Annotated in this window: 54 protein-coding genes and 1 tRNA gene (2 of these 55 cut by a window edge); 24 read left to right on the plus strand and 31 right to left on the minus strand. The window is 67.0% G+C overall.

Going from position 1 to position 55,391, the window contains the following annotated elements; translation table 11 throughout:
* A protein-coding gene (locus tag ACQR1F_RS26620) for a tyrosine recombinase XerC (RefSeq protein ID WP_434914172.1) crosses the window boundary here: on the minus strand, nt 1–463 show its 5' portion. The gene continues 440 nt to the left of window position 1, outside the view; the window shows 463 of its 903 coding nt (coding positions 1–463); its start codon is at nt 461–463; its stop codon lies beyond the left edge, outside the window.
* 433 nt (nt 464–896) lie between these two features.
* On the opposite strand from ACQR1F_RS26620, the gene ACQR1F_RS26625 reads away from it, so the two are divergent.
* Nucleotides 897–3,107: a primosomal protein N' gene (locus ACQR1F_RS26625; protein ID WP_316215522.1), complete on the plus strand. Its 2,211-nt coding sequence runs from the start codon at nt 897–899 to the stop codon at nt 3,105–3,107.
* 120 nt (nt 3,108–3,227) lie between these two features.
* Here the strand turns inward: ACQR1F_RS26625 and ACQR1F_RS26630 are convergent, their stop codons facing one another.
* Both ACQR1F_RS26630 and ACQR1F_RS26635 read right to left on the minus strand, forming a co-directional pair.
* Nucleotides 3,228–3,773, minus strand: a complete 546-nt coding sequence (locus ACQR1F_RS26630) for a septal ring lytic transglycosylase RlpA family protein (RefSeq protein ID WP_316215523.1) — start codon at nt 3,771–3,773, stop codon at nt 3,228–3,230.
* Nucleotides 3,774–4,008: 235 nt separating this feature from the next.
* A complete protein-coding gene (locus ACQR1F_RS26635) occupies nt 4,009–4,350 on the minus strand; it encodes a hypothetical protein (protein ID WP_316215524.1) in 342 nt (113 codons plus the stop codon).
* A 77-nt stretch (nt 4,351–4,427) separates the two neighbouring features.
* Between ACQR1F_RS26635 and ACQR1F_RS26640 the strand changes: the two genes are divergently transcribed.
* The 6 genes from ACQR1F_RS26640 to ACQR1F_RS26665 all read left to right on the plus strand — a co-directional run bounded on the left by ACQR1F_RS26640 (nt 4,428) and on the right by ACQR1F_RS26665 (nt 11,452).
* Nucleotides 4,428–4,988 carry a F0F1 ATP synthase subunit delta gene (locus tag ACQR1F_RS26640; protein WP_434914151.1) on the plus strand — a complete coding sequence of 187 codons (561 nt, stop codon included), beginning with the start codon at nt 4,428–4,430 and terminating at the stop codon, nt 4,986–4,988.
* Nucleotides 4,988–6,520 (plus strand): F0F1 ATP synthase subunit alpha, encoded by a 1,533-nt coding sequence (gene atpA / locus ACQR1F_RS26645; RefSeq protein WP_172112905.1) that lies wholly within the window; start codon nt 4,988–4,990, stop codon nt 6,518–6,520. Before ACQR1F_RS26640 ends, atpA begins: the two co-directional genes overlap by 1 nt.
* A gap of 155 nt (nt 6,521–6,675) precedes the next feature.
* Nucleotides 6,676–7,554 (plus strand): F0F1 ATP synthase subunit gamma, encoded by an 879-nt coding sequence (locus ACQR1F_RS26650; RefSeq protein ID WP_315800690.1) that lies wholly within the window; start codon nt 6,676–6,678, stop codon nt 7,552–7,554.
* Nucleotides 7,555–7,650: 96 nt separating this feature from the next.
* Entirely contained in the window at nt 7,651–9,093 is a 1,443-nt protein-coding gene (atpD, locus tag ACQR1F_RS26655) for a F0F1 ATP synthase subunit beta (protein WP_172112903.1), read from the plus strand.
* Nucleotides 9,094–9,191: 98 nt separating this feature from the next.
* Entirely contained in the window at nt 9,192–9,599 is a 408-nt protein-coding gene (locus ACQR1F_RS26660; protein ID WP_315715938.1) for a F0F1 ATP synthase subunit epsilon, read from the plus strand.
* Between the two features lie 164 nt (nt 9,600–9,763).
* The gene (locus ACQR1F_RS26665) at nt 9,764–11,452 is read left to right on the plus strand and encodes an adenylate/guanylate cyclase domain-containing protein (RefSeq protein ID WP_434914152.1); all 1,689 of its coding nucleotides are present in this window, start codon (nt 9,764–9,766) and stop codon (nt 11,450–11,452) included.
* Between the two features lie 85 nt (nt 11,453–11,537).
* On the opposite strand, the gene ACQR1F_RS26670 is transcribed toward ACQR1F_RS26665, so the two are convergent.
* The 11 genes from ACQR1F_RS26670 to obgE all read right to left on the minus strand — a co-directional run bounded on the left by ACQR1F_RS26670 (nt 11,538) and on the right by obgE (nt 22,718).
* Nucleotides 11,538–12,044 carry an RNA pyrophosphohydrolase gene (locus ACQR1F_RS26670; RefSeq protein WP_316180337.1) on the minus strand — a complete coding sequence of 169 codons (507 nt, stop codon included), beginning with the start codon at nt 12,042–12,044 and terminating at the stop codon, nt 11,538–11,540.
* 141 nt (nt 12,045–12,185) lie between these two features.
* The gene (locus ACQR1F_RS26675; RefSeq protein WP_316215527.1) at nt 12,186–12,692 is read right to left on the minus strand and encodes an RNA pyrophosphohydrolase; all 507 of its coding nucleotides are present in this window, start codon (nt 12,690–12,692) and stop codon (nt 12,186–12,188) included.
* 88 nt (nt 12,693–12,780) lie between these two features.
* Nucleotides 12,781–14,001: a divergent polysaccharide deacetylase family protein gene (locus ACQR1F_RS26680; protein ID WP_434914153.1), complete on the minus strand. Its 1,221-nt coding sequence runs from the start codon at nt 13,999–14,001 to the stop codon at nt 12,781–12,783.
* Nucleotides 14,002–14,183: 182 nt separating this feature from the next.
* Entirely contained in the window at nt 14,184–15,536 is a 1,353-nt protein-coding gene (locus ACQR1F_RS26685; protein WP_315715943.1) for a S41 family peptidase, read from the minus strand.
* Nucleotides 15,533–16,903, minus strand: coding sequence for a murein hydrolase activator EnvC family protein (locus tag ACQR1F_RS26690; RefSeq protein WP_316180342.1), 1,371 nt, complete (start codon nt 16,901–16,903; stop codon nt 15,533–15,535). Before ACQR1F_RS26690 ends, ACQR1F_RS26685 begins: the two co-directional genes overlap by 4 nt.
* Nucleotides 16,904–16,936: 33 nt before the next feature.
* On the minus strand, nt 16,937–17,419 hold the full coding sequence (rlmH, locus tag ACQR1F_RS26695) for a 23S rRNA (pseudouridine(1915)-N(3))-methyltransferase RlmH (RefSeq protein ID WP_315800684.1): 483 nt from the start codon (nt 17,417–17,419) through the stop codon (nt 16,937–16,939).
* A 56-nt stretch (nt 17,420–17,475) separates the two neighbouring features.
* Complete coding sequence (gene rsfS, locus ACQR1F_RS26700; RefSeq protein WP_316180344.1) at nt 17,476–17,832, minus strand: ribosome silencing factor; 357 nt, start codon at nt 17,830–17,832, stop codon at nt 17,476–17,478.
* 310 nt (nt 17,833–18,142) lie between these two features.
* Entirely contained in the window at nt 18,143–18,766 is a 624-nt protein-coding gene (locus ACQR1F_RS26705) for a nicotinate-nucleotide adenylyltransferase (RefSeq protein ID WP_315800924.1), read from the minus strand.
* A 63-nt stretch (nt 18,767–18,829) separates the two neighbouring features.
* Nucleotides 18,830–20,119: a glutamate-5-semialdehyde dehydrogenase gene (locus tag ACQR1F_RS26710; protein ID WP_316180345.1), complete on the minus strand. Its 1,290-nt coding sequence runs from the start codon at nt 20,117–20,119 to the stop codon at nt 18,830–18,832.
* Between the two features lie 74 nt (nt 20,120–20,193).
* A complete protein-coding gene (proB, locus tag ACQR1F_RS26715; RefSeq protein ID WP_316238615.1) occupies nt 20,194–21,330 on the minus strand; it encodes a glutamate 5-kinase in 1,137 nt (378 codons plus the stop codon).
* A 317-nt stretch (nt 21,331–21,647) separates the two neighbouring features.
* Complete coding sequence (gene obgE, locus ACQR1F_RS26720; RefSeq protein WP_315800681.1) at nt 21,648–22,718, minus strand: GTPase ObgE; 1,071 nt, start codon at nt 22,716–22,718, stop codon at nt 21,648–21,650.
* Nucleotides 22,719–22,920: 202 nt separating this feature from the next.
* Here obgE and ACQR1F_RS26725 point away from each other — a divergent pair, with 202 nt between their 5' ends.
* Nucleotides 22,921–23,838, plus strand: coding sequence for a DMT family transporter (locus ACQR1F_RS26725; RefSeq protein ID WP_315800680.1), 918 nt, complete (start codon nt 22,921–22,923; stop codon nt 23,836–23,838).
* A 162-nt stretch (nt 23,839–24,000) separates the two neighbouring features.
* On the opposite strand, the gene ACQR1F_RS26730 is transcribed toward ACQR1F_RS26725, so the two are convergent.
* From ACQR1F_RS26730 to rplU, 3 genes are all read right to left on the minus strand, one after another.
* Nucleotides 24,001–24,591, minus strand: a complete 591-nt coding sequence (locus ACQR1F_RS26730; RefSeq protein WP_434888017.1) for a GNAT family N-acetyltransferase — start codon at nt 24,589–24,591, stop codon at nt 24,001–24,003.
* Nucleotides 24,592–24,722: 131 nt separating this feature from the next.
* A complete protein-coding gene (rpmA, locus tag ACQR1F_RS26735; protein ID WP_315715952.1) occupies nt 24,723–24,992 on the minus strand; it encodes a 50S ribosomal protein L27 in 270 nt (89 codons plus the stop codon).
* A 139-nt stretch (nt 24,993–25,131) separates the two neighbouring features.
* A complete protein-coding gene (gene rplU / locus ACQR1F_RS26740) occupies nt 25,132–25,515 on the minus strand; it encodes a 50S ribosomal protein L21 (protein WP_035648644.1) in 384 nt (127 codons plus the stop codon).
* Nucleotides 25,516–25,869: 354 nt separating this feature from the next.
* Between rplU and ACQR1F_RS26745 the strand changes: the two genes are divergently transcribed.
* From ACQR1F_RS26745 to ACQR1F_RS26755, 3 genes are all read left to right on the plus strand, one after another.
* Nucleotides 25,870–27,009 carry an ROK family protein gene (locus ACQR1F_RS26745; protein WP_316180353.1) on the plus strand — a complete coding sequence of 380 codons (1,140 nt, stop codon included), beginning with the start codon at nt 25,870–25,872 and terminating at the stop codon, nt 27,007–27,009.
* 473 nt (nt 27,010–27,482) lie between these two features.
* A complete protein-coding gene (locus ACQR1F_RS26750) occupies nt 27,483–28,139 on the plus strand; it encodes an outer membrane protein (RefSeq protein ID WP_410053173.1) in 657 nt (218 codons plus the stop codon).
* A 230-nt stretch (nt 28,140–28,369) separates the two neighbouring features.
* Nucleotides 28,370–28,459 (plus strand) — tRNA-Ser (locus tag ACQR1F_RS26755).
* Between the two features lie 87 nt (nt 28,460–28,546).
* Here the strand turns inward: ACQR1F_RS26755 and ACQR1F_RS26760 are convergent.
* Together ACQR1F_RS26760 and ACQR1F_RS26765 are read right to left on the minus strand one after the other, a co-directional pair.
* The gene (locus ACQR1F_RS26760) at nt 28,547–29,722 is read right to left on the minus strand and encodes a Gfo/Idh/MocA family protein (protein WP_434914154.1); all 1,176 of its coding nucleotides are present in this window, start codon (nt 29,720–29,722) and stop codon (nt 28,547–28,549) included.
* Nucleotides 29,723–29,733: 11 nt separating this feature from the next.
* A complete protein-coding gene (locus tag ACQR1F_RS26765) occupies nt 29,734–30,789 on the minus strand; it encodes a sugar phosphate isomerase/epimerase family protein (RefSeq protein ID WP_434914155.1) in 1,056 nt (351 codons plus the stop codon).
* 460 nt (nt 30,790–31,249) lie between these two features.
* Between ACQR1F_RS26765 and ACQR1F_RS26770 the strand changes: the two genes are divergently transcribed.
* Nucleotides 31,250–32,008 carry a DUF7168 domain-containing protein gene (locus ACQR1F_RS26770; protein WP_434914156.1) on the plus strand — a complete coding sequence of 253 codons (759 nt, stop codon included), beginning with the start codon at nt 31,250–31,252 and terminating at the stop codon, nt 32,006–32,008.
* A 47-nt stretch (nt 32,009–32,055) separates the two neighbouring features.
* Here the strand turns inward: ACQR1F_RS26770 and ACQR1F_RS26775 are convergent, their stop codons facing one another.
* Complete coding sequence (locus ACQR1F_RS26775) at nt 32,056–32,664, minus strand: hypothetical protein (RefSeq protein WP_434914157.1); 609 nt, start codon at nt 32,662–32,664, stop codon at nt 32,056–32,058.
* A gap of 191 nt (nt 32,665–32,855) precedes the next feature.
* Here ACQR1F_RS26775 and ACQR1F_RS26780 point away from each other — a divergent pair, with 191 nt between their 5' ends.
* Complete coding sequence (locus ACQR1F_RS26780; RefSeq protein ID WP_434914158.1) at nt 32,856–33,191, plus strand: MmcQ/YjbR family DNA-binding protein; 336 nt, start codon at nt 32,856–32,858, stop codon at nt 33,189–33,191.
* Nucleotides 33,192–33,232: 41 nt separating this feature from the next.
* Here ACQR1F_RS26780 and ACQR1F_RS26785 read toward each other — a convergent pair whose 3' ends face one another.
* Nucleotides 33,233–34,267: a hypothetical protein gene (locus ACQR1F_RS26785; RefSeq protein ID WP_434908005.1), complete on the minus strand. Its 1,035-nt coding sequence runs from the start codon at nt 34,265–34,267 to the stop codon at nt 33,233–33,235.
* Nucleotides 34,268–34,772: 505 nt separating this feature from the next.
* Here ACQR1F_RS26785 and ACQR1F_RS26790 point away from each other — a divergent pair.
* The 3 genes from ACQR1F_RS26790 (at nt 34,773) to ACQR1F_RS26800 (ending at nt 38,900) form a co-directional block, all read left to right on the plus strand.
* Complete coding sequence (locus ACQR1F_RS26790) at nt 34,773–35,270, plus strand: YchJ family protein (RefSeq protein WP_315800671.1); 498 nt, start codon at nt 34,773–34,775, stop codon at nt 35,268–35,270.
* A gap of 398 nt (nt 35,271–35,668) precedes the next feature.
* A complete protein-coding gene (locus ACQR1F_RS26795) occupies nt 35,669–37,177 on the plus strand; it encodes a bifunctional class I SAM-dependent methyltransferase/glycosyltransferase family 2 protein (protein ID WP_316180370.1) in 1,509 nt (502 codons plus the stop codon).
* Between the two features lie 133 nt (nt 37,178–37,310).
* Nucleotides 37,311–38,900, plus strand: a complete 1,590-nt coding sequence (locus tag ACQR1F_RS26800) for a hypothetical protein (RefSeq protein WP_315800669.1) — start codon at nt 37,311–37,313, stop codon at nt 38,898–38,900.
* On the opposite strand, the gene ACQR1F_RS26805 is transcribed toward ACQR1F_RS26800, so the two are convergent.
* From ACQR1F_RS26805 to ACQR1F_RS26820, 4 genes are read right to left on the minus strand one after another with little or no spacing between them, the layout of a single operon-like run.
* On the minus strand, nt 38,840–39,370 hold the full coding sequence (locus ACQR1F_RS26805) for a DoxX family protein (protein WP_409997873.1): 531 nt from the start codon (nt 39,368–39,370) through the stop codon (nt 38,840–38,842). The genes ACQR1F_RS26800 and ACQR1F_RS26805 overlap by 61 nt on opposite strands.
* Nucleotides 39,370–40,152 carry a DNA-binding domain-containing protein gene (locus ACQR1F_RS26810; RefSeq protein WP_316215538.1) on the minus strand — a complete coding sequence of 261 codons (783 nt, stop codon included), beginning with the start codon at nt 40,150–40,152 and terminating at the stop codon, nt 39,370–39,372. Before ACQR1F_RS26810 ends, ACQR1F_RS26805 begins: the two co-directional genes overlap by 1 nt.
* Nucleotides 40,139–41,059, minus strand: a complete 921-nt coding sequence (gene bufB / locus ACQR1F_RS26815) for an MNIO family bufferin maturase (RefSeq protein ID WP_434914159.1) — start codon at nt 41,057–41,059, stop codon at nt 40,139–40,141. Before bufB ends, ACQR1F_RS26810 begins: the two co-directional genes overlap by 14 nt.
* A 39-nt stretch (nt 41,060–41,098) precedes the next feature.
* Nucleotides 41,099–41,404 (minus strand): BufA1 family periplasmic bufferin-type metallophore, encoded by a 306-nt coding sequence (locus tag ACQR1F_RS26820; protein WP_315800665.1) that lies wholly within the window; start codon nt 41,402–41,404, stop codon nt 41,099–41,101.
* A 313-nt stretch (nt 41,405–41,717) separates the two neighbouring features.
* Here ACQR1F_RS26820 and ACQR1F_RS26825 point away from each other — a divergent pair, with 313 nt between their 5' ends.
* Nucleotides 41,718–43,790: an adenylate/guanylate cyclase domain-containing protein gene (locus tag ACQR1F_RS26825; protein ID WP_434914160.1), complete on the plus strand. Its 2,073-nt coding sequence runs from the start codon at nt 41,718–41,720 to the stop codon at nt 43,788–43,790.
* Nucleotides 43,791–43,805: 15 nt separating this feature from the next.
* Here ACQR1F_RS26825 and ACQR1F_RS26830 read toward each other — a convergent pair whose 3' ends face one another.
* Nucleotides 43,806–44,543 (minus strand): GntR family transcriptional regulator, encoded by a 738-nt coding sequence (locus ACQR1F_RS26830; protein WP_434838865.1) that lies wholly within the window; start codon nt 44,541–44,543, stop codon nt 43,806–43,808.
* Between the two features lie 197 nt (nt 44,544–44,740).
* Here ACQR1F_RS26830 and ACQR1F_RS26835 point away from each other — a divergent pair, with 197 nt between their 5' ends.
* Genes ACQR1F_RS26835 through ACQR1F_RS26855 form a run of 5 tightly spaced genes read left to right on the plus strand, consistent with a single transcriptional unit; the run spans nt 44,741 to nt 49,418 of the window.
* Entirely contained in the window at nt 44,741–45,775 is a 1,035-nt protein-coding gene (locus ACQR1F_RS26835) for an extracellular solute-binding protein (RefSeq protein ID WP_315800663.1), read from the plus strand.
* Entirely contained in the window at nt 45,772–46,842 is a 1,071-nt protein-coding gene (locus ACQR1F_RS26840) for an ABC transporter ATP-binding protein (RefSeq protein WP_434914161.1), read from the plus strand. Before ACQR1F_RS26835 ends, ACQR1F_RS26840 begins: the two co-directional genes overlap by 4 nt.
* Nucleotides 46,843–46,844: 2 nt before the next feature.
* A complete protein-coding gene (locus tag ACQR1F_RS26845; RefSeq protein WP_316180379.1) occupies nt 46,845–47,711 on the plus strand; it encodes an ABC transporter permease in 867 nt (288 codons plus the stop codon).
* Complete coding sequence (locus ACQR1F_RS26850; protein WP_434914162.1) at nt 47,711–48,508, plus strand: ABC transporter permease; 798 nt, start codon at nt 47,711–47,713, stop codon at nt 48,506–48,508. Before ACQR1F_RS26845 ends, ACQR1F_RS26850 begins: the two co-directional genes overlap by 1 nt.
* Nucleotides 48,509–48,512: 4 nt before the next feature.
* Entirely contained in the window at nt 48,513–49,418 is a 906-nt protein-coding gene (locus ACQR1F_RS26855) for a polysaccharide deacetylase family protein (protein WP_434914163.1), read from the plus strand.
* Between the two features lie 6 nt (nt 49,419–49,424).
* Here ACQR1F_RS26855 and ACQR1F_RS26860 read toward each other — a convergent pair whose 3' ends face one another.
* Nucleotides 49,425–49,577, minus strand: coding sequence for a hypothetical protein (locus ACQR1F_RS26860; RefSeq protein ID WP_316180387.1), 153 nt, complete (start codon nt 49,575–49,577; stop codon nt 49,425–49,427).
* A gap of 86 nt (nt 49,578–49,663) precedes the next feature.
* Here ACQR1F_RS26860 and ACQR1F_RS26865 point away from each other — a divergent pair, with 86 nt between their 5' ends.
* Nucleotides 49,664–50,503 (plus strand): NAD-dependent protein deacetylase, encoded by an 840-nt coding sequence (locus ACQR1F_RS26865; protein ID WP_434914164.1) that lies wholly within the window; start codon nt 49,664–49,666, stop codon nt 50,501–50,503.
* Nucleotides 50,504–50,656: 153 nt separating this feature from the next.
* Here the strand turns inward: ACQR1F_RS26865 and ACQR1F_RS26870 are convergent, their stop codons facing one another.
* The 4 genes from ACQR1F_RS26870 to ACQR1F_RS26885 all read right to left on the minus strand — a co-directional run bounded on the left by ACQR1F_RS26870 (nt 50,657) and on the right by ACQR1F_RS26885 (nt 53,016).
* Complete coding sequence (locus ACQR1F_RS26870) at nt 50,657–50,830, minus strand: hypothetical protein (RefSeq protein WP_434874237.1); 174 nt, start codon at nt 50,828–50,830, stop codon at nt 50,657–50,659.
* A 62-nt stretch (nt 50,831–50,892) separates the two neighbouring features.
* Nucleotides 50,893–52,197: a PQQ-dependent sugar dehydrogenase gene (locus tag ACQR1F_RS26875; RefSeq protein WP_434914165.1), complete on the minus strand. Its 1,305-nt coding sequence runs from the start codon at nt 52,195–52,197 to the stop codon at nt 50,893–50,895.
* Between the two features lie 142 nt (nt 52,198–52,339).
* A complete protein-coding gene (locus ACQR1F_RS26880) occupies nt 52,340–52,768 on the minus strand; it encodes a type II toxin-antitoxin system VapC family toxin (RefSeq protein ID WP_210265652.1) in 429 nt (142 codons plus the stop codon).
* The gene (locus ACQR1F_RS26885; protein WP_434846003.1) at nt 52,768–53,016 is read right to left on the minus strand and encodes a type II toxin-antitoxin system Phd/YefM family antitoxin; all 249 of its coding nucleotides are present in this window, start codon (nt 53,014–53,016) and stop codon (nt 52,768–52,770) included. The genes ACQR1F_RS26880 and ACQR1F_RS26885 overlap by 1 nt, the downstream gene beginning before the upstream one ends.
* Before the next feature lie 228 nt (nt 53,017–53,244).
* On the opposite strand from ACQR1F_RS26885, the gene hsdR reads away from it, so the two are divergent.
* Nucleotides 53,245–55,391, plus strand: the 5' portion of a protein-coding gene (gene hsdR / locus ACQR1F_RS26890; protein WP_434908775.1) for an EcoAI/FtnUII family type I restriction enzme subunit R. It continues 301 nt past the right edge of the window; only the first 2,147 of its 2,448 coding nucleotides appear in the window; the start codon lies at nt 53,245–53,247; its stop codon lies off the right edge, out of view.

The raw sequence follows: 55,391 nt of genomic DNA on the forward strand, positions 1-55,391 counted from the left end.
CTGAGATGCGCAGGCCGGAGCCATACAGCAGCGCCATGACCGCGGCGTCGCGCGCCAGAACCCAGGTCTCGCGGGTCTCGCCGGCACGCTCGTCGGCATCGGCGAGGCGCTTGGCGGCGTCCATCGGCAGCGGCTTCGGCAGGCTCTTGGCGATCTTTGGCGCGCGGATTCCCGAGAGGGCGCCGACCTTGCCTTTGCCCTCGCGCTCCAGGAAACGACCGAACGAGCGCAAGCCTGCCAGCGTCCGCATCAGGGAGCGTCCGGCGATGTCGTCGGCGCGCCGCATCGCCATGAAGGCCCGGATGTCGGCGGCTTCCAGCACCGCAAAGCGCGCCAATGTCACCGGCTCACCCCAATGGGTGCAGAGGAATTGCAGGCATTGCCGCAGGTCGCGGGCATAGGCCTCGACCGTCTTCGGGGACAGCCGGCGCTCGCTGCGCAGATGCGCCAGCCACTGCATCATCGCGCGCACCACGCCGTCATCGGCGCCGATCAGGTCGGAGAGCTCCGGCGCATCGTCGGCATCCGTTTCAGGTGGTCGCGTCTGCTTTGCCATGCGTGCGTGCCCAGCGATGGGACGAGGTCCTGCGAGCTTGTCGGCCGCCGCGAATGCGGTCTGCGCCTCTCCCCGCCTGCGGGGGGAGGTCGGATTGCATCGTCAGATGCAATCCGGGTGAGGGGGTACAGGTCTCACGGCGAACACGTCCCGTGCGTCTGCCCCTCACCCCAGCCCTCTCCCCGCAAGAGCGGGGCGAGGGAGCGCAGCGGCGCTCGCGGCGAGAAGCTCGGTCTCAACCCGTCGGTTCATCTATATATATCGCATCCTCGTCCTTTACCGTTCGCTAACTTTGCCGGGCGGCTTTCGCTTCAGCCCGAGCAAGGCTATCTCCGCCCTCATGGACCGCCCGACCGATCTCTTTCCAGGTGCAGTCAGCACGGCCGGCGTGGTCGACGTGCTGGTTCCGGTCGCGCTCGACCACACTTATTCCTACCGCGTGCCGCGCGGCATGGCGCTGAAGCCCGGCGATGTCGTCGGCGTGCCGCTGGGGCCGCGCGAGGTGCTGGCGGTGGTGTGGGCGGAGAACGCCAATCCCGATCCGCGACTGCACAACAGGCTGAAGGACGTCAGCGAGAAGCTCGACGTGCCGCCGCTCAAGCCGGAGCTGCGGTCGCTGGTCGACTGGGTCGCCAATTACACGCTGTCACCGCGCGGCATGGTGCTGCGGATGTGCCTTCGCATGGGCGAGCATCTCGGGCCGGAGCGCGTTCGCCTCGGCGTCCGGCTGGTCGGCGAGCCGCCAAAGCGGCTGACGCCGGCGCGGCGGCGGGTGATCGAGGCGGTGTCGGATGGCCTGCTGCACGGAAAGTCCGACCTCGTCCGCGAGATCGGCGTCTCCAGCAGCGTGATCGACGGACTGGTCGACGAGGGGACGCTGACGGTCGAGGCGATGCCGCGGGCCTTGCCGCCGCCGACGCCGGACCCGTCCTTCGCCCAGCCCGAGTTCTTCGATGCACAGTTGGCCGGCGTCGAGGCGATGCGGGCGCTGGCTGCCAATGGCGGCTTTCAGGTCGCGCTGCTCGATGGCGTCACCGGCTCCGGCAAGACCGAGGTGTATTTCGAGGCGGTGGCCGAGACCGTCCGCCGCGGCCGGCAGTCGCTGATCCTGATGCCGGAGATCGCGCTGACCGGGCAGTTCCTCGACCGCTTCTCGCGCCGTTTCGGCGTGCGCCCGCTGGAATGGCATTCCGAGCTGACGCCGCGCACGCGCCAGCGCAATTGGGCGGCGATCGCCGCCGGCGAGGCGCCGGTCGTGGTCGGCGCGCGCTCGGCGCTGTTTCTGCCCTACGCCGATCTCGGCCTGATCGTCGTCGATGAGGAGCACGACCAGGCCTACAAGCAGGACGAGGGCGCGCACTACCACGCCCGCGACATGGCGGTGGTGCGCGGCCACATCGCCAAATTCCCGGTCGTGCTGGCGTCAGCGACGCCCTCGGTCGAGACCGAGGTCAATGCGCGCAAGGGCCGCTACCAGCGCGTCGCGCTGCCGTCGCGCTTCGGCGGCCAGCACATGCCGCACATCGAGGCGATCGATCTCAGGCGCGAGCCGCCGCCGCGCGGCCGCTACATCTCGCCGCGGTTGGCGGGCGAGATCCGCACCGCGATCGAGCGCGGCGAGCAGGCGCTGCTGTTTCTCAATCGCCGCGGCTATGCGCCGCTGACCTTGTGCCGCGCCTGCGGCCACCGTTTTGCTTGCACCATCTGCGACGCTTGGCTGGTCGACCATCGTTTTCGCCAGCGCCTGGTCTGCCACCATTGCGGGTTCTCGATGGCCCGGCCGCCGGCCTGTCCGCATTGCGCCGCCGAGGAATCGCTGGTCGCGGTCGGCCCGGGCGTCGAGCGGCTGCAGGAGGAGGCGGCCGCGCTGTTTCCCGACGCGCGCAGCATGGTGCTGTCGAGCGACCTGATCACCTCGATCGAGACCATGCGCGCCGAACTCACGGAGATCGCGGAAGGCCGCGTCGACCTCATCATCGGCACCCAGCTCGTGGCCAAGGGCCACAACTTCCCTCGGCTCAATCTGGTCGGCGTGGTCGACGCCGATCTCGGCCTCGGCAACGGCGATCCGCGCGCCGCCGAGCGCACCTGGCAGCTCCTCAACCAGGTGATCGGCCGTGCCGGCCGCGAGCAGGGCAGGGGGAGGGGCTATCTGCAGACGCACCAGCCCGAGCATCCGGTCATGAAGGCGCTGATCGCCTGCGACCGCGAGGCGTTCTACACCAGCGAAATCGACGTCCGCGAGCGCACGGGTTACCCGCCGTTCGGCCGGCTGGCGAGCCTGATCATTTCGGCAGGGGACAGGCCGACCGCGGAGGGCTTCGCGCGCCGGCTGGTGGCGTCAGCGCCTTCAGAGGAGGGCGTGCTGCTGCTCGGACCGGCCGAGGCGCCGCTCGCCGTCATCAAGGGCCGCTACCGCTTCCGGCTGCTGCTCAAGTCGGCGCGCAATTTCGATCTGTCGGATTATCTGCGCCATTGGCTGGCGCATGCGGAGAAGCCCAGGGGCAATCTCAAGCTCGAGGTCGACGTCGACCCGCAGAGCTTCTTGTAGCACAAGGCACGCCATCACCGCCGTCATTGCGAGGAGCGAAGCGACGAAGCAATCCAGAGTCCCAAAGGAGCCCTGGATTGCTTCGCTGCGCTCGCAATGACGCGCGGATAGATGGGTGACTTACGACACGACCTCGGCGGTGACGCGGCCGACGCCGGCGCGGGTCAGGCCGATGGCGCGGGCGGCGCCCGTCGAAAGGTCGAGCACACGGCCGCGGATGAATGGGCCACGGTCGTTGACAGTGACGATGACGCTCTGGCCGCCATGAGTGACGCGCAGCTTGGTGCCGAACGGCAGCGAGCGGTGGGCGCAGGTCATGGCGTTGGCGTTCATGCGCTGGCCGGATGCGGTGCGGCTGCCGGACTCGTTGCCGTAGTACGATGCCATGCCGGAGAAGGTGCGGCCCGTTCCGGACGACGGCGCGACCGATGCGTTGGCATTCATCCAGGACGAGTTGTTCGACCAGCCGTTCGAAAACGAGTCTGCCGCGGGCTGGGCGGCCTGGCGCGCCATATGATGATGGTGGTGGCGCGCGTGGTGATGGTGGTGCCTGGACCGGGCCGAGGCTTCGGTGGCGCTGCCGCCGACGATCAGCGTCACGGCAACAGCGAGCGCGGTGCGCGAGCCGGCGATCTTGCCAGCCGAGAGGTTCTTCAGTTTCAGCATCTGGATCTGTCCCTCGAAACAGTATTGCTGCGTTCTGCAGCCAGTGGACCCCCGTCAGGTGTTGAGGCGCGCGCCGTTTGATGTCGCAATGAGGCACGAATGGGGCAGTAGAAATTGTTCCGCTCGGATCGGAATATCTTGGGACTGGTGATCTTCATCACCGAAAATTCCGTAATCCGCCCGTTTAACGCTTCATTAACTAATTAATACTTTCAAGTACTGTCGTGTTAAGTCGTCATTGAGGTTGTGAAGATGTTGCCAAGTAATTGATATCGATCCGGCCGATCGCCGCTGGAGCCGCCAAGGCGGCAGTCAAGGCCAAACGGACATAGCGGCCATGCAGCAACAGGCGGAACGAATACGCGGATCGTCGGTACTGGGTTCGGGGTGCACCACCGGCGGCGATCGCGCCGCTTCCGGGTCCGTCCCGGGCTCCGACCGCAGCGCGGCAACAAGGTGCCGAATAGCGGGCCACCGCTTGTTGCGGCTGCGCGTACGCTATGTTAGCAAAGCGCCGCTTTTCGTGATCAAGCTGCTCTTGCGGCGATCGAAAATCAAAGTCCTGCTTGAATTCCAAGGGCTTAACTGGTTTGCGCCGCAGCGGCGCGCCGGTGTCCCTCTTGTGGGTTGGGCGCATATAAAAAGAGCACGTCTGTGGCTGCTGAAGATCCCTCCGTATCCGGTGTGTCCGGTCGTTACGCGACGGCCCTGTTTGAACTGGCCCGTGACGAAAAGTCCGTCGATGCGGTCAAGGCCGATCTCGACAAGTTCAATGCCCTTCTCGATGAGAGCGCCGACCTCAAGCGCCTGGTCCGCAGCCCGGTGTTCGGCGCGGACGTGCAGCTCAAGGCGCTCAATGCGGTGCTGGACAAGGCCGGCATCGCCGGCGTCGCCGCCAACGTGCTGCGTGTGCTGACCACCAACCGCCGCCTGTTCGCGGTCGCCGACGTGATCCGCGCCTTCAGCGCGCTGGTCGCCAAATATAAGGGAGAGGCCACGGCCGACGTCGTCGTCGCCGAGCCGCTCTCGGACAAGAATCTCGACGCCTTGAAGGCCTCACTGAAGACGGTGACCGGCAAGGACGTCGCGCTCAACGTGAAAGTCGATCCAGCGATTATCGGCGGGCTCGTCGTCAAGCTCGGCAGCCGCATGATCGATAGTTCGCTTCGCACCAAACTCAACTCGATCAAGCACGCGATGAAAGAGGCAGGCTGATGGACATCCGCGCCGCGGAAATTTCCGCGATCCTCAAGGACCAGATCAAGAATTTCGGGCAGGAAGCCGAAGTCACCGAAGTCGGACAGGTGCTGTCCGTCGGCGACGGTATCGCCCGCGTCTACGGTCTCGACAACGTCCAGGCCGGTGAGATGGTCGAGTTCGAGAACGGCACCCGCGGCATGGCGCTGAACCTCGAGACCGACAACGTCGGCGTCGTCATCTTCGGCGCCGACCGCGAGATCAAGGAAGGCCAGACCGTCAAGCGCACCCGCGCCATCGTGGACGCGCCGGTCGGCAAGGGCCTGCTTGGCCGCGTCGTCGACGCGCTCGGCAACCCGATCGACGGCAAGGGTCCGATCCAGTTCACCGAGCGCAAGCGCGTGGACGTCAAGGCGCCCGGCATCATTCCGCGCAAGTCGGTCAACGAGCCGATGGCCACCGGCCTGAAGGCAATCGACGCCCTGATCCCGGTCGGCCGCGGCCAGCGCGAGCTGATCATCGGCGATCGCCAGACCGGCAAGACCGCGATCGCGCTCGACACCATCCTGAACCAGAAGCCGCTGAACGTCGCTGGCGCTCCCGAGAGCCAGAAGCTGTACTGCGTCTACGTCGCCGTCGGCCAGAAGCGCTCGACCGTCGCCCAGTTCGTCAAGGTGCTCGAGGAGCAGGGCGCGCTGGAATACTCGATCGTCGTCGCCGCGACCGCCTCCGATCCGGCCCCGATGCAGTATCTCGCGCCGTTCACCGGCTGCACGATGGGCGAGTACTTCCGCGACAACGGCATGCACGCCGTCATCATCTATGACGATCTGTCCAAGCAGGCCGTCGCCTATCGCCAGATGTCGCTGCTGCTGCGCCGCCCGCCGGGCCGCGAAGCCTATCCGGGCGACGTGTTCTACCTGCACTCCCGCCTGCTGGAGCGCGCTGCGAAGCTCGGCAAGGACCATGGTCTGGGCTCGCTGACCGCGCTGCCGGTCATCGAGACGCAGGCCAACGACGTGTCGGCCTACATTCCGACCAACGTCATCTCGATCACCGACGGCCAGATCTTCCTGGAGACCGATTTGTTCTTCCAGGGCATTCGTCCTGCGGTGAACGTCGGTCTGTCGGTGTCGCGCGTCGGCTCCTCGGCGCAGACCAAGGCGATGAAGAAGGTCGCCGGCAAGATCAAGGGCGAGCTGGCGCAGTACCGCGAGATGGCCGCGTTCGCGCAGTTCGGCTCCGACCTCGACGCCTCGACCCAGCGCCTGCTGAACCGTGGTTCGCGCCTGACCGAGCTCCTGAAGCAGCCGCAGTTCTCGCCGCTGAAGATGGAAGAGCAGGTCTGCGTGATCTGGGCCGGCACCAACGGCTATCTCGACGCGCTTCCGCTCGGCAAGGTGCGCGCCTTCGAGGACGGCCTCCTGTCGCTGCTGCGCGGCAAGAATGCCGACCTCCTGAACGCGATCCGCGACAGCAAGGATCTGTCCGACGACAGCGCCGCCAAGCTGAAGGCGGTGGTCGAAGGCTTCGCCAAGACCTTCGCCTGATCGCTAGAGGTCGTGGCCGGCTCCGGCCGGCCATCCACGCCTTCGGGGTGAACAACGTGACATCTCATGCCCAGCATCAGGCCGGGCATGACCAATCTCAGGGTTGAGCGGTCGGATCTCCAGGGGATCGGCCGCCGGGGTGAGCTAGACGAACAATGGCGTCACTGAAAGACATGCGGGTCCGCATCGCCTCGACCAAGGCGACGCAGAAGATCACCAAGGCCATGCAGATGGTCGCCGCCTCCAAGCTGCGCCGCGCGCAGCAGGCGGCCGAAGCGGCGCGTCCCTATGCCGAGAAGATGGACGCCGTGATCTCCAACATCGCGAGCGCCACCATCGCCTCCGCCGGCGGCCCGAGCCTGCTCGCGGGCACCGGGCGCGACCAGGTGCATCTGCTGCTGGTCTGCACCGGCGAGCGCGGCCTGTCCGGCGCGTTCAACTCCTCGATCGTGCGTCTGGCGCGCGAGCGTGCGCTAGCCCTGATGAACCAGGGCAAGGAAGTGAAATTCTTCTGCGTCGGCCGCAAGGGCTACGAGCAACTGCGCCGTCAGTTCGACAAGCAGATCGTCGAGCACATGGATCTGCGCTCGGTTCGCCAGATCGGTTTTGCCAATGCCGACGAGATCGCCAAGAAGGTGATCGCCCGCTTCGAGGCCGGCGAGTTCGACGTCTGCACGCTGTTCTATTCGCGCTTCCGCTCGGTGATCGCGCAGATCCCGACGGCACAGCAGATCATTCCGCTGGTGGTCGAGGCGCGGCCTGCCAATGCTGCGCCGCTGGCGCCTTACGAATACGAGCCGGAGGAGGACGAGATCCTCGCCGGGCTGCTGCCGCGCAATCTCGCCGTGCAGATCTTCCGCGCGCTGCTCGAAAACAACGCCTCGTTCTACGGTGCGCAGATGTCGGCGATGGACAATGCCACGCGCAACGCCGGCGAGATGATCCGCAAGCAGACGCTGATCTACAACCGCACGCGTCAGGCGATGATCACCAAGGAACTGATCGAAATCATTTCGGGCGCCGAGGCGGTCTAGCCAGATCGCGTCGCGCCTCTTTGAAGCGCAACCCAGGAACACATCCCGGTCGAGCCGACCGTGGTTTCGTATACGGATCGTAAGGAGAGACACTCAATGGCTACCGCAGCCAACCAGATCGGTCGCATCACCCAGGTCATCGGCGCCGTCGTCGACGTGCAGTTCGAAGGTCACCTGCCGGCCATTCTCAATTCGCTCGAAACCAAGAACGCCGGCAACCGCCTTGTACTCGAGGTCGCCCAGCATCTCGGTGAATCCACCGTCCGCACGATCGCGATGGACACCACCGAAGGTCTGGTGCGCGGCCAGGAGGTGACCGACACCGGCTCGCCGATCCGGGTGCCAGTCGGCGAGGGCACGCTCGGCCGCATCATGAACGTGATCGGCGAGCCGATCGACGAAGCCGGCCCCGTCAAGGCGGAAGGCCTGCGCCCGATCCACGCGGACGCGCCGAGCTACACCGACCAGTCGACCGAGGCTGAAATCCTCGTCACCGGCATCAAGGTCGTCGACCTCCTGGCTCCTTACGCCAAGGGCGGCAAGATCGGCCTGTTCGGCGGCGCCGGCGTCGGCAAGACCGTGCTGATCCAGGAGCTGATCAACAACGTCGCCAAGGCGCACGGCGGTTACTCGGTGTTCGCCGGCGTCGGCGAGCGTACGCGAGAGGGCAACGACCTCTATCACGAGTTCATCGAGTCCAAGGTTAACGCCGATCCGCACAATCCGGATCCGAGCGTCAAGTCGAAGTGCGCGCTGGTGTTCGGTCAGATGAACGAGCCGCCCGGCGCCCGCGCCCGCGTCGGCCTGACCGGCCTCACCGTCGCCGAGCACTTCCGCGACCAGGGCCAGGACGTGCTGTTCTTCGTCGACAACATCTTCCGCTTCACGCAGGCGGGCTCGGAAGTGTCGGCGCTGCTCGGCCGTATCCCGTCGGCGGTGGGTTATCAGCCGACGCTCGCCACCGACATGGGCGCGCTGCAGGAGCGTATCACCACCACCAACAAGGGCTCGATCACCTCGGTGCAGGCGATCTACGTGCCGGCTGACGACTTGACCGACCCGGCGCCGGCGACGTCGTTCGCGCACTTGGACGCGACCACCGTGCTCAACCGCGCGATCTCGGAAAAGGGCATCTACCCGGCGGTGGACCCGCTCGACTCCACGTCGCGCATGCTGTCCCCGCTGGTCGTCGGCGAGGAGCACTATCAAACCGCGCGCATGGTCCAGCAGATCCTCCAGCGCTACAAGTCGCTGCAGGACATCATCGCCATCCTGGGCATGGACGAGCTCTCGGAAGAGGACAAGCTGACGGTAGCCCGCGCCCGCAAGATCGAGCGCTTCCTGTCGCAGCCGTTCCACGTCGCCGAAATCTTCACGGGATCGCCGGGCAAGTTCGTCGACCTCGCCGACACCATCAAGGGCTTCAAGGGCCTGTGTGAAGGCAAGTACGACCACCTGCCGGAGGCCGCCTTCTACATGGTCGGCAACATCGACGAGGCGGTCGAGAAGGGCAAGAAGCTGGCGGCGGAAGCCGCCTAAGGGCGAATGGCGAATAGGGAGTAGCGAATAGGGTTATCCGCTACTCCCTACTCCATTCACTACTCGCCATTCGCTATTCGCTACTCGCAGGTTTCCTCATGGCTACTTTCCATTTCGATCTCGTCTCGCCGGAAAAGATCGCCTTCTCGGGTGAGGTCGACCAGGTCGACGTTCCCGGCCAGGAGGGTGATTTCGGCGTGCTCGCGGGCCACGCGCCGTTCGTGGCGACGCTGCGGCCGGGCATCCTGACGGTGACATCAGGCGGATCGCAGCAGAAGATCATCGTGCTCGGCGGTCTTGCCGAGATCTCGGACAAAGGTCTGACGGTTCTCGCCGACGTCGCCACGTCGCTGAAGGAGCTCGACCAGACCGCCTTCGCGGCCGAGATCGCCGGCATGGAATCCAAGCTGAACGAGAAGCAGGGCAACGAGCTCGATCGCGCGATCGAGCGGCTCGATCACTTCAAGACGATCCAGCAGCAGCTCAATACGACCGCGCTGCATTGATCCAACCGCACGACGTATGAATGAACGTTCATGGCCGGGCTCTGCCCGGCCATTTTCGTTTGGGGCTCGAACGTCGTGCGCCGGTCGATGACTACTTCAAGGGGCCGGTTGCATGCTCACCGATCTGACGGCATGCTCCCGGCCGATCCAGCGGGCGCGGTGACATGGCAGGACAGATCGTCTTGAAACGCAAGATCGCGGCGATTTTCGCCGCCGATATCGCCGGCTATTCACGCCTGGTCGCGGAGGATGAAGAAGAAACGCTACGGCGACTGGCGGCCTATCGCGAGGTCGTTGACGACTTCATCGCGCGCGCCGGCGGCCGCATCTTCAACACCGCCGGCGATGCGGTGCTCGCGGAATTCCCCAGCGCGGTCGAAGCGGTGCGTTGCGCGATCGACATCCAGGAGAGCCTGCGCACGCGCAACATGGCCTATCCGCCGAGCCGGCAGATGAGCTATCGCATCGGCATCACCATCGGCGACGTCGTCGAGCGCGACGGCGATCTGCTCGGCGACGGCGTCAACATTGCAGCGCGCCTCGAGGGCCTCGCCGACGTCGGCGGCATCTGCATCTCGCGCGCCGTCCATGAGCAGGTTGCCAACAAGCTGTCGGTGCAGTTCGCCGACATGGGCGCGCGGGAGGTCAAGAACATCCCCACCCCGGTGCACGCCTTTCGCGTGGCGATGCGCCGCGAGGACGGCACCTACGCGCCGCCGGAAGAAAAGAAAGCCGCCCGCGGCGGCGGGCTCCGCATGATCTGGCGAATTACGGCGGCCCTGGTTGCGCTCGGCGCGGTCGGGGTCGGGACCGAGCTCTACCTGGATTATCGCGATCCGCATCCCGCGCAGCGCGATGCCGCCAAGGCGGCGGCGGAAGCGTTGGCCCGGCTGTCGGCCACGCCGGCTTCGCCGTCCTCGGTCCCGTCTTCATCTCCATCCCCCGCGCCGACGCAGTCGTCCGTCGCCATGCGGCCGGCCGACTCGCCGCAGCCGCAACAGTCGCCCTCGCCTTCATCCTCTGTCGCTGCCGAGAAGTTTGCACCTGAAGCCGTGCCGTTCGTGAGCGAGCGGACTCGCATTGCGCTGGCGCGCGACTACGTGCCGGCGCCCGAGCACAAGGCGTTCGCGACCACGATCAACGGCGTCAGCGCCTACGTCACCGGGCAGGCGAGCGACGACGCGGCGAAGTCGGCCGCGCTGGAGCAGTGCCAGCAGCGCGCGGACAACGCGAACGGACCGCGCAAATGCGAGCTCTACGCCGTTGGTGACAATGTCGTCTACGTGCACAGCAAGCCGCCGTTGCCGCCGCAGCCCTGGGTGCGCCACGACCCGCTGACCGAACGCGCCTTCAGCGCGGCCGAGATGCCGCTGGTGCGTGATACCGGCCGCGCCCGGCTCGAAGCGAACTACGGGACGGCGCGACGGACCAAGGCGATCGCGCTCGGGCCCGGTGGCCAGTTCTTCTACAGCGTCGGCGGCGACCTCGTCGACGACGTGGTTCGGCGCAATCTGGAAGCCTGCGGCGCTCAGGCGGGAACCGCCTGCATCATCGTTGCGCTCGACGATGCCTTCGTGGTGCCGATACCGACCGTGATGAAAGCCACCGGCTTCTTCCACGCGGCCATCCATCAGGCGATCGCCCCGGAGGCGCGCGAGGAGGTGGCGCGGCGCCTTGAGGCCGCGACGTCGGGCTGGAATGCAGTCGCGGTCGGAACGGCCGGCCACCCCGGCTTCAGCCTCAATGGCGACCGTGAGGAGACGGCGATCGGCGGCGCGCTGGCCGACTGCGCCACGCGCGACAGCGACTGCCGGGTGATTGCGATCGGGCCGTTCACGGTCGAGGACAATTGAGCCGGCGAACTCTCTCGACATCGCTGTTCCGAGGCGCGCTGAGCGCGAGATCGGAATGACGCAGAGCCTCACTCTTCGACGTGGATCAGTCGCCAGCTTCGGTGAGATGCGCAAAGGCCTCCGCCACCGCACGATAGACCTCGCGGCGGAACGGCACCACCAAGTCCGGCACGCGCGCGAGCTGCTCCCAGCGCCAGGCGTCGAACTCGGCCGGCTGGCCGTTGCGCGGCGTCACCGGATCGATGTCGGCCTCCCGGCCGGTGAAGCGCATCGCGAACCACTTCTGGCGCTGGCCGCGAAAGCGCGCGAGCCGGTGGTTGGGATCCTCGAATGGCGGAAATTCGTAGGTCAGCCAGTCGGTCTCGGCCAGGATATCGGCGTCGCGGATGCCGGTCTCCTCCCACAGCTCGCGCCGCGCCGCCGCCTGCAGATCCTCGCCGGGGTCGACGCCGCCCTGCGGCATCTGCCATTCGAGGCCGGGAAGGACGATCTCCGGTCCGTCGTCGCGGAAGCGTCGTCCGAGGAACACGAGCCCTTCGGCATTGAGCAGGGCGATCCCGACGTTCGGACGATAGGGTCTGGTCTCGGTCATCCTCGAATCCATGAGCTGTCGTTCGCATAGCAGCGCACCATGGCGGCATCGTCGCGACGCATCTGCAGAGATTCCCTGCAGCCCGCGCGCAGATGCGGACTAGCGGATGTCGGGTATCGCGTCGAGGGCGCGGGTCGTGATTCAATCGCCGGCGAGCGGAGCGAATTCCTTGACCACGCGCTCATAGACCGGTCGCTTGAAGGGCACGATCAGCCCCGGCAGGTTCTTCATCGGCTCCCAGCGCCAGCTGACGAATTCCGCCTTGTGGTGGCCGCCGCCGGGCCGCTCGACGTCGATCTCGGCATCGGATCCGGTGAAGCGCAGCGCGAACCATTTCTGGCGCTGGCCGCGATAGCGCCCCTTCCAGGCGCGGCCCGCGACCGTGCGCGGAATGTCGTAGGTCAGCCAGTCGCCGACCTCGGCCAGCTTCTCGACGGAGCGCACGCTGGTCTCTTCATACAGCTCGCGCTTGGCCGCCTCCCAGGCATCCTCGCCGGGATCGACGCCGCCCTGCGGCATCTGCCAGACATGGGTGTCGTCGACATGCTCGATCCCGCCGGCGCGGCGACCGATGAAAACCAGCCCCTCCGAATTGATCAGCATAATGCCGACGCAGGTGCGGTAAGGCAGGTCCTCGTAGCGCGTCATTCCGGTCTCGGCCTTCCTGCGGGGACCCTGCGCCTCGCTGCGCAGGCCTCACGCTGTCACGTCGCCAGTCGGGCCGGCGCACGTTCGTTCAGTTCGATTTTGATTTCAGCATCGCGGTTGTCAATGGCACCAGCAGAATGCCCTTGCGGTCGAGCCCCTTGATCCAGGTGGCGATGCGGTCGATCGAGACTGGCAGCGCCGAGGCGGTCCCGACGGCGACGCCACGTTCCTTGGCCAGGCTTTCGAGCTTGGCGAGCGCATTGTCGATCTCGACCGGGGTCGGCACCGCGTCGATGGTGACGTCGCCCTTCGCGAACGGCATCGCGAGCCCCGTGGCGAGTGACGCCGCCACGCTGCGCGGGGCTGCGCCATCGTCGAACAGGGCCAGGCCGCGCTTGGCGGCCTCGTTCACGATCGGCTGCATCGCCGCTTCCGTTGCGACGAAGCGCGCACCCATGAAGTTGCCGATGCCGACGTAACCCTGCAGCCGGCTCATGTGCCAGAACAACCGGTCGATGTTCTGGTCCGGTCCGAGTGTGGCGAGCAGCGTCTGCGGACCCGGATCGTTGTCGGGATAGTCGTAGGGCTCCATCGGGACCTGCAGCAGGATCTCGTGGCGCTGCGCCCGGGCGCGCTCGGCGAGTTTGGTCGGATCGGAGCCATAGGGCGTGAAGGCCAGGGTGACCGCGGGCGGCAGCTTCATGATCGCGTCCGCCGTCTTGGCGGCGCCGACGCCGAGACCGCCGATCACGATCGCGACGGCCGGCATGCGCGCCGCCTTGGCGCGGTCGGCCTCGGCCGCATAGGCGGTGAACGGTTTCAGCCCGTCGGCCATCACTGGGATCATGCCGTAGCGCGACTTCTCCAGCAGCCGCGGGTCGACGCCGGGCATCTGGCTCGCAGCCGGCGTGGCCGATCCAGGCTCTGCCGTCTCGCCACCGGCACCGATCGCGACCTCCTGGCGGGCGCCGCTGGAGCCGTCGATGATGGTGACCGTCTTGCGCTCGCCGCCCTCCTGCTTGGCCGCGGGGGCCGCGCCGTGGTCGGCCTTTGCGTCTGGCTTGCCATCCGGCTTGGCGGCAGCCTTGTCGTCGGCGGGCTTTGCGCCCTCGTTGATCGCGACGCGGGCGATCGGCTCGCCACCGAGTGGATTGTCGTTGAACATCGCAAAGCCGGCAAACGCGACCAGGAACAGCCCCAGCAGCATCGCAAGGGCCTGCAGGGCCGTGAAGGGAAGCCGAACGCGGCGCCTGCGACGCTTTTCCGTCTGTCCGAGCGGGGCGCTCAGTTCGTCGGCCGTCTCTGTCATCGAAATTCCCGAATCAATCGGGTCGACGATACCACGGCAGGGATTCGGACGCAGGGCCAGTGTCCGAAAGCCCGTAGATCGGCGGAGCCGCAAACGAGAAGCCGTCCAAAAAACAAAGGGCGGCCTGGAGGCCGCCCTTCAAACCCACTTCGCGTCTCTCGGCCGCCGCTCCGGCGGCGGCCTCAGTTCGCCGCCTTGGCCGGCTTGTCGGCCGCGGCCTTTTCGGTCGGCGCCGGGGTGTTGGCGCTGTTCTTGATGCCATGGAGCAGGTCGGCAGCCATTTTGAGCGCCTTGTCGTCCTTGGTGTCCGGCGGCACGTAGGACTGCGAGCCGGTCTTCTCGTCGCCGTCGTTCTTGAGATGGCCGCGCAGCGACGCCTCGCCCTTGGTGTCGGTGCGCGACTTCAGCTCATCCGGCACGTCCTGCAGCACCTCGATGTCGGGCACGATGCCCTTGGCCTGGATCGATTTGCCCGACGGCGTGTAGTAGCGCGCGGTGGTCAGCCGCAGCGCGCCGTTGCCGGCGCCGAGTGGGATGATGGTCTGCACCGAGCCCTTGCCGAACGAGCGGGTGCCGACCAGCGTCGCGCGCTTGTGGTCCTGCAGCGCGCCGGCCACGATCTCCGACGCCGACGCCGAGCCGCCATTGATCAGCACGATGACCGGCTTGCCCTTGGTGAGGTCGCCGGCATGTGCCGCGCGGCGCTGCGTCTCCTCGGCATTGCGGCCGCGGGTCGAGACGATCTCGCCGCGCTCCAGGAACGCGTCGGAGACGGTGACCGCCTCCTCGAGCAGGCCGCCCGGGTTGTTGCGCAGGTCGATGATGTAGCCCTTCAGCTTGTCACCGATCTGGTTCTGCAGGTCGGCGATGCTCTTCTTCAGGCCCTCGGTGGTCTGCTCGTTGAAGGTGGTGATGCGGATATAGGCGATGTCGTCGCTCTCGGTGCGCGAGCGCACCGAACGGACGCGGATGTTGTCGCGGGTCAGCGTCACGTCCAGCGGATTGTCGGCGCCCTTGCGCACGACCTTCAGCTTGATCTTGGTGCCGACCGGGCCGCGCATCTTCTCGACCGCCTGGTTGAGGGTCAGGCCCTGCACGGCTTCGTCGTCGAGATTGGTGATGATGTCGTTGGCCTGGATGCCTGCCTTCGAGGCCGGCGTATCGTCGATCGGCGACACCACCTTGATCAGGCCGTCTTCCATCGTCACCTCGATGCCAAGGCCGCCGAACTCGCCGCGGGTCTGCACCTGCATGTCGCGGAAGCTCTTCGCATCCATGTAGCTCGAATGCGGATCGAGGCCCGAGAGCATGCCGCTGATCGCGGACTCGACCAGCTTCGAATCGTCGGGCTTCTCGACATAATCGCTGCGCACCCGCTCGAACACGTCGCCGAACAGGTTGAGCTGGCGATAGGTATCGGCGGTCGCGGCGCGCGCCGTCGATCCCATCAACACCGCGCGCGGTTGCGAGACGAACAGGGTCAATGCCGCACCGGTGGCCGCGCTCAGGAGAATTACCGAAGTCTTACGCATCATCCGCGTACCTTTTCGCCTTCATTTGCGGCCCACCATGGGCCTGGATCGATTGGAGTGCCGTCCTTACGGAACTCGACATAGAGCACTGGTTGACTCGCGTTGGTAGCGAGAATGGAGGCAACCTGGGAGCTGTTACCCATGATCGCGACCGGCTCTCCCGTCTGAACAAACTGCCCGATGTTGACGGAAATGCGCTCCATCCCGGCGATCAGGACATGATACCCGCCACCGGCGTTGAGGATCAAGAGTTGTCCGTAGCTACGGAAGGGACCCGCATACACAACCCAGCCATCACACGGGGTTGTGACCTGAGCCCCTGGCCGGGTTGCCAAAGAAATGCCTTTATCCGAGCCGCCGGCACCGTCCGATGCGCCAAATTCGCGGATTTTGGTGCCGTTGACAGGAAACGCCAGCATGCCCTTGGTCGAGGCGAACGCGATCGCGGGCGCCTTGCGGCCTGGGTTGCGCAGCGCATTCGCGTCCGGCTTGCTGTTGACCGGCACCCCCTGCAGGCTCGCCGTCGACGCAGCCTTGGCCGCGCTCTTGAGGTCCAGCTCCATCGTCGTGATCAGCCCCTGCAGCGAGTCGATCTGCTGGGCCAGCACGGCGGCGCGCGCGCTTTCGGCTTCCATGTCCTTTTCGGCCGAGCTCTGCTTGCGCTGGCGTTCCTCCACCAGGGCCGCGAGACGGGTCTGATCGGTGCGCAGCCTGTCGCGGTCGCCGGCGAGCTTGTCGCGTTCGCTGGCGATCGTCTTGCGGATGGCGACGAGCTCGCCGAGATCGGTCGAGAGCTTTTCGGCTCGGCTTCGCATCTCGGGGATCACCGAGCCCAGCAGCATCGCGGTCCGCAGGGATTGCAGCGCATCCTCGGGACGGACGAGCAGGGCCGGCGGGGTGCGGCGGCCGGCGCGCTGCAGTGCGGCAAGAACCTCGATGATCTCGGTCCGCCGCGTTTCCAGCGACGTCCGCAGATCCTGCTCGCGGCCGTCGAGCCCGCGCAGCCGCGTTTCGGCCTCGGCAACGCGCACTTCGACGCTCCGCACCTGCGCCGCGACGTCGATCAGTTGCTGGTTGAGCTTGCCGCGATCCTCGCCAAGCGCGGCGATGTCGGCCTTCAGCCGCTCCTGGGCCTCAGCGGCGGCCTTCTGGGCCGCGCGGGCGGCCTCGAGCTCCTGTTCGCGCTGCTTCAACTGCTCCGGGGTGGCCGGCGTCGGTGATGCCGTACCGGGGATGGATGGCCGGAGTCCGCTCTGCGCCAGCGCCGGACATCCGGAGAACACCACAACGAGCGCGATGAGCGACGCACGGCAGGACTGGCCGCCGCGGACAGGTCTTGGGGAGCAGGAGAGGGGCCGCGCAGCGAACATCGAGGTCCTTATTGTGCTCCCATCGTCCCTTGTTCAAGCGCGGTGATAGGGGTGACCGGCAAGGATCGTAGCAGTACGGTAAATCTGCTCGAGCAGCAGGACGCGGACGATCTGGTGCGGCCAGGTGGCGGCGCCAAACGCAACCCCGAGCTTGGCTCTGCGCCGCAAATCGGGCGAAAGTCCGTCGGCGCCGCCGATTGCGAAGACGGCAGCCGGAATGCCTTCGTCCCGCCAGCGCCCAAGATAACCCGCAAAGGTTGTGCTGTCGACATTCCGGCCACGCTCGTCGAGGCAGACGAGCACGGACTTGTCCGGGACCGCCGCCGATATCGCGGCGGCCTCCTCGGTCATGCGTGTCGCCGCATCGCGCGCGCGGCTTTCCGGGATTTCATGGATGTCGAGGCCGCGAAAGCCGAGCTTTCGGCCGATGTCGTCGAAACGCTCGCGGTAGCGCTCCGCGAGCTCCCGCTCGGGACCCTGCTTCAACCGGCCGATGGCGACCACGATCAGGCGCATGCGCACGGACTAGCACGTGCGCGCCACGATTCGCATCCGCCGCGGCGTGGGGCCGCCTAGACCGCCTTGGCCGGGTTCGGCCCTTGAGTCCACAATCGCTCGAGATTGTAGAACTCGCGAACCTCGGGTCGGAACACGTGCACGATCACGTCGCCGGAATCGATCAGCACCCAATCGCAATTGGGCAGGCCCTCGATGTGGAGTTTCTTGGTGCCGGCTTCCTTCAGGCCCTTGGCGACGTTTTCCGCGATCGACCCGACGTGCCGGTTCGAGCGGCCCGTGGTGATGACCATGTAGTCGGAATAGGCCGATTTGCCGTGAAGATCGATCGTGATCGTCTCCTCCGCCTTCATGTCTTCGAGGCGGGAGAGGATCGTGCGCAGGGTCTTGTCGGCGTCGGGTTGCGCCTGCAAGGCCGCATCTTGGGTCGACGTCTTACGCGCTGACTTGGCTGTCGCCGACTTGGTCGTCGTTGCCTTCGTCTTGGGTAAGGCCGACTGGGACAATACAGATGTGGTCAGGGACCATTCCTTTCACTGTATCGCAGGCCGAATCCAACCCGGCCTGCTGACCATACTAGGCATGTGGGGTTAATGGTTTCAACAATCCAGTACCCCGGTCGTCCGGCCCGACAGCGTCGACGCCGTCCCGCTTCGGACCGTAGCGGGGGACGGAAAGTTCCATGCATATCCGGTGCCGCGCGCGATGGGAATGCGCGGCCATTCAGAACGACTTCCAACTGCCGTCCGGGTTCCTCAGCCCCGTCGAGGACAGGCTGAGCTTCAGGCCGGTGAGGTAGACCCAGGCTGGAGCGGCGCGGTCGGCCAGACGGCTGGCTTGCGCTTCCGGTATACGATACCGCGCCAGGGCGCGTGCGGCGGGCGCGTTCAGGGCGCGGAAGCTGCGGGGCGGACGATCGACCACAGCCATCGGCACCTGGGCCGCGATGTGCTGCCACTTCTGCCAGCGATGGAACTGCGCGAGATTGTCGGCGCCCATGATCCACACGAAGCGCAGGCGGGAGGCACGCCGGCGCAGATAATCGATCGTGTCGGCAGTGTAGCGAGTGCCGATGACGGATTCGAGACAGCTGATCTCGATGCGCGGATCGGCGGCGACCTTGCGCGCCGCTTCGGCGCGTTCGGCCAGCGCATGCAGCCCGCCATTGTTCTTGAGCGGATTCCCCGGCGTGACCAGCCACCAGACACGGTCGAGCTGCAGCCGCTTCAGCGCGAACAGGCTGATCGCGCGGTGCGCCTGGTGCGGCGGATTGAACGAGCCGCCGAGCAGGCCGATGCGCATGCCGTCACTGTAGGGCGGCAGCGCCTGGCGGATCGCAAGGCGCATGGCTGTGGTGTCGGTCACGGCTGCCCCCTGCTGCTCGTGCGACTCAACCACAAGATGCGGCCGTCATGGCCGCGTCTGCCCGGTGCCGTGGATCCGGTATTTGAAGCTGGTGAGCTGCTCGACGCCGACTGGGCCGCGCGCATGGAATTTGCCCGTGGCGATGCCGATCTCGGCGCCAAAACCAAATTCGCCGCCGTCGGCGAACTGGGTCGAGGCGTTGTGCAGCACGATCGCCGAGTCGACCTCGTTGAGGAACTTGTCGGCGGCCGCATTGTCGTCGGTGACGATCGCATCGGTATGATGCGAGCCATGCGCGTGGATGTGAGCGATCGCGCCATCGACGCCGTCGACGACCCTCGCGGCGATGATGGCGTCGAGATATTCGGTGTCCCAATCCTCGTTGCTGGCCGGCTTCACCCGCACATCGGCCGCGCGCACGGCATCGTCGCCACGCACCTCGCAGCCGGCGCCGATCAGCAGGTCGACCAGCGGCTTGATCTTGTCCTGCGAGGCGCGATCGATCAGCAAGGTCTCGGCCGCGCCGCACACGCCGGTGCGGCGCATCTTGGCGTTCAGCACGATCGACTTGGCCATCTCCAGGTCGGCGGCGCCATCGACATAGACGTGGTTCACGCCTTCGAGATGCGCGAACACCGGCACGCGCGCCTCGGCCTCGACGCGCGCGACCAGGCTCTTGCCGCCACGCGGCACGATCACGTCGACACCGCCGTTCAGGCCCGACAGCAGCAGCCCGACGGCCGCGCGGTCGCGCGTCGGCACCAGCGTGATCGCGGCCTCCGGCAGGCCCGCCTCGCGCAGGCCCTCCACCAGGCATTCATGGATGGCGCGGCAGGAGCGGAACGAGTCCGAGCCGCCGCGCAGGATCACGGCATTGCCGGACTTCAGGCAGAGCACGCCGGCGTCGGCCGCGACGTTGGGGCGGCTCTCGAAGATCACGGCGATCACGCCCAGCGGCACCCGCACGCGTTCGATGGTCATGCCGTTCGGCCGCTGCCAGCTCTCGGTGACCACGCCGACCGGATCGGCGACGCCACGTACCACGGCGATGCCGTCCGCCATCGCGGCGACGCGGGCCGGGGTCAATGTCAGGCGATCAAGGAAGGACGAGGTCATGCCGGCCGCCTTGGCGTCGGCGACGTCCTCGGCATTGGCGGCGATGATGGCGTCGGCGCGGGCGCGGATCCGCCGCTCCATCGCCTCCAGCGCGCGGTTCTTCTGCTCGGCCGGCGCCAGCGACAGCACACGCGCCGCCGCACGGGCGCGCTTGGCGAGATCGTTCATCAGCTGGGGCAGATCGGCGCTGCCGTCGATAGCCTTGAGAGGCGCGGTCATGGGCGGTTCAACCTTGAATTAAGGCTCTCCAGTAGCACGGAAAGCGGCCATTTGCGAACGTCGGCGGCGGGGCTCTAGGCCGGCCCCACGCCCGCCGGGCCGATCACCAGATCGTCGCGATGGATCATCTCCGCTCGTCCCGACACGCCGAGAATGATTGCGACATCAGGCGAGGAGCGGCCCTTGATGCGCTCGGCGTCATCGGCGTCGTAGGCGATGAGGCCGCGGCCGATCTCGTGGGTGTCGGGCCCGCGCACCACCACCGCGTCGCCGCGGGCAAACTGTCCCTCGACCTTGATCACGCCGGCGGGCAGCAGGCTCTTGCCGGCGCGCAGGGCGTTGACCGCACCGGCGTCGATCGTCAGCGTGCCCTTCGGCTCCAGCGAGCCGGCGATCCAGCGTTTTCGCGAGGTGACCGGATTGGCCGGGGTCAGGAACCAGGTGCAGCGGCCGCCATTGGCGATCGCCGCCAGCGGATGCTCGATCTTGCCGGAGGCGATCAGCATGTGGGTGCCGCCGGTGGTCGCGATCTTCGCGGCCTCGATCTTGGTCTTCATGCCGCCGCGGGACAGTTCGGATGCCGCGCTGCCGGCCATCGCCTCGATGTCGGCGGTGATGCTCTCGACCACGGGGATCAGCCGGGCGTTGGGATCCTGCGCGGGCGGCGCGGTGTAGAGGCCGTCGATGTCCGACAGCAGCACCAGCAGGTCGGCGCTGGCCATGGTGGCGACGCGGGCGGCGAGACGGTCATTGTCCCCGTAGCGGATTTCGGCGGTGGCGACCGTATCGTTCTCGTTGATGACAGGCACCGCGCGCCATTCCAGCAGTTTTGCGATCGTCGAGCGCGCGTTGAGATAGCGGCGGCGCTCCTCGGTGTCCTGCAGGGTCACCAGGATCTGGCCGGCGCCGATGCCATGGGCGCCGAGCACCTCCGACCAGATCCGCGCCAGCGCGATCTGGCCGACCGCGGCCGCCGCCTGGCTCTCCTCCAGCTTCAATGGTCCCCGCGGCAGCTTCAGCCGGCTGCGGCCGAGCGCGATCGAGCCCGACGACACCACCAGCAGCTCGCAGCCGCGGCCATGCAGCCGGGCGATGTCGGTGGCCAGCGCCGTCAGCCAGGAGGCGCGGACTTCGCCGGCCTCGGAATCGACCAGCAGCGACGAGCCGACCTTGACGACGATGCGGCGGAAATTTTCGAGACGGGGTGCCATGGTGAATTCGGTCAAGTCAGCTGCCATGGGCGGACTCTCAAGATCGAGTGGAGCTGGCGCCACGAAAGGTGGTGCGCTCCCCTCCCTTTTGCGGGGAGGGGTCGGGGGTGGGGGTCCACACGGCAAGACCGCCGCCGGGGCACCCCCCTCCCCAACCCTCCCCCACAAGGGGGGAGGGAGTGCACCGATCTCTAGGCGATCGCTTGCAAACAACCTTGAGCGAATGCCGGTCGGCAGTCCTTCAGAGGTAAGATACGAATTTGGTGCTGCGACATATGCGCCGGGCTCAGTCCGCAGCGCAAGGTTCGGTTCGAGCCTCAGCCCTGCGGTGGCACCGGGGCCGCCCACGGCTCCTCGGTCGCAGCATTCTCGACCGCGTTCTTGGCCTTGTTGGAGACCGGCGACTCCCCAACGACGTCGGCGAGCTTGCGCAGGGCTTCCTTGACGCCTTCGCCCGTGGCGCCGGAGATCAGCAGCGGCGTCTTCTTGGCGGCGCGCTTCAGCCGGTCTCTCTGCTTCTTCAGCTCGTCCGGGTCGACCGCGTCGATCTTGTTCAGCGCGACGATCTCGATCTTGTCGGTCAGCTCGCCGCCATAGGCCTCGAGCTCGTGCCGCACGGTCTTGTAGGCCTTGCCGGCGTGCTCGCAGGTGGCATCGACCAGATGCAGCAGCACACGGCAGCGCTCGACATGGCCGAGGAAACGGTCGCCGAGGCCCGCGCCCTCATGCGCGCCCTCGATCAGGCCGGGAATGTCGGCCAGCACGAATTCGCGGCCGTCGGAATTCACGACGCCGAGCTGCGGATGCAGGGTGGTGAACGGATAATCGGCGATCTTCGGCTTGGCGGCCGAGACCTTGGACAGGAAGGTCGACTTGCCGGCATTCGGCAGCCCGACCAGGCCGGCATCGGCGATCAGCTTCATGCGCAGCCAGATCCAGCGCTCCTCGCCGGGCTGACCGGGATTGGCGTTGCGCGGCGCCCGGTTGGTCGGCGACTTGAAGTGCGCGTTGCCGAAGCCGCCATTGCCGCCCTCGGCCAGCACGAACCGTTCGCCGACCGCGGTAAAGTCGTGGATCAGCGTCTCGCGGTCCTCGTCGAAGATCTGGGTGCCGACGGGAACCTTGAGCACCACGGACTTGCCGCCGGCGCCATGGCGGTCCTTGCCCATGCCGTTCTCGCCCTTCTGGGCCTTGAAATGCTGCTGGTAGCGGTAGTCGATCAGGGTGTTGAGTCCATCGACAGCCTCGATGATCACGTCGCCGCCGCGGCCGCCATTGCCGCCGTTCGGCCCACCGAACTCGATGAACTTCTCGCGCCGGAACGCAACGCAACCGTTGCCGCCGTCGCCGGAGCGCACATAGACCTTGGCTTCATCGAGGAATTTCATGATGCGCCCTACGTAGGCGAGGCGGGTCCCCACGGCAACTGCGGAATGGGTTTAATTCGGCCCGAAGCCTTAATTTCGAGCGGTAAAGCCGCGCTGCGCACGACTTGGACAAGCGTTGCGCAGGGGTTGCGGCAGGGCTGCGTCACGCTTTTCGGCGGAAGGGCTGGAGCCACCGCGGTCGGGCTGATAAGGCAGCCTCGTCATGAGCGTGCTGTCCCGAATCTCCACCGCCAACGACGAGCGCTCGGCGCGGCTGGCCGGCATCGGCCTGATGCTGCTGTCGATCGCGATGTTCTCGTTCGGCGATGCCTTGGGCAAGTTCCTGGTCTCGACCTATGCCGTCGGCCAGCTGCTGTGGCTGCGCGCCTGTGCGGCCCTGCTCTTGCTCGCACCGTTCATCTGGCGCAACCGCGCCGCGTTCCTGCAGCTCGAGCGTCCCTGGCTGCAGCTGGTGCGCGTGATCCTGTCGACGTTGGAGGTGGCGGCGTTCTTCCTCGCCACCGTCTATCTGCCGCTCGCCGACGTCATCACCTACTATCTCGCCGGCCCCATCTTCGTCACCGCGCTGTCTGCGCTGGTGCTGCGCGAGCATGTCGGCTGGCGGCGCTGGACCGCGATCCTGATCGGCTTCTGCGGCGTGCTGATCGCGCTGCGGCCCTCGGCGCAGACCTTCAGCCTGCCGGCCTTGATCGCGCTCGGCGGCAGTCTGTCGTTCGCGGTGCTGATGCTGATCACGCGTTCGCTGCGCTCGACGCCCGACATCGTGATGGCGTCGTCGCAGTTCGTCGGGACCTTCCTGCTCGGCGCCGCGATGTCCTCGTTCGGCTGGGTGACGCCGACACCCGGCAGCCTGGTGCTGTTCGCCGCCGCCGGTCTCATCTCGGTGACCGCTCTCTTCTGCGTCAACCGCTCGCTGAAGCTGGCCCCGGCTTCGGTCGTCGTGCCTTATCAGTACACGATGATCGTCTGGGCCGTGCTGTTCGGCTTCGTCGTGTTCGGCGATGTGCCGCACCCGGCGACCATCATCGGCGCCATCATCATCATCGGCGCGGGGCTGTACATCTACTTGCGCGAACGCAGCCTGGGGCAGGGACAGGGTGCGGTGAATCCCCCGGTGTAGCGGCGTTCACCGCCGTCGTCCCGGCCTTGAGCCGGGACCCAGACTCCGTGCGGCCTGTGGTGGAGAAGGCTGTGGCTCCAGCGTGATCCCACCACCGATTTCGGTGGCTATGGGTCCCGGCTCGAGGCCGGGACGACACGAGTGATGGAGCGGTCGCCTCGGCTAAATCCGCCGCCCCGCATTGGCCCAGGCCTTCAGCGACGACCAGACCCCCCGGGTCAGGCGGAAGGCGTCGACCGGGGCGGAGGAGCCGATCACCTCGAAGCGGTGCAGCTCGACGCCGGTCCATTGGAAGCCGCACTTTTCGAGGATGTTGCGCGAGGCTGGGTTGCTGACGCGGGCGTGCCCGATCAGCACATTGTCCTCGCTCGTCTCGAAGAAATGGTCGATCGCGGCGCGCGCGGCTTCGGTGCCGAAGCCGCGGCCCCGATGCGCAACGCCCAGCCAGTAGCCGAGCTCGGCGCGGCCTGTTGCTGGTCGATTGATCCCGACCATCCCGATCGGCGTGTCGAGGTGCTCGATCAGGAAGGCGGTCTCACCCGTCTGCTCCAGCCCGCGAACGAAGCGAGCGGCATCGACCTCCGAATAGGGATGCGGCAGGCGGCGGGTATTCTCGGCGATAACACGGTCGTCGGCGAGCCGGGCGATGGCTGTCACGTCCGCGAGCACCGGCGCCCGCAGCGTCAGCCGGGGGGTCTCGAGGACGCAAGGTCTCGCCTCGCGCAAGGTGGGGGTGGTGATGTCCTGCAGCATGTCGGGCTCCATCGACGCTTCGGGATCAGCGAAAATGAAAAGGGGAGGCCGGTTGTCCCGCCTCCCCTGGAGCCATCTGGCGCTCCGCCGGTTCATCAGGACCCGGCGGACGCGTATCGTTCCACCGTATTCTATTCAGCAGCCTCGGCGGCTACCGGACGCACCGAAATGAACGTGCGGTTGGCGCGGGCATGGAATTCGACGACGCCGTCGATTTTCGCGAAGATCGTGTGATCCGTGCCCATGCCGACGTTGAGGCCGGGATGCCAGGTCGTGCCGCGCTGACGCGCAATGATGTTGCCGGGAATTACGCGCTCGCCGCCGAACGCCTTGATGCCGAGGCGCTTGCCCTTGGAGTCGCGTCCGTTGCGGGATGAACCGCCTGCCTTTTTGTGAGCCATCGCTCGTCTCCGATCTCTTGCGATCACCTTTAGCGCGATTCCGCTAAGGGATCATTCACATTTGCAACCTGCGCGGACAAAAAATCCACGCGCGATGAGGATCAAGCCGGTGCGGCGCGCGAGACGCGCGCCGGCACGCTTACTCCGCGGCGTCGGCCGCCGGGGCTTCCGCCTTGGCCTTCTTCGGGCGTGGGCCCTTGGTCGGCTTGGCGTTGTCGGTCAGGATCTCCGAGACGCGGATCAAGGTCAGCTCGTCACGGTAGCCGCGCTTGCGGCGGGAATTCTTGCGGCGGCGCTTCTTGAACGCGATGACCTTGGGACCGCGCTTATGGTCCAGCACCTCGACGGCCACGGACGCGCCGGCCACCGCAGGGATGCCCAGCACCGGCGTATCGCCGCCGACCACCAGCACCTCGTTCAGCTGCACGATCGTCCCGGGCTCACCGTCGATCTTGCCAATCTCGAGCACATCATCCGGGGCGACGCGGTATTGCTTGCCGCCGGTTTTGATGACTGCGAACATCGTTCTCATCCTTCGTGTTCGATCCCGGCCTCAGAGCGCGATGGCCCCGGGTCGGCTTCTTGTTCAGTCGTTATGGTTCATGGAGTCCGGCCCGATCGGGGCCGGCAGTTACGCCCGAGGCTTTGACGCCTCCGAAAAGAGCGCAACGACAAACGGCGCAGGAACGCCCGCGCCGGTCGATCGGGCGCTTATAGCGGGGTGAGCCGGCGAGTCAAGGTGAATGGACGGTTGCCGGCCGGACGGATGCCCGGCCCCCCCCCCCGGCCGCTATTCGCTCGACCCGGCGCACCGGACCCGCAACCAACTGTTCCCTCCGCCGTTGTTCGAGCCCAACGTACAACAGGGCAGGATCACATGGCCGACGACGTCATGACCACCACGGGCATCGCCCGCCACGGCGCCGCGCGGCTGCCGTCGGTCGAGATCGACAGCTTCAACATCGAGCTCAAGGACGAGGACGGCTTCCTCGGCGACCGCGCCTCCAAGGGCGCCTTCCGCAAGATCCTGGAGCGCTGGCGCAAGCCGTTGCGCAAGTCCGGCAAGGACCCGTTCGGCGACGAGGACAGCGAGACCATCAGCAAGAAGACGCTGGACGCGATCCTGGTCGGCGACGACACCGAGGCCTCGGCCGTGGTGCATTCGGCGATCGAGGAGTTCGCCCAGGAGCTTGCCCATGTCACCCGCCGCTTCCTGCGCACCAAGGCCTGGGCCAAGACCGAATGCATCGTGGTCGGCGGCGGTTTTCGCGACTCTCGCCTGGGCGAGCTGGCGATCGCGCGCACCGAGATCATCCTCAAGGACGAGGGCTTTGGCGTCGAGCTGGAGCCGATCCGCTATCATCCCGACGATGCCGGCCTGATCGGCGCATTGCATCTGGCGCCGTCGTGGATCTTCGAGGCCCATGACAGCATCCTCGCCGTCGACATCGGCGGCACCAACATCCGCTGCGGCGTCGTCGAGACCGCCTGGAAGAAGTCGCCGGATCTGTCGAAAGCGTCGGTGTGGAAGTCCGATCTCTGGCGCCATGCCGATGACGAGCCCACGCGGGAAGGTGCGGTCAAGCGGCTCGCCAAGATGCTGAAGGGGCTGATCGAGGAGGCTGACACCGAGGGCCTCAAGCTTGCGCCTTTCATCGGCATCGCCTGTCCCGGCGTCATCAACGAGGACGGCTCGATCGAAAAGGGCGCGCAGAACCTGCCGGGCAATTGGGAGAGCAGCAAGTTCAACCTGCCGGCCAGCCTGGTCGAGGCGATCCCGATGATCGGCGACCACGACACTGCGGTGCTGATGCACAATGACGGCGTCGTGCAGGGGCTCTCCGAGGTGCCGTTCATGCAGGAGTTCGAGCGCTGGGGCGTGCTGACCATCGGCACCGGCCTGGGCAATGCCCGCTTCACCAACCGCCGCAAGGAGAACGGCCGCAAGGACAAGGACGACAAGTCCAAGGAGGACAAGGCCGACGACAAGAAGGCGGCCAAGAAGAAGAAGGATTGAGCATTGACGCGGCCGCACCGTGTCTGCCAGGGCCTGACGGGATGGCAATGTTGCGCTGCAGCAGGGGTGTCTCCCGGCGCCAGGACATGCGGAAAACCGCCGTACAACCAGTCGGATGGGATGGAACCCGGTAACCTTGACTGGTTAGGTTAAGGAACGGTTCGCATTGCGATGCACGCGCAGATGGCCCAGGGTCGCCGGTGTCGCTCAGGCCGGCCGGATTGACCCCCGTCTCTTCCGTCGGTTTCCCCAAGATGTAGCGACACGGGACCGCCGGTATGTGTCAGCGTACGGCGGTCCCACCTTTGTCCCTGACCTCCCGTCGCCGGCCGCCGCGCCGACCGCAGGCAGAAATCGCCGTCGGTATCACGTAGATCTATTTACAAACCAACTAGTCGGTTTATAAATCAATGTCCCAAATGCGGTGGGATTTTGACGGCGCAATCTCGCGCCGGATGGAGTGTGAGGACATGATGATCGGACGCGCGAGATACGGAATGGCCGCCATGGCGCTGGCGGCGCTGGGCTGCGGCGGGGCAGAGGCGGCGGACCTGGCGGCGACTTCCTACAAGGCGCCGGCCTATGCGGCCGCACCGGCGCCGTTCTCCTGGACCGGCTTCTATGCCGGCGCCAATGTCGGCGGCGCCTTCACCGGAAACGACTCCTTCACGAACGCCGCCGGCGGCAATGGCGGCAAGCTGTCCGGCGTGATCGGCGGCGGGCAGGCCGGCTACAACTACCAGATCTCGCCGATGTTCGTGGTCGGCATCGAGAACGATCTCGAATTCACCGGCCTCTCGCGCAAGGGCGACGTCGTCGATCCGGCCGTCAGCATGCCCTGGCTCACCTCCGGCCGCGCGCGCGCCGGCATCGCGGTGCTCGACCAGCGCCTGTGGCTGTATGGTACGGCGGGTCTTGCGGCGGGCGAGTTGAAGGACGGGCCGATCCACAAGATGAAGATGGGCTGGACCGCGGGCGCTGGCGCCGAATGGGCGTTCCAGCCGAAATGGTCGGCGAAGCTCGAATATCTCTACACAGATCTCAAGCACGACGACCTGCCGGACTGGCGGGCGGCCAAGATCCACTCCGTGCGGGTCGGCTTGAACTACCATTTCGACCTGTTCCGCTGACGGGCGCTGCGCAGACCATCGGGTTCGACGGCCCGCGTCAGTCTGGGGCCGTCGGAGCGCGGGGCGAGCGGTGCAGCCGTTCAGCCGCCGCGTGCGGTCCGCTTCCCCGAGCGGACCGCAATGGCGCGCCTGCGCGAGCCCCCGGAAAATTTCGACCGGCTGCCTTGTCACTCCCCGCATCGTGCCCTAGAACGGCGCCCGACCCGGGGGCTCGCCCCTGATTTGCGCCTGGAGAGGTGGCAGAGTGGTTGAATGCACCGCACTCGAAATGCGGCATAGGTGCAAGCCTATCGGGGGTTCGAATCCCTCCCTCTCCGCCAGCAAAACGTTCGCAGATGTCCGTTGCAGTCTTCCGGCTGGCGTTCGAGCGCCTATAACGCCAGAAGCTTCGGGACGGCGTGTCGGCGTCAACTCATCCGGATCCACGCGCCCTTGGCGGCCGATGATCTGACGGCTGCATCGATGAACTTCACGCCGGCCAGGCCGTCCTCGATGGTCGGGAAGAGCACATCGCGATCCGGCTTCTCGCCGACCCTGGCCGCGCGGATGGCGTGGGCGGCCTCGGCGTAGATGGTGGCAAAGCCTTCGAGATAGCCCTCGGGGTGGCCGGAGGGCAGTCGGGTGACACGCGCGGCCGCGCCGAGCGTGCCCGCCCCGCCGCGGGTCAGAAGCTGCTTGGGGCGTCCATAGGGCGTGAACCAGAGCTGGTTTGGATTCTCCTGCACCCATTCGAGGCCGCCCTTGCTGCCGGAGACGCGCAAGGTCAGGCCGTTCTCATGACCGACCGCCACTTGGCTCGCCCACAGCATGCCCCTCGCGCCGCCTTTCCATCTGAGGAGGATCTGAACGTCGTCGTCGAGACGACGCCCCGGGACGAAGGTCGACAGCTGCGCGAGCAGCTCATCGAGCTCGAGCCCGCTGACGAAGCAGGCGAGGTTGTAGGCGTGCGTCCCGATGTCGCCGATGCAGCCGCCCGGGCCGGAGCGGGCGGGGTCGGTGCGCCACGCCGCCTGCTTGTGATCGCTCTGCTCCAGCCGCTCGGTCAGCCAGTCCTGGAGATATTCGGCGTGCACCAGCCTGATGTCGCCGAGCTCGCCGCTCGCGACCATCGCCCGCGCCTGCCGCACCATCGGATAGCCGGTGTAGTTGTGCGTCACCACGAACACCTTGCCCGTCGATCGGACTAGGGCCACCAGCTCTTCGGCCTCGGCCAAGGTCGTCGTCAGCGGCTTGTCGCAGATCACATGGATGCCGGCCTGAAGGAAGGCTTTCGCGACCGGGGCGTGCACGTGGTTCGGCGTGACGATCGCGACCGCCTCGATGCCGTCAGTGCGCGCCGCTTCGGCCCTGGCCATCTCTTCGAACGAGCCATAGGCGCGATCGTCGGTAAGCCCGATCTCCTTGGCCGAGGCCTTGGCGCGGGTGGAATCGGATGCGAGCGCGCCGGCCACCAGCTCGAACTGGTCGTCGATGCGTGCGGCGATGCGGTGGACGGCGCCGATGAAGGCCCCTTGTCCGCCGCCGACCATTCCCAGCCGGATGCGCGCCTGTCGACCGGCTTCATGGCTTGCGTCGATGGCCATCTGTTCCTCCCTCAGGACAGGCCCAGCATCTTGCGGTTCGCCATGTCGTCGGTGCCGGAGCCGGCGAAATCATCAAAAGCCTTCTCTGTGACCTCGATGATATGGCTCCTGATGAACTCGGCGCCCTCGCGCGCACCCTGTTCGGGATGCTTGATGGCGCACTCCCATTCCAGCACGGCCCAGCTGCCATAGCCGTATTGCGTCAGCTTCGAGAAGATCGCGCCGAAATCGACCTGGCCGTCCCCGAGCGAGCGGAAGCGGCCGGCCCGATCGGCCCAGCTCTGGAATCCGCCATAGACGCCCTGGCGCCCGGTCGGATTGAACTCGGCGTCCTTGACGTGAAACGCCTTGATGCGCTCGTGATAGATATCGATGTAGGCGAGATAATCGAGCTGCTGCAGAACGAAGTGCGAGGGATCGTACAGCAGATTGGCGCGCTTGTGATTGCCCACCCGCTGCAGGAACATCTCGTAGGAGACGCCGTCGTGCAGGTCCTCGCCAGGATGGATCTCATAGGCGAGATCGACCCCATGTTCCTCCGCATGGTCGAGGATGGGGCGCCAGCGCCGCGCGAGTTCGTCGAACGCAGCTTCGACGAGTCCAGGTGGACGCTGCGGCCATGGATAGATGTAGGGCCACGCCAAGGCGCCGGAAAACGTCGCATGCGCGGTGAGCCCGAGCCGCCGTGAAGCCTGGATCGCCCGCTTGACCTGATCTATGGCCCAATCGGTCCGCGCTTGCGGATTGCCGCGAACCTCGGGCGCCGCGAACCCGTCGAAGGCCGCATCATAGGCCGGGTGAACGGCAACGAGCTGGCCTTGGAGATGCGTCGAGAGCTCGGTGATCGCCAATCCGTGGCGCGCCGCAATGCCCTTCACCTCGTCGGCATAGTCCCGCGACTCGGACGCCCTATGGAGGTCGAAGAGCCGGCCGTCCCAACTGGGGATCTGAACCCCCTCATAGCCGAGCGAGGCCGCCCATCCGCAAATCGAATCCAGCGAATTGAAAGGCGCAGTATCTCCGGCGAACTGGGCGAGAAAGATGGCGGGACCCTTGATCTGCTTCATCGCATGCTCCCTTCTCCCGTGGATGCGCGCGTGCTCGCTGACCAATAGTGCCATCGGGCCGGCGCGTCCGCCACGCCGGAACCACCCCGCGTTTCACCACCAGTCTCAATTTGCTGCGTCGGACGCTCGCGCTGCGCGCACTGCAACCCCGGCCGTAACGCCGGTCCTCGGCATCCCCCCGCCAGGCTTTTCAAGGCGCGAGGCCCGTGAGATACAGTCGATGAGTGCTGTCTGCGAATGTCCCCGGTTGCTCCATCTGCCAATGACGAGCCAAGTCGATTGCGGTCCTCCAACGGCTCACTTGCACCATGAATGACGCCTGCGATGTCACTGGCCTGGGACGCACGACGCTTTGCGCATTGATGAGAACGAGGGATCACACGACGTCGGTCGTCGGCGTCTGTGGTGGGTGCTCGTGTCCACGGCGCAATCCTGCCGCGCCTTCTTTGGAGCCTGACCGGTGAGCCAGACATTCGATCGTCCCGCCGCTGATCCTGTCGCCCTCGACAGGCTCAAGGCCCGCATCCAGGCATTGCGCGCGAAAACCATCGCCAATGGCTGCACCGAGGACGAGGCACTGTCCGCGGCCGCCAAGGTCGCCGAGCTGCTCGATCGCCACGACCTGTCGCTGTCCGACCTCGAGCTGCGGGTGTCGGCGTGCGAGCGCAAGGTCTACGAGACCCATCGCAAGAAGCGCATTCCGCTGGACGACTGCATCGGCGCGATCGCGCATTTCTGCGATTGCCGGGTCTGGCGCGAGAAGAACCCGGCCGGCGAGGCGAGCTATGTGTTCTTCGGCCTCCCCGCAGATGTCGAGGTTGCGCATTATCTGGCGGAATTGATCGACAACGCCGTGCGCGCCGAGCTCGGCCGCTACAAGACCTCGGCCGACTACCGCCGGTTCCGGCATCAGGACCGGCATCTCGCCAATGCCTCCTTCGCCCTCGGCATGGTGGTGTCGATCGCCGACCGCCTCGTGGCAATGAAGGCGAGCCGCGATCAGGCCAACGAAACCACCGGCCGCGGCCTGGTCGTGCTCAAGACCTCGGTGGTCGATGCCGAGTTCGACAAGCTCGATCTGAAGCTGCGGTCGGCGCGAAGCACGAGCCGGATGGTGTCGACGGCCGCCTATGAGGCCGGAGGCGCCGCCGGCACCACGCTCGCGATCAGTCCGGGCGTGAGCGGCGCCCCGCAACGGAATCGACCGAACGGGAACTGAACTCAGTCCCCAACGGTCGTTGCCTTGTCGCTGTCGCGGGCTTGCCCTCAGCTCTTCGCGCCCGGCCCCTTCAACGCATTCCAGGCCGCCTGATTGGCCTGATCGAACGCCTTGCGGGATTCGCTCAGGGCGGCACTGAGCACCGACCAGGACTCGCTGCCCGTCTGTTTCAGCTTCTCGAGATGAGCGCCGGCCGCCGACGCGTCGGATTTGAGCTGCTTCAGCACGGCGTCGAGGTCGGTGGTGCCGGCCGTCGTCACCTTGGTCGCGGCCTCGCGAAACCTGTCGGCCGACTCGCGCCAAGCCTTGGCCTGGGCGGCGGCAATGTCCTTGAAGGTCGCCTGCTGCTGCGCGGCCTGCCTGCCGGCCGCTTCGAAATAGGCACTCATCTGCGCCTCGAATCCGGCCCAGTGCGCGTCCAGTTCCGTCTTCGCGCTGGCCAGCGCGGCTTCGCCGGCCTCGGCTTGCGTCTTGAGCAGGGCCTCGAGATCGCTGCGGCGCTTCTTCAGGTCCGCCATGATCTCGTCGGTCTTCACTTTGGATGCTGCTTCGGCCTCGGCTGCCTTGACGCCGATCGACTCCAGCGCTGCATCCATCTCATGGAGACGCTCCCTGGCCCAGTTCAAGTAAACCTGCATCGTGCTCTGTGCCGCCATGTCTTGCTCTCCTTTGATCGCATCCTGCGACAAGCCATATAGAAACGATGGCGTTTAGTTTTGACGTGCATCAAGGGCTTGGGGTGGCGGTCTTCACGTTCGCGTGCAGGGCGGCGGGGACACCGCATGGCGGACCGCGCTGGCCGGTGCTAGTCATATCCTTCGAATACGATCGCAAGAGGCGCGTCGAGATGACCGGTGACGAATTTCGCAGCCTCGCTCTGTCGTTCGCCGGAGCGACCGAGGCGCCTCACTTCGATCGCGCCGCGTTCAAGCTGCACCGGACCTTTGCGACCCTGGCCGCCGATGGCGCATCCGCCAATGTCCTGCTCTCGCCCGACGAGCAGGAGCACCATGCCGGCCTGCAGCCCGGCGTGTTTCGCCGGGTCCCCAACAAATGGGGTGATCAGGGCTGGACCACCGTGTCGCTCGCCGACGTCGACGCCGCTCGCCTGCGCAGCGTGCTCGAGAGCGCGTGGCGCGCCGCGCATCGTCCGCCGCGTTCACGCGGCCGCAGCAGGCGCTGAGCCGACCCCGGCGAAACAATCGCCGGCGGCGACAAGAACTCTCACACCCTTCGCCCGACCATCAGCAGGATGCCGCCGATCTGCGGCAGGAGCGCCAGCAGGATCAGGCGGAGCATGACGAAGTCTTCGGCGGAGGGCTTCACCACGCCGCGCGACACCCACGCCACCAGCTTGATCGCGGCCTCGGTCTGCGGATCGGCGGTCTGGCTGACCGTGGACATCGCCGCGTCCAGCGCCAGCCGGCGCTCGGCAACGGCGGCCTCGCGCTCGCGGCAGAACTTGCCGACGCCGCCCTTGCACTCGCGGTCGCGCGCGGTCATGGCGTCGGCGAGCGCGGTCTGCGCCGCCTGCACCGCGGGCGTCACGCGCGAGGCGCGCGCCAAGGTGACGTCGCTGATGTTGGTGGAGGCGAAGCCGATGCCGGCGGTGACCGCGAACACGAAGGTCATCAGCCACACCGCCCAGCCGGTCAGTGCCGAGGCGCGGTGGCGCGCCTGCCATAGCCGCGCGGCGCAGGTCGGCATCACCAGCGCGACGAGGTCGGCGGTGACGCCGACAGCCAGGAACATATAGCCCGCGGTGCTGTTCGAGCCGAGCGAGTGGGCGAACCAGCCGTTCATGGCCATGCCGACCGCGGCCAGCGCCAGTGCGGCCAGTTGCAGCAGGACCGACGAGGCGGTGATGCCAGCGCGCGCGGGCTTCGTCGGCGTGATCGGCGCGGCGGCCTGCACGACCTCGGCCTCGGTCGCGGCCGGCGCATCGCGCGGCGGTATCGTGGCCGGCGGCGCTGCGGCCGGGATCGCCGCAGCGGCCGCGCTGGCAGCCGCCCCCGTGCGCGACGCCTCGGCAACGGCCGGAGCTTTCGCCGGCTCGTTCACGTAGTCCAGGAAGTCCGGCATGATCAGCGTCTCGGACGCGAGCATCTCGTCGTCGAGCGCCGCCATCTTGGCTTTCTCGGCCTTGTCGGCTCGGGGCCGCGGGCGTGGCTTGACGACCTTGGCGCGCTTCGGACGCGGCTTGGCCGTCTTCGGCTCTCGCCAGGGAATGATGGATGCGACTACGGACTCATCAGCCATCGGGGCTGCTCCAATCGGTGGTGATGGGCGCGACGCTGCGTTTGCACGCAGCGCTGACCGCGCCGGCATCGGGTGCACGTCTGATCGGGAATCGGGCAGCGGCCCGCCTCGAAGCGGGCCTTCGTTCTTGCGGCCGGGCTGGCGTCGCGCGAAGAAATCGTTGGCGTCTCCCGCGCCCTGGTCCGCCGATGATGCGGAGGGCTTGCGGTCACAAGCGCCACGTAATGAGGCGGCGCCCGGAAGGTTCTGGTCCGCGCGGGGCCGGGCCGGTCAGCCGTGCGCCCAACACCCATGTTCTAAACCAATGGTTAACACGGATTCGCCGGTTTCGAAACCGCGCGGCGCGTGTGGCGGCAGCGGCAGTGGTGAACGCTGGCGACCTGCGTCTTTGGAGTCACAACCGCCGCGTGAGGCATACTTCTGTTCACTGATCGAACGAAGAGGTGCCGGCGCTTCTCGATCGCACTATGATGTCATTTCGGGATCGGAGCACCCACGTCACCTCATGCCATGTCCCTGCGGATCACAGCTTCCCTTCGACCGCTGTTGCGGTCCCTATCTGCTTGGCGACGCGATGCCGCCCACCGCCGAGGCGCTGATGCGCTCGCGCTACACGGCCTATACGCGCGGCGACATCGGCTACATCGAAGCGACGCTCGCGTCCGACAGGCGTGCTGCGTTCGACCCTGTCGCGGCGAAGAATTGGGCGACGCGCGCGACCTGGCTCGGCCTGCGCATCGTCTCGTCGGTCCGCGGCCAGCCCGGCGACGCCGATGGCGTCGTCAGCTTCATCGCCAGCTATCGCGAAGACGGCAAGATCATCGAGCACCACGAGGTCTCACAGTTTCGCCGCGACGACGACGGCGCCTGGCGCTTCGTCGAGGGTGACGCGCGCGCCGCCGTCACGGAGCCGAAGCGGGCGGCTGCCACCGCGAAGGTCGGCCGCAATGATCCATGCCCGTGCGGTAGCGGCAAGAAATACAAGTTCTGCTGCGGGCGGTGAGCGCGGCGGCATGTCTCGATCGCGGTGCATCGCTGTGTTGATAGGAGGGGGGAGCCGCGACTGCGGACTCGTCAGGTGCTTCCGTGCCCCCGCGCAGGCCGGCGCGCCGGCGCTCCAGCCGCTGGCGCCGGCGCCAATCTCGCGACGACGGTCCCGCGTCGCCGGTCTTCCCGCGCCCGCTTAGTTGCGAGCGCGAATGAGAAGCAAAGATCGGACGCATGCGGCGCGAACGATCGCGCGGGCCTCATTGTGGCCGGCGGATGTCTGCTCGTTTCCGTCGCGCGTCAGAGCCGGGGCGTCACGATGCCAACAGAGCGGAGGACTTCTCTGCCACCGCCTTGACTCCGCCCAACCGGGCTGGCCTAGAAGGACGTAGTTCCTAGCGGGGGTGGTATCAGGTGGCGGAGTTGGACGAGGCGGTCCGGCAGGACGAACGCGAGCGGCCGCAGGTTGCCGCAACCCTGTCGCCGGCAACGAAGGCGCTGTCGCCGCGCAAGGCGGCCATCCTCGACCATGCCAACCATTTCGCCGATGCGCGCGCCGACTGGCGCGACAAGGCGGCGTTCTTTCACGGCGAGGACGCGTGCTATCTGCGCTTCCTGATTCCGCCGGGCAGCCGCGTGCTGGAGATCGGCTGCGGCCTCGGCGATACGCTGGCCTCGCTCGCGCCGTCCTACGGCGTCGGCATCGACTTCAGCGAAAAGCAGATCGCGATCGCGCGCAGCCGGCATCCCGAGCTGACCTTCATTCTGGGCGACGCGGAGGATCCGGCCACGCTCGCCGCCGCCACCGGCCCGTTCGATGTCATCCTGGTGCTCGACACCATCGGCTCGCTCGACGACTGCCAGCAGTTCATCGCGCAGTTGCACCCGTTGTGCACGCGCGAGACGCGACTCGTCATCGGCTACTTCTCGCACCTCTGGTATCCGCTGCTGAAGGCTGCGGAAGCACTGGGCCTGCGGATGCCGCAGCCGGAGCAGAACGTGCTGTCGCCGGCCGACCTGCGCAGCCTGGCGCACCTCGCCGATTTCGATCCCGTCAAATCGGAGCAGCGCGTGCTGTCGCCGCTCCGGCTCTACGGCCTCGGCCGCTTCGCCAATCGCTTCCTCAGCGTGCTGCCGGGCCTGCGCGCGCTGGCGCTGCGACATTATCTGGTATCGCGATCGATGCGCTGCGTCAGCGACGACGTCCGCTCGGCGACGGTGGTGATCCCGGCGCGCAACGAGCGCGGCAACATCGAGCCGGCGGTCCGGCGCATCGCCACGTTCTGCAACGACATCGAGATCATCTTCATCGAGGGCCACAGCCAGGACGGCACCTATGAGGAGATGGAGCGGGTGCGCGCGGCGTTCCCCGATCACGACATCAAGCTGATGCGCCAGCCCGGCAAGGGCAAGGCCGACGCGGTGTTCACCGCGTTCGACGCCGCGCGCGGCGACGTGCTGATGATCCTCGATGCCGACCTCACCATGCCGCCGGAGCAATTGCCGAAATTCTTCGAGGCGCTGCGTTCCGGCAAGGGCGAGTTCATCAACGGCTCGCGCCTGGTCTATCCGATGGACGAGGGCGCGATGCGCTTCCTCAACCTCATCGCCAACAAGACCTTCTCCTACCTGTTCTCGTGGCTCCTGAATCAGCGCTACACCGATACGCTCTGCGGCACCAAGGTGCTACGCCGCAGCGACTATGTCAGGCTCAAGGCCGGCAAGGCCTATTTCGGCGATTTCGATCCGTTCGGCGATTTCGACCTGATCTTCGGCGCTTCGAAGCTGAACCTGAAATCGATCGACCTGCCGATCCGCTACGCCGCGCGCAGCTATGGCGAAACCCAGATCTCCCGCTTCCGCCACGGCTGGATGCTGCTGAAGATGGTCGTGTTCGCGTTCTTCAAGATCAAGGCGATCTGAGGATGGCGTGCGCGCGCGGACCACGCCTGCGAGGTGGCGCCGATGCGCTTCATTGGAGTTCCCGCCGGAGCTGCTTGTGATCCGCGGTGACGGCCCTTCCCAAGATGCCGGCCAGAACTGTGCGACAAAGGACGTGCCGCGCCGCGACGCGCTCGACCGCCTCACCCCGTTCGGCTGGCGCGGCGGCGTTGCGGTCGCGCTGCTGCTCTCGCTCGTGTCGTTCCTGACCGCCGGCTATTTCACCGTCTATTGGCGCAATGCCGACATGGACTTCATGGTGATCTACAACGCGCTCGCCATGAACGACGGCGGCGCGCAGGTGTTCTTCGACCACCCGGCCTATCTCACCATCCTCTCGGTCGAGACCTGGTTCGCGCTGCTGCACCGGCTCGGCCTGCTCGACGCCTGGACGTTGTCGGCGATCCCCGCCGACCGCGCCGCTTTCGACGCGGCGATGACCAGCGCCGTCCATGCCGGACGCGTCGCCGCGCTGCTGACGGCCGCCGGCATCATCCTCGCCTTTGCCTGGGCCGCGCGCCGGCTGGTGTCCGATTGGCGCATCGCCATGCTCGCCGTCACCGCCTTCGCCTTCTCCGGCGGCGTGCAGATGCATCTGCGCATCCTGCGCAGCGAGATGATCGCGGCGTCGTTCTGCATCCTCGCGCTGATGATCCTGATCGCTGTGGCGCGCCGCGCCAGCCTGGCGCGGCCGCTCGCCGTCGGACTCGCCGCGCTGCTCTGCATGCTCGGCCTGGAGAACAAGGTGCATGCGATCCTGCTGATCGCCGCCATTCCTGTGCTGGTGTTGCCGTTCGGGACGGCGGCGAGCGCAAGCGTGGCGTTCTGGCAAAGCTCGCGCGCGTGGGCGGCCGTCATGGTTGCAGCCGTGGCGGCAATCGTCGCCGCGATCGCCGCCTGGCCGCTGATCGCCGCCGGCTTCGATCCTGTCAATGCAACGGCTGCCGGGCTCAAGCCGATACTGTTCGGCCGCTTCGGCATCTATCAGTTCGCGCTGCTCGGCGTGGTCGCGGCCTGCATGGTCGGCTTCGCGTGGCGGTGGCGGGTGAGCGCGGCCGAGACTGTCGCGGCACTGCTGGCGGCGGTGGCCGGCACAAGCCTCGGCGTGCTGGCACTGAAGCTGAGCTACGACATCAACGATGTCGTGGTCGTGCTCAATCCTCTCGAGAAGATGATCACCTATGTCGACGCGCCCGAGGCCGCCGGCAGCCTCGCCGGGGCAGTCGGCCTGCTGCTATCGGGGGTGCTGGGGGTCATCCGGCGCTACACCTTCGTGCTGCAATCGTCGGCCCGCCCCGCGGTGTTCCTGACCTGGCTGGTCATCCCCGGCATCGTCATCGCCTGGCGCCGCGGTGAGCGGCAGGCGGCCATCCAGGCCGTCCTCCTGATGCTGGCGGCCATCGGCATCGACACGCTCGGCGTCCGCCGCGGGCTGAAGGTCGAGTACTTCGTCTTCACCGATCCCCTGATCATCATCGCCGGCATGGTCCTGCTCGATCGTCTGTCGGACCTGCGCTTCTCCCGCTTCGCCTATCCGATCGGCGCGGCGCTGCTCGCGCTCCATGTCGGCATCAGCCAGGCCGAGCCGGTCAAGATGGCGCTCAAGCGCAGGGGGCCCGAGGAGGTCTGCGAGTGGCGCGGCTACTACATGCCACGGCTGGCGCTGCCCTGGTGCGCGCCGCCGAACAGCCCGCCGAGAACGTGATCGAGCGAGATCTTTCCGCCGCCATGGGCGATGAGGCCCAGCGCCATCGCCGCCCAGGTCAGATGGATCGGCCAGCCGTCGGGCACTGTGAGCTCGACGATGCACGTCATGAACAGCAGGCCGAGCGCCGCGAAGCGGGTGCCGAGGCCGAGAATGAGCAGGACGGGGAAGCCGACCTCGCCGCAGCCCGACAGGAACGCCATCACCGTCGGCATGGGAAAGTGATATGGCCCGCCGGGTAGATGCAGCATGAACTCGTCGCTGAACAGGGTCACGGCGGTGTCGCTCAGCCTGAGAAAGCCGTCCCATTTGAGAATGCCCGAGCGCCAGAACGGCACGGCGAGCGCAATGCGAGTGACGAGCTGGACCAGGGTGAGCGGGGTCGCGCTCTGCAGCAGCCGCACGGCCTGGCCGACGAGGGAAGGCAGCGACAGCGTCGGGGTCGGCGCCATGGAGTGGTCCGTCGTCATCATGCGTCCTCGAAAGTGATGTCCGTGAAGGCGCCGGCCTCGATCAGGCCGGCTACGTTGGCGGCGAGATCGAACTCCGGCGCGGCCTCGAACGCGGCTTCCGCAGCGACGTCGAGCGGCTGCCGCGCGACCAGCAGGCTTGCGAAGATCGCGCCGCCTCGTGGCAGGTGACGCACGACGACGTCGAGCGCGGGCCGCGTGATCAGCGCGTCCTCCGGAACCGAGCCATCAATGCGCGGCACCGGGGCATCGCCGCGGTTGGCCGAGAAGATCGTGACCGCCGCGAAATCCGAGCGCACGATGCGGGTGGCGGGATGAGCGGCGAAGCGCAGCATGGGCAGCCGCTCGGGCGGCACCGTCGCCAGCGTGGCGCCGTCGAGCGGCGCGGCGTCTGCCGCGTGATAGGCGTCGAGCCAGGCCCGCTCGATCTGTGCGACGTCCGTCAGGAACGGCATCGTTCGGGCGTGCTCGTACGCTGCAATGAAGGCGGGGAAGTCGCGTCCATAGTCAAAGAGCAGCGGCGACGCCGGCGGCGTTTCGCGCACATGCGCCCGCGCCATCGCGCGGAAGAAGTCGGGACCGGTGATGCGCTGCACCGCCGGATAGATCGCGATGAGCGACTCGATCAGGCTGACCGTGACGTTGTTGCGGTAGACGTTGAACCGGCGCCCGGCCGCCTTGGCCAGCGGACCCCTGACGGCGACAGGCGTCGCGCGATCCGGCGTCAGCAGCGCCGCGGCGAACTGGGCGGCGTAGCCGGAAACCTGCTCAGGCTGCGGCATCGCGCACCTCCTGCGAGCAGCCGGGAGCGTGGTCATCGAGAATCGTCTGCGCGGCCGTGGCCTCTGCCTTCAGCACCGGCCAGTCCGGAATGTTGCTGTCCCATTCGATCAGCGTCGGCGTCGGACCGTTGCGCGCGATCACGCTGGCGAACAGGGCCCACACATCGTAGGCGACGGGGCCGTCATGGCTGTCGATCAGCAGCGGCTCACCTTCATCGTCGGCCTGCACGGCGTGACCGGCGAGATGAATCTCGCCGACAGCGGCGAGCGGAAAGTCGGCCAGATAGTCCTGTGGCGAGAAGCCATGATTGATCGCGGAGACGAATACGTTGTTGAGGTCGAGCAGGAGCCCGCAGCCGGTGCCGCGGACGATGGCGCGGATGAAGTCGGTCTCGCTCATCGTCGAGTCGTGAAAGGCGACGTAGGTCGACGGATTTTCCAGCAGGATCGGCCGCCGGATCGCGCTCTGCACCTCGTCGATATGGTCGCAGACCCGTGCCAGCGTGGCGGTCGTGTAGGGCAACGGCAGCAGGTCGTTGAAGAACGTCGTATCGTGCGTCGACCACGCCAGATGCTCGGAGACCAGGCTTGGCTGATAGCGGGCGACGAGCTTGCGGAAGCGCGCGAGGTGGTCGCGATCGAGCGGCTGCGGGCCGCCGATCGACATGCAGACGCCGTGGATCGACAGCGGATGATCCCTGCGGATCGCCTCGAGCTGACGATGCGGCGGCCCGCCGGCGCCCATGTAGTTCTCGGCATGGACCTCGAAGAAGCCGCGCTGCGGCGCCTCGGCCAGGATGGCGGTCAGGTGCGACGGCTTGAAGCTGGTCCCGGCGACGCCGCCGAGAGGTGGCGGAAAGCGAAGCGGCATGGTGGGGCACGGTGCAGGGGGGGCATCGGTGCTCATGCTGCGTCTCCGCTTTCCGCTTGGGGTGAACGAGAGCGATCAGATCGGCTTCAGCGAGCCCTTGCGGCCGCCGGGCACGTCGATGCTAGTGCAGGTGCCGCCCTGGACGAATTTCCACGCGTTGCCCTGGAAGTCGATCGTGGAGGTACCCTGGCAGGTCGTGCCGGGACCGGCGGCGCAATCGTTCTGGCCCTTCAGGGCAACGCCGAAGCATTTCTCCTTCTTGGCGGCCATTGCGGCTTCCGCTTCGGCCTTGGTCAGTGGCCCAGCCATTGCGAGGCTTGCGAGCGCGGTGCTGACGGCGCCGGCGAGCGCCAGCGTGGTGACGGTTCTCTTGGCGGGCATGACGATTCCTCTCGTGTTCTGCATCGCTCGCTTGGCGATGCGCATCTCTCCTTCGCCCGCAGCCACGAGAATGTTACGCGGCGACTCCGCTCACGACCCTGTGAGCGGTATTGCGTGCTTCGGAGCTGCGTCCAATCGAACGCAGGCGGGTTCGAAGTGCCAATGCTTTGCAGGCATCATCGACTTAGCCAGCCGGCATTGGTGGCGCACGTCATGAGAGCGCAGTCTGGCGGCTCCCCGTCGGGCGCAGCCCCGCGCGCCGATCGGTCCGATCGGAGATCGACCTGCGATGATGGCGAGCGAAAACAGCCGAGTGCCGCGCCGAGACGCCGCCGGCGAGCGGTTGACCGTCAGCATCCGCTTCGCCGTGTCGGCGCTGGTGCTGACCGCGATCCTGCTGACGGCGCTGGCCTCGAGCCTGTTGTGGTGGCGCACCTCGGAGGCGATCAGCCGTCAGCTCGCCAGCACCATCAATGCGCAGATCGCGAGCGCCGTGCGCAAGGAGGTGAGCGCGATCGTCAGCGAGGCGCGCGCGGCGCACACCGCCATCCGCACGCTGTTCCTGCAGAACGTGCTCGACACCCGCGAGGCGGACAAGCGCGAATTCGTGTTCCTGTCGCAGCTGCAGTCGCAGGCGACGATCTCATCGGCGGCGTTCGGCTGGCCCGACGGCTCGTTCTTCGCCGCCCACAAGCTCGGCGACCGGCGCCTGGAGATGATGGAGATCTCACTGACCGATCATCCCGGCCAGCGCCGCGTCGATGAATACGATGTCGTGCCCGGCGATATCGAGTTCGCGGCGCGCCGCTTCGAGCCGACCCGTTTCAAGGTCGCCGACCAGCCCTGGTTCAAGGAGAGCCTCGCCGCGGACGAGCCGCGCTGGTTCAGCGTCGACGTGCATCCCGGCGGTGACCGTCCCGCGATCGCGCTGGCGGGGCCTATCGATGTCTATCAGGAGCGGCAGGGCGTGCTCGCCATCATCATCGAGCACGCGCGCATCTCGCGCTTTCTCGCCCAGCTCCAGGTCGGCCGCACTGGCAGCGCCTTCATCCTGGCGCATGACGGCGGCGTGGTCGCGGCGCCCGACGAGACCGCCGACGAGGTCAATGCCGGGCAGGGCCGCCAGCCGCTGCTGCCGGTCGCGCAGCAGGCGATGCGGTCCTCGCCCGCAGGCGACGAGGCCTGGCGCGGCCGCGTGCAATCGGGCGGCGGCGCCTTCGAGGTCGCGCGCACGGCGCTGCCGTTTCCCGGCTGGTCGCTGGTCACGGTGATTCCGGAAGCGGAATTTCTCGGTCCGGTCGACGCGGCGCTGCGGCGCGTGATCGTCGGTCTCGGCATCGGCGCCGTGCTCGCGGCGCTGGTTTCCGCCGCGCTGGCGCGTGCCGTGATCGCCGCGCCGCTCGGGCGCGTGGTGGCCGAACTGCGTCACGTCGAGGCCTTCGCGCTCGAGCAGGTGCGCCGCCATCCGTCGCGGCTGCGCGAGATCGCGAGCCTGTCCGGCGCCATCGCCGAGATGGCCGGCGGCCTGTCGTCGTTCCGCAAGTTCATTCCCGCCGATCTCGTCCGGCAATTGCTGCGACAGGGCGTCGATGCCAGGCCGGGCGGTCATGTCCAGGAGCTCAGCGTCATGTTCATCGACATCGCCGGCTTCACCGGCCTGTCGGAGCGCATGGGCGACCGCGTCGTGCCGCTGCTGTCGCGCCATCTCGATCTGATCTCGACCGTCATCGTCGATCACGGCGGCACGATCGACAAGTTCATCGGCGATGCCGTGATGGCGTTCTGGGGCGCGCCGGCCGCGCAGCCGGATCATGCGGGTCTGTGCTGCCGCGCCGCGCTGGCATGCCGGGACGCGGTCGCGGCCAGCGGCCTGTGCGACGATGACGGCCGGCCGCTCGCGATCCGCATCGGCATCAACTCCGGTCCCATGCTGGTCGGCAACATCGGCTCCGAACTGCGTCTCAACTATACGGTGATCGGCGATGCCGTGAACGTCGCGAGCCGACTCGAGGGCGCCAACAAGGTCTACGGCACGGACATCCTGATCGGCGAGGGCACCGCGCGGCTGGCGGGCGAGGCGTTTCTCACCCGCGAGATCGACCGCATCGCCGTCTATGGCCGCGAGGAGGGCCTGCGCGTCCACGAACTGGTCGGGCTTGCGGAGAATGTCGCCGCGCAGGACATGCGCTGGATCGCGCACTACGCGCGCGGACTGCGTGACTATCGCGCGCAGGACTTTGCGGCTGCCAGCGCGGCCTTCGAAGCCGTCCTCGCGCTCAAGCCGGGCGATCGCGCCGCCGAAGTCATGATCGCGCGCTGCAGGCCCCTGGCAGGCACGCGGCCGGATCATCATTGGCATCCGGTGACGGCGCTGCCGACGAAGTAGCGGTTGCCGGCACGGCTAGGCCGAGCGCCGCTTGCCGCGCAGCGGCCGTCGTCCGGCAAACACCGCGGCGAGATCCTGGGTGGGCGTCGCCGCGTCCTGGTCGAGCCGCAGCCGGCCCTCGACATGCAGGAAGTGCTCGCGCGACACCGCGATCGCGCGCATCAGGTCGCGGTCGCGCAGCGCCGTGACGATCGCGCCGTGCTCGTCGACCGCGCAGATCGACTGCGCCGCCGGCTCGTACACCGACACCATCACCGAGGAGCGGCTGAGCAGATCGCCGAGCATGCGTGACAGCTCGGGATTGCCGATGGAGTCGACGAGATGGACGTGGAAGGCGCCAGACAGCCGCACCGAGGTCGCGCGATCGCCGCGCTGTGCCGCCGCGCGCTCCTCCGCCAGATGCGCATCGAGCCGGGCGAGCAGGAGATCATCGACCCGCAGCACCAGCTGGCTGAGCACGCCGGCCTCGAGGACGCGATGCGCCTCATAGACTCGCCTGACATCATCGAGCGTCGGCCGCGGCACCCGTGCGCCACGGTTCGGGATCATCTCCAGCCGCCGCTCGGCGCCGAGCCGGTGCAAAACTTTTCGGATGCGCTCGCGCGACACGCCGAAGATGTCAGCCAGCGGCGTCTCGGCGAGCTTGGTACCGGCCTTGAGCTTGCCTTCCAGCAGCGCACGCAGGATGGCCTGATACACCGCCTCGTCCTCGGCGGGATTGGCCTTTCCGATTCGCTGCGCTCGCATCGCCATGGCGAACTGCTAGGCCCAAAGGCGCGGCACGTCACCTCCAAAAAATGTGCACATTCTGCCCGTGGCCGGGCACGATGCGGATCGAGAGATAGCTCGGAACGCTGATCTCATTGCTGAATCAAGAAATGTGCACATTTGGCACGACGCTTGCTGATCTCGGGTGACACGCCACGCGACAGCTCACACGGGATCCTCTCATGCACCCCTTCTCCCGCCGCAGCCTCCTGAAGACTGGTGCGGCCTTCGCCGCCACCTTCGCCGCGCCCGCTTTGGTGCGCGCCGCCCCGAAAGAGATCGTGATCGGCGGCCCCGCCGGCGCCGCCAAATATTTCAACTCCGACCTGTTTCCGGTGCTGGAGAAGAAGCTCGACTGCAAGGTGCTCTATGAGGGCACCAACTCGCTGACCAATCTGCAGAAGATGCAGGCCGACAAGGCAAGCCCGAAGATCTCGGTGGTGATCATGGACGATCCGGTGATGCTGCCGGCCGCGGCCGAGGGGCTGATCACCAAGATGTCGTCCTCGGCGATCCCCAATCTCGGCAAGCTTGTCGGCGATGCCGTGCACCAGGACGGCATGTGGGCCAACTATCAGAAGCCGTGGGCCGGCATCGCCTATTCCACCAGGCGCATGAAGACGGCACCTGGCAGCTGGGCCGAGCTGTGGGATGCGAAATACGATTCCAAGATCGTCGTGCCGTCGCTGTCCAACACCGAAGGGTTCTGGACCTTGCTCGCCGCCGCGCATCTCGAGACCGGCAAGCCCTACAAGGAGGCGCAGTACGAGATCGACGCCGGCTTCAAGAAGATCAAGACCCTGAAGGCCAACCTGCTGAACGTCTATACCAATGCCCCGCAAGCCATCAATCTGCTGGAGCAGGGCGAGGCCTGGATGATCGGCGGCCAGTTCTCGGCCTACACCTTGATCCGCAAGGCCGACGGCTCGCCGGTCGACCTCGCGATCCCGAAGGATGGCGGCTTCTCGATGCCGTCGGGCATCGCCAAGGTGAGCGGCGCGCCGGCCGGCGATCTCGCCGACGCCGTGATCGACTTCTACCTCAGCCCAGAGGCGCAGAGCATCCTCGCCAAGACGGCCTTCATCGCGCCGACCAACCAGGCCACGCCGCTGCCTTCAGGCTATCCCGATCCCGCGACATTGTTCGCGCCCGACTGGGCCTTCATCGCCAAGAACCGCGCCGGCTGGGTCGATCGCTGGAGCAAGGAGATGACATGACCGGCGCGCCGCATCTCGTCATCAGCGGGGTCTCCAAGCGGTTTGGCGCCGCGACCGTGCTCGATCGCGTCGATCTCACGATCCGCCGCGGCGAGTTGGTGACCCTGCTCGGCCCGTCCGGCTGCGGCAAGACCACCTTGCTGCGCGCGATCGCCGGCCTTGCACCGCCCGACGCCGGGACGATCGCGCTCGCGGGGCGCGACGTCACCCATGTGCCGCCGCACCGGCGCAATGTCGGCGTCGTGTTCCAGAGCTATGCGCTGTTTCCGCATCTCACCGTTGCCGGCAATGTCGCCTTCGGCCTGAAGGTGCGCGGCACGCCCAAGGCCGAGATCGATCGTGCGGTGGAGCGCGCGCTGTCGCTGGTCAAGCTCGGCCATCTCGGCAGCCGCCGCATCTCGGCGCTGTCGGGCGGCCAGCAGCAGCGCGTCGCGCTGGCGCGCGCCATCGCGGTCGAGCCGGACGTGCTGCTGTTCGACGAAGCGCTGTCGGCGCTCGACCGCAAGCTGCGCGAGGAGATGCAGGTCGAGCTGCGCCGGCTGCTGCAGGAGGTCAAGGCAACCGCGATCTTCGTCACCCACGACCAGGACGAGGCGCTGACCATGTCGGACCGCGTCGCGGTCATGAACAAGGGCCGCATCGAGCAGCTCGCCGAGCCGCGCGAGCTTTATGCCCGGCCGGCCAGCCTGTTCGCGCTCAACTTCGTAGGGCTGTCGACGCGCATCGCCGGCCAGGTGGTCGGCGCGCAGGACGGCACGGTGGAAGTCGTCACGCCGGTCGGCCGTCTGTCGGCGCGCGGCGCGTTCCAGCCCGGGGCCTCGGTGATCGTGGTGACGCGGCCGGAGCAGCTGCGGCTCGGCGTTGGAGAGGGCGCCAACTCCGCGGCCGGCCGCGTTCGGTCGGTCGTGTTCCAGGGCTCGCGGACCCTCGTGGACGTCGATGCCGGCGCCGGCGCGAGCCTGCTCGCCGAGCTGTCGGGGCGCGAGGCCGAGGTGCCGCGCGTGCACGACGAGGTCCGCTTCGCGTGGTCCGTCGCCGAAACCTTCGCCTTCGCCGCCGAGACCTGACCATGACCGACGCCGTGCTGACCGCGCCCATCGTCAAGACCGCGCCGGATCGCGAGCGCCTCGCGGCGTTCGGCTTCGTCGCGCCATCGCTGCTGATAACGGCACTGGTGTTCGTGCTGCCGCTGGCGCTGCTGCTCGGCGTCAGCGTGCTCGACGCCAACGGCGGCATCACGCCGGCGAACTACACGAGGCTGCTCGGTACGCCTTATTATCTCGGAATCATCTGGAATTCGCTGCGGCTCGGCCTGCTGACGACGCTGATCGCATTTCTCATCTCCTATCCCGCGGCCTTCGCGCTGGCCCGCGCACGTGGGCCGCTGCGCTCGATCCTGCTGGCCACGCTGTTCCTGCCGCTCGCCGCCTCGGTCATCGTCAAGGCCTTCGCCTGGACCATCCTGTTGCGCAGCGACGGCCTCATCAACACGGTGCTGATCGCAATGGGGATCATCGAGGATCCGATCCGCATGATCTTCACCCAGACCGCGCTGATCGTCGGTGCCGTCAACATCTTCCTGCCGTTCATGGTGCTGCCGATCTACGCCGTCGTGGCGCAGCTCGACGGCCGCTACGCTGAAGCCGCGGCCACGCTCGGCGCCTCGCCGCTGGTCGTGTTCTTTCGCGTCATCCTGCCGCTGACCCTGCCGGGCATCATCGCCGGCGTGGCGCTGGTGTTCTCGCTGTCGGTGTCGGCCTATGTGGTGCCGACGCTGCTCATCGGCGAGAAATATCCGACCCTCGCCACCACCATCGCCAAGGCCTATCTGCTGGCGCGCGAGCCCGGCTTCGGCGCGGCCGCCGGCGTCGTGCTGTTGGCGATCGCAATCATCGTCGTCGCGCTCAGTGCGATGCTGTCCCGGGAGCCGAAATGATGTCGCGCCTCGCCATCATCATCTGCTGGGTGCTCGCGATCGGCCTCGCACTGTTCCTGCTGCTGCCGCTGGTCGTGATCGCCGCCGCCTCGTTCTCGCCGACACCGGTGTTCGATCTGCCGCTGTCGGGCGCGTCGCTGCGCTGGTATGGCCGCATCGGCCGGCTCGACGGCTTCTGGCCGTCGCTGGTCCTGTCGCTGCAGATCGCTGTGCTGTCGACCGCGCTGTCGATGGTCGCCGGCACGCTCGCCGCCATCGCCATCGCGCGCGGCAGGCTGCCCGGCGCGACCGCGCTGGGCACGCTGCTGGTGTCGCCGCTGATGATGCCCGGCCTCGTGCTCGGCATCGCGCTGCTGCAATATTTCCGCATGGTCGGCTTCACCGCGACCTGGAGCGCGCTGCTGGTGGCCCATCTCGTGGTGACGCTTCCTTACGTCGCGCGCACCATGATCGCCGGGCTCTCCCGCTTCGACTTCACCTTGATCGAGGCGGCGCGCACGCTCGGCTGCACCTATGCCGGCAGCGTGATCAGGGTGATGGTGCCGGCTTTGGCGCCGTCGTTCCTGATTGCAGGGCTGTTCAGCCTGCTCGCCTCGTTCGACAACTATCCGGTCTCGATCTTTCTCACCGACGTGCGTTCGAAAACCCTGCCGATCCGCATGCTGCAATATATCGAGGAGGCGCCCGATCCGACCTTGGCTGCGCTCTCCACCCTCATTCTCGCCGGCACGCTCGTGCTGCTGCTGATCAGCGATCGCCTGGTCGGCCTGCACCGCATGGCCGGAACCGCGGATTGACACGATGACCTCACAGCCTGCCTTCCGCCGCGATCTCACCGGCTATGCCGGCAGGCCGCCGCATCCGCGTTGGCCCCACGACGCCCGCGTCGCGGTGTCGCTGGTGGTGAATTTCGAGGAGGGCTCTGAATTCTCGGTGTGCGACGGCGATACGAGCAACGAGGCGATCTACGAGGTCGTGCATCGGCTCGACGGCCCCGACCCCTGTATCGACAGCCATTTCGAATACGGCACGCGCGCGGCCTGGTGGCGCCTGATGGATCTGTTCGACGCGCACGGCGTCAAGGTCACCGTCAGCGCCTGCGGCCGCGCGGTGGAGCGCTCGCCGGAGCTCGCCCGCGATGCCGTGGCGCGCGGGCATGAGGTCTCGGCGCATGGCTGGCGCTGGCAGAGCCACGCCGGCATGGGCGAGACCGAGGAGCGCCGCGTGATCGCGCGCACGGTGGAGACGATCCAGCGCGTCGCCGGCCAGCCCCCGCTCGGCTGGCACACGCGCTCGGCGAGCTCGCCGAGCACGCGGCGGCTGCTGGTCGAGCAGGGCGGCTTCCTCTATGACAGCGACGCCTACAATGACGACCTGCCATATTATGTCGCCGTCGCCGGCCGACCACATCTGGTGCTGCCCTACGCCTTCGACAGCAACGACATGCAGTTCTTCAACGGCTCGCGCTTCCGCGGCGCCGATTTCGCCGACTACGTCATCGACGCCTTTGACTGGCTGGTGCGCGAGGGCGCGAGCGCGCCAAAGATGCTGTCGATCGGGCTGCATCTGCGCATGATCGGCCGCCCCGGCCGCATCGGCGCGCTCGACCGCATCCTCGCGCACATCGCCGGCAGCGGCGCGGCGTGGATCGCGCCGCGCGCCGACATCGCCCGTCACTGGCTGGCGACGGTGCCGCCGCCCGCCTGAGCGGCGTCAATCGTCGTTGGCGATGTCGTCGTCGGTCGGCGGCACCTCGATCGTGCCGCCCTCGCCGGTGGCGAGGTCGCGCTCGTCGTCCATGTCAGCGTCGTCGGCCGGCCCGTCGAGCGGCCGGAGTCCGCGATCATGCCCGTTGCGTGGTGTCATGGCAGGTCCTCCCACGGGATAAGGCCGGGATCGAGCAATGGTTCAGACCGAGAGCGCCGCGTCGCGGCGCTCTGGCGCAGGCCGCCATGGCCACCTACATCTGCGAGGTCATGGTCGATCCCGCCGCGCTGAAATCCTTCCTCGACAGCCACCGCCGCATCGTCGTGCTCACCGGCGCCGGCTGTAGCACGAATTCCGGCATTCCCGATTACCGCGACAATGATGGGCAGTGGAAGCGCACGCCGCCGGTAACCAACCAGGCCTTCGTCGGCAGCGACGAGACGCGCCGGCGCTATTGGGCGCGCAGCATGGTCGGCTGGCGCCGCTTCGGCCGTGCCCAGCCGAACGGCGCGCATCATGCGCTGGCGCGGCTGGAGGCGCAGGGCCGCTGCGCGCTGCTGGTGACGCAGAATGTCGACCGGCTGCACCAGGCCGCCGGGACCAGCAACGTCATCGACCTGCACGGCCGGCTCGACCGCGTCCGTTGCATGGGCTGCGGCGCCATGCTGTCGCGGGCCGACTTCCAGGACGAACTGGCCGGCGCCAATCCGCACTGGCTGGCGCACGACGCCGCCGATGCGCCCGACGGCGATGCCGATCTCGTGGGCGTCGATTTCGCCACGTTCACGGTGCCCGCGTGCCGGGCCTGCGGCGGCATCCTCAAGCCCGACGTCGTGTTCTTCGGCGAAACAGTGCCGCGCGAGGTCGTCGCCACCGCGCGCGAGCATGTCGAGCAGGCCGAGGCCATGCTCGTCGTCGGCACCTCGCTGATGGTCTATTCGGGCTTCCGCTTCGTCCGCGCCGCCGCCGACCGCAACATCCCCATCGCCGCCGTCAATCTCGGCCGCACCCGCGCGGATGATCTCTTGTCGCTGAAGGTCGAAGCGCCCTGCGACGAAGCACTGGCGTTCCTGCTGGAGAGGTAGGGCTGCACTCTCTCAGCGTCATGGCCGGGCTCGACCCGGCCATCCATCACTCGTCGCAAGGAGATGGATGCCCGGGCCTCCGCCGCGCCGAAGCGGCTTCGGCCGCGCAGGCGGGTCAAGCCCGGGCATGACGAGAGGTGAAGTCCGAGGATTTCACCGCGACTGCGGCTCCTCGCGCTGCTCGATGCGGTCCTTGTTGTTGACCTGCTGGTCTTCCGGCTTGCCCACATCGATGGTCTTGCCGGACTGATTGCCCGGATTGTAGTGATACTGCCCTTCCTGCTTCTCGCCGGGCTGCTTCTGGTTCGGATTGACGTTGTCGGCCATGGCGCTCTCCTCGGGACTGTCCGTTGTCCCGGCGACAACGGCTCGAGGCCGGCCCGGTTCCGCTACGCCCCGGTCACGCGCCAGATGCAGTTGCCGACGTCGTCCGCCACCAGCAGCGATCCATCCGGCCCGAGCGTCACGCCGACCGGGCGGCCATAGGAAAAGCTCTCGTCGGGCGCCAGGAAGCCGGAGAGAATGTCACGTGCCGGGCCCGACGGCTTGCCGTTCTCGAACGGGATGAACACGACCTTGTAGCCGGACAGCTTGCTGCGGTTCCACGAGCCGTGCTGGCCGATCACCATGCCATCCGGAAAACCCGGGAGCGTGCCTGCGGGCAGCCAGCACAGGCCGAGCGAAGCCGTGTGGCCGCCGAGCGCGTAGTCCGGCGTCAGCGCGGTCGCCACCAGCTTCGGATCCTGCGGCACGCGGTCGTCGACCGTCTTGCCCCAGTAGCAATAGGGCCAGCCATAGAAGCCGCCCTCGCGCACCGAGGTCAGGTAGTCCGGCGGCGTCTCGTCGCCGAGCCCGTCGCGCTCGTTGACGACGGTCCACAGCACCTTCGTCGACGGCTCGAACGCCAGCCCCACCGCGTTGCGCAGGCCGGCCGCGAAGATGCGGCTCGCGCCGCTCGCGATGTCCAGCTCATAGATGCAGGCGCGGCCCTCCTCGACCTCGAACCCCAACTCGGCGATGTTGGTGAGCGAGCCGACGCCGGCATAGAGCTTGGTGCCGTCGGGGCTGACCAGCAGGCTGCGCGTCCAGTGTCCGCCCGGCTTGAAATTCGTCAGCCGCTGGCCCTGCGCGGTGATGCGATCGGCGCCCGCGCTATAGGGAAAGGCTGTGATGCCGTCGGTGTTGCCGACATAGAAGGTGCCGCCGACCAGCGCCATGCCGAACGGCTGGCTGAGATTCTCCATGAACGCGTTGCGCCGCTCCGCCGTGCCGTCGCCATCGGCGTCGACCAGCCGTGTGATGCGGTTGGCGCTGACCCCGAGCGCCGCGGCGCGGCGCATCGTCGCCTGCATCGCGTAGCCGAACATGTTGCGCACCGGGCTCGGAATCTGCGTTGCTTCCGCAATCAGCACCGACTTGTCCGGCATCACATGGATCCATCTCGGGTGATCCAGCCCGGTCGCGAACGCATTGACCTTCAGCCCCGGCGCCGCCACCGGCTTCTCGCCGTCGCGCCAGCCGCGCGCGGTCGGCATCTTCAAGGTCGGCAGCATCCCCTGCGGCTTGGCCTGCGGTATCTGCGGCGCCGCGCCCCACGCCGGCTGCGGCGTGTCCCCCTGCAGCTTGCGCCACTGCAGCGCCGCATTGCCGACCAGCGCGACGCCGCGCGCGACGATGGAGGAAAGCGTGGTCATGGGAGTCCTGTGGGGCTAGGCCAACGGATGTGGTGGGCGGCCATCGGGCGATGGCGGAAAAGGTCCTTCCGTTATGATCTAACACGCCGAAGGTGACAACTGCGTGCGCCGCGCATGGGGGCTGCGGAACGTGTGAGATCCTTCACGGCGCGCCGTTGCCATCGCTCCATGGATTGATGAGTGCGACTCCGGTCGCGGCGAAATCGGCGGTGTTGCGGGTGACGACGGTCAGCCCGTGAACCAGCGCCGTCGCGGCGATCAGCGCATCGCGCTCCGGCCGCGGATCGGGCACGTGCAGTCGCGCGCACGACTGCGCCACGGCAGTGTCGACCGCGAGAATGCGACCAGTGAAAGTGGTCAGGATCTGCTGGTCGATCCAGGCGCGCAACGCCGCGCCCTGGGCCGTGTCCTTGCGCGCGACGCGCTGCGCGCCGAGCTCGATCTCGAGGATGGAGATCGCCGACAGGAACATGCTTGCAGCGGGACGCCCCGCAGCCCAGGCGACGACGTTGCGGTCCGCCTTGTCACGGCGCCTGAGCTCGGAGACGACGTTGGTGTCGAGCAGGAACATCATTCGAGGTCAGCAGGCCGGCCGATCGGCCCGGTGATGCGCGGCGGCTCGAAATCGAAATCGGCCTCGGGCTGCGCCAGCGCATCGGCGAGGCTCAGGCTGCCGCCGGTCAGGCGGAGGTAGTCCTCGATCGTCAGCAGCACGTGCGCCGCCCGTCCGCGGTCGGTGATGAACACCGGCCCCTTGGCCGCCTCTTTCTTCGCGCGGCTGGTGTCCTGGTTGAACTCGCGGCTGGTCAAAGTGGTCATGGCCGGAATCCTGGTCAGTCGGCGTTGATGAGAGTATATGTAGAAATGTTTCTACATTCAAGGCCAGGTGGAAAGGTTGCCGGCTCAAATTCGCATCTGGTCGTCTCCACCACGGGTTGCCTTTATCTCGACGGTTGTCCAAAACTGTCAGCCAAATATTTGATCCGTTTGCATCATTGGGCTCCCGGCCCTGTCCGGGGCGATTGCGGTGGGGGATTGCTGACGCCCATGGACAAATCCGGCCTCAGCGAGCGCGACATCTGCACCAAGTTCATCACCCCGGCGCTGCGCAAGGCGGGCTGGGACGAGATGGTCCAGATCCGCGAGGAATACAGCTTCACCAAGGGGCGCATCATCGTGCGCGGCAAGCTCGTCAGCCGCGGCAAGGCCAAGCGCGCCGACTACGTTCTCTACTATAAGCCCAACATCCCGCTGGCGCTGATCGAGGCCAAGGATAATTCCCGCAGCGTCGGCGACGGCATCCAGCAGGGCCTCGACTACGCCGCCACGCTTGATATCCCCTTCGTGTTCTCCTCGAACGGTGACGGCTTCCTGTTCCACGATCGCACCGGCCGCAGCAATCCGATCGAGACCAATCTTTCGCTCGATGCTTTCCCGTCGCCGGCCGATCTCTGGGCGCGCTATCGCGCCTGGAAAGGCCTCGATGCGACTGCCGAGCAGGTCGTGCTGCAGGACTATTACGACGACGGCAGCGGCAAGGCCCCGCGCTATTATCAAGTCAACGCCGTCAACGCAGCGATCGAGGCGATCGCCACCGGCCGCGACCGCGTGCTGCTGGTGATGGCGACCGGCACCGGCAAGACCTACACTGCCTTCCAGATCATCTGGCGGCTCTGGAAGGCCGGACGCAAGAAGCGCATCCTGTTCCTGGCCGATCGCAACGTGCTGATCGACCAGACCATGGTCAACGATTTCCGCCCGTTCGGCGCGGCAATGGCGAAGCTGTCGACGCATTCCAAGACGATCGAGCGGCAGGACGGCAGCAAGGAAGAGCTGACGCTGGCGCTCGACAAGAAGCGGCGCATCGACACCGCGTTCGAAATCTATCTCAGCCTCTATCAGGCGATTACCGGCCCCGAGGAGCGCCAGAAGCTCTATCGCGAGTTCTCGCCCGGCTTCTTCGACCTGATCGTGATCGACGAATGCCACCGCGGCAGCGCTGCCGAGGATTCGGCATGGCGCGAGATCCTGACGCATTTTTCCGGCGCGACCCAGATTGGCCTCACGGCCACGCCCAAGGAGACCGAATACGTCTCCAACACCGACTATTTCGGTGACCCGGTGTTCACCTATTCGCTGAAGCAGGGCATCAGCGACGGCTTCCTTGCGCCCTACAAGGTCATCAAGGTCCACATCGACCGCGACGTGGAAGGTTACCGTCCCGAGCTGGGCCAGCTCGACCGCGACGGTAACGAGGTCGAGGACCGCATCTACAATGCCACCGATTTCGACCGCAACATCGTGCTCGATGACCGCACGGTGCTGACGGCGAAGAAGGTCACCGAGTTCCTGAAGGAGAGCGGCGACCGTTTCCAGAAGACGATCGTGTTCTGTGTCGACGAGGAGCACGCCGCGCGAATGCGCCAGGCGCTGGTCAACGAGAATGCCGATCTCGTCGCCGAGAACCCACGCTATGTCATGCGCATCACCGGCAGCGACAAGGAGGGCCAGGACCAGCTCGGCAATTTCATCGATCCGGAATCGAAATACCCGGTGCTGGTGACGACCTCGCGGCTATTGTCCACCGGCGTCGATGCGCAGACCTGCCGGCTGATCGTGCTCGACCGCACCGTGGGATCGATGACCGAGTTCAAGCAGATCGTCGGCCGCGGCACCCGGGTTCACGAGGACACCCGGAAATACTACTTCACCTTGATCGATTTCCGCGGCGCGACCAACCATTTTGCCGATCCGGATTTTGACGGCGATCCCGTGCAGATCTATGCGCCGGGCGAGGATGATCCGATCACGCCACCCGATGAGGCCGATGACGGCCTCTGCGAAAACGAGCAGAACGCGTTGGGGGCGGACGGCGAAGACGAGACCATCCTCGTCAACCCCACGGCGCCGGCCGCGCCCGCCGGCACCACGCGCAAGATTTATGTCGACGGCGTCGGCGCCCGCATCGTCGCCGAACGGGTCGAATATCTCGACGAGAACGGCAAGCTGGTCACCGAGTCCCTGCGCGATTTCACCCGCACGGCCCTGAAGAAGCGCTACGCTAGTCTCGATGATTTCCTGAAGCGCTGGAAAACAGCCGAGCGCAAGCAGGCGATCATCGAGGAGCTGGAGTCGGAGGGCCTGGCGCTCGATGCCCTTGTGGACGAACTCGGCAAGAATCTTGATCCCTTCGA

The organism is Bradyrhizobium sp. HKCCYLS3013 (assembly GCF_051167615.1).
Taxonomy (GTDB): Bacteria; Pseudomonadota; Alphaproteobacteria; order Rhizobiales; family Xanthobacteraceae; genus Bradyrhizobium.

Coding starts and splice junctions, on each gene's coding strand:
- ACQR1F_RS26625 (WP_316215522.1), top strand. CDS start 897: ATGGACCGCCCGACCGATCTCTTTCCAGGTGCAGTCAGCACGGCCGGC.
- ACQR1F_RS26630 (WP_316215523.1), bottom strand. CDS start 3,773: ATGCTGAAACTGAAGAACCTCTCGGCTGGCAAGATCGCCGGCTCGCGC.
- atpA (WP_172112905.1), top strand. CDS start 4,988: ATGGACATCCGCGCCGCGGAAATTTCCGCGATCCTCAAGGACCAGATC.
- ACQR1F_RS26650 (WP_315800690.1), top strand. CDS start 6,676: ATGGCGTCACTGAAAGACATGCGGGTCCGCATCGCCTCGACCAAGGCG.
- atpD (WP_172112903.1), top strand. CDS start 7,651: ATGGCTACCGCAGCCAACCAGATCGGTCGCATCACCCAGGTCATCGGC.
- ACQR1F_RS26660 (WP_315715938.1), top strand. CDS start 9,192: ATGGCTACTTTCCATTTCGATCTCGTCTCGCCGGAAAAGATCGCCTTC.
- ACQR1F_RS26665 (WP_434914152.1), top strand. CDS start 9,764: ATGGCAGGACAGATCGTCTTGAAACGCAAGATCGCGGCGATTTTCGCC.
- ACQR1F_RS26670 (WP_316180337.1), bottom strand. CDS start 12,044: ATGACCGAGACCAGACCCTATCGTCCGAACGTCGGGATCGCCCTGCTC.
- ACQR1F_RS26675 (WP_316215527.1), bottom strand. CDS start 12,692: ATGACGCGCTACGAGGACCTGCCTTACCGCACCTGCGTCGGCATTATG.
- ACQR1F_RS26680 (WP_434914153.1), bottom strand. CDS start 14,001: ATGACAGAGACGGCCGACGAACTGAGCGCCCCGCTCGGACAGACGGAA.
- ACQR1F_RS26685 (WP_315715943.1), bottom strand. CDS start 15,536: ATGATGCGTAAGACTTCGGTAATTCTCCTGAGCGCGGCCACCGGTGCG.
- ACQR1F_RS26690 (WP_316180342.1), bottom strand. CDS start 16,903: ATGTTCGCTGCGCGGCCCCTCTCCTGCTCCCCAAGACCTGTCCGCGGC.
- rlmH (WP_315800684.1), bottom strand. CDS start 17,419: ATGCGCCTGATCGTGGTCGCCATCGGCCGGTTGAAGCAGGGTCCCGAG.
- ACQR1F_RS26705 (WP_315800924.1), bottom strand. CDS start 18,766: ATGCGCCTTGCGATCCGCCAGGCGCTGCCGCCCTACAGTGACGGCATG.
- ACQR1F_RS26710 (WP_316180345.1), bottom strand. CDS start 20,119: ATGACCGCGCCTCTCAAGGCTATCGACGGCAGCGCCGATCTGCCCCAG.
- proB (WP_316238615.1), bottom strand. CDS start 21,330: ATGGCACCCCGTCTCGAAAATTTCCGCCGCATCGTCGTCAAGGTCGGC.
- obgE (WP_315800681.1), bottom strand. CDS start 22,718: ATGAAATTCCTCGATGAAGCCAAGGTCTATGTGCGCTCCGGCGACGGC.
- ACQR1F_RS26725 (WP_315800680.1), top strand. CDS start 22,921: ATGAGCGTGCTGTCCCGAATCTCCACCGCCAACGACGAGCGCTCGGCG.
- ACQR1F_RS26730 (WP_434888017.1), bottom strand. CDS start 24,591: ATGCTGCAGGACATCACCACCCCCACCTTGCGCGAGGCGAGACCTTGC.
- rpmA (WP_315715952.1), bottom strand. CDS start 24,992: ATGGCTCACAAAAAGGCAGGCGGTTCATCCCGCAACGGACGCGACTCC.
- rplU (WP_035648644.1), bottom strand. CDS start 25,515: ATGTTCGCAGTCATCAAAACCGGCGGCAAGCAATACCGCGTCGCCCCG.
- ACQR1F_RS26745 (WP_316180353.1), top strand. CDS start 25,870: ATGGCCGACGACGTCATGACCACCACGGGCATCGCCCGCCACGGCGCC.
- ACQR1F_RS26750 (WP_410053173.1), top strand. CDS start 27,483: ATGATCGGACGCGCGAGATACGGAATGGCCGCCATGGCGCTGGCGGCG.
- ACQR1F_RS26760 (WP_434914154.1), bottom strand. CDS start 29,722: ATGGCCATCGACGCAAGCCATGAAGCCGGTCGACAGGCGCGCATCCGG.
- ACQR1F_RS26765 (WP_434914155.1), bottom strand. CDS start 30,789: ATGAAGCAGATCAAGGGTCCCGCCATCTTTCTCGCCCAGTTCGCCGGA.
- ACQR1F_RS26775 (WP_434914157.1), bottom strand. CDS start 32,664: ATGGCGGCACAGAGCACGATGCAGGTTTACTTGAACTGGGCCAGGGAG.
- ACQR1F_RS26780 (WP_434914158.1), top strand. CDS start 32,856: ATGACCGGTGACGAATTTCGCAGCCTCGCTCTGTCGTTCGCCGGAGCG.
- ACQR1F_RS26785 (WP_434908005.1), bottom strand. CDS start 34,267: ATGGCTGATGAGTCCGTAGTCGCATCCATCATTCCCTGGCGAGAGCCG.
- ACQR1F_RS26790 (WP_315800671.1), top strand. CDS start 34,773: ATGCCATGTCCCTGCGGATCACAGCTTCCCTTCGACCGCTGTTGCGGT.
- ACQR1F_RS26805 (WP_409997873.1), bottom strand. CDS start 39,370: ATGACGACGGACCACTCCATGGCGCCGACCCCGACGCTGTCGCTGCCT.
- ACQR1F_RS26810 (WP_316215538.1), bottom strand. CDS start 40,152: ATGCCGCAGCCTGAGCAGGTTTCCGGCTACGCCGCCCAGTTCGCCGCG.
- bufB (WP_434914159.1), bottom strand. CDS start 41,059: ATGAGCACCGATGCCCCCCCTGCACCGTGCCCCACCATGCCGCTTCGC.
- ACQR1F_RS26820 (WP_315800665.1), bottom strand. CDS start 41,404: ATGCCCGCCAAGAGAACCGTCACCACGCTGGCGCTCGCCGGCGCCGTC.
- ACQR1F_RS26830 (WP_434838865.1), bottom strand. CDS start 44,543: ATGGCGATGCGAGCGCAGCGAATCGGAAAGGCCAATCCCGCCGAGGAC.
- ACQR1F_RS26835 (WP_315800663.1), top strand. CDS start 44,741: ATGCACCCCTTCTCCCGCCGCAGCCTCCTGAAGACTGGTGCGGCCTTC.
- ACQR1F_RS26840 (WP_434914161.1), top strand. CDS start 45,772: ATGACCGGCGCGCCGCATCTCGTCATCAGCGGGGTCTCCAAGCGGTTT.
- ACQR1F_RS26845 (WP_316180379.1), top strand. CDS start 46,845: ATGACCGACGCCGTGCTGACCGCGCCCATCGTCAAGACCGCGCCGGAT.
- ACQR1F_RS26850 (WP_434914162.1), top strand. CDS start 47,711: ATGTCGCGCCTCGCCATCATCATCTGCTGGGTGCTCGCGATCGGCCTC.
- ACQR1F_RS26855 (WP_434914163.1), top strand. CDS start 48,513: ATGACCTCACAGCCTGCCTTCCGCCGCGATCTCACCGGCTATGCCGGC.
- ACQR1F_RS26860 (WP_316180387.1), bottom strand. CDS start 49,577: ATGACACCACGCAACGGGCATGATCGCGGACTCCGGCCGCTCGACGGG.
- ACQR1F_RS26865 (WP_434914164.1), top strand. CDS start 49,664: ATGGCCACCTACATCTGCGAGGTCATGGTCGATCCCGCCGCGCTGAAA.
- ACQR1F_RS26870 (WP_434874237.1), bottom strand. CDS start 50,830: ATGGCCGACAACGTCAATCCGAACCAGAAGCAGCCCGGCGAGAAGCAG.
- ACQR1F_RS26875 (WP_434914165.1), bottom strand. CDS start 52,197: ATGACCACGCTTTCCTCCATCGTCGCGCGCGGCGTCGCGCTGGTCGGC.
- ACQR1F_RS26880 (WP_210265652.1), bottom strand. CDS start 52,768: ATGTTCCTGCTCGACACCAACGTCGTCTCCGAGCTCAGGCGCCGTGAC.
- ACQR1F_RS26885 (WP_434846003.1), bottom strand. CDS start 53,016: ATGACCACTTTGACCAGCCGCGAGTTCAACCAGGACACCAGCCGCGCG.